The following is a 41,255-nucleotide window of genomic DNA, read 5'->3' as shown; positions in this document are numbered from 1 at the left end:
TTCACATATTGGATAAGGGTGAAGCAAAATTCACATCACCCCAACATTTGACGTTGAACCTTTTTTATTTATATAGACAAACGGGTATCTGCACCGATTATCAAAAAGATTGTTGCTGTTAACAGTAATAATTTGATGTAGATTTATGGGGAAGGTGCGAGACCCCGTTGCGAAACGAGGAGGTATAAGGCGGTTGTTCGATTAAGTTTGCTACGTCCTTTGTTCGTTCAATGAAAGTTATCCAGCTCTTTTCTGCCTATCTACGCTTTTTTAAAGTTGGAACTTTGCCTAAACAATCCTACTTTATTCGCTAAAGCAACAAAGCGTGAGAAAAGAGCCTTACGAAAAAAGACATGGAGTGCATCCAAAGAAAAGAGTGGTGAATATAGTATTGCTTGAAAACAATAATGGATCCAGATAGGTGACTGTACTATTTAAGATTCAACTCCCTGTACTTGAAAAGCTCTTTACTCCTCGATTCCAAAATAAATATGAAAGCACCATCGTAATTAGTGAAACAACTGGTGTCAGCAGAGCCAAAACGGAGTAATACTGATTTTCGAAGAAATAGGCAGCTGGATAAAATGCTGTAAATCCATATGGGATGATCCATGTAATAATCAACGTAATTGCTTTTGGATAGATATTGACGGGGTAACGGGCAAAATCGCTGAACTGAAACATTGACACAACGAGCGGCAAACTATCAATCATCCAAAATGAAAATGTAATAAAAAATAAATTAATAGCGACAAAGATTATCCCGCTTGAGAGGATGAATAGAAGCAGCATAAAAACCGAGCTAACTCCCCATTGAATGTGAAGGTGGCTGGCAGCAGTGTGCAATATGAAAATTCCGATCAGGAGCTGCCCAAATCCATCTTGCTGGACCCTTTCTGAAATGATTTGAAATAATGGATTCACAGGGCGGAGAAGCAATCGATCAAACGTCCCTGAACGGATGTATTGCCAGCCCACTGTCCAAAGGTTATCGAAAAAGATATGATGAACAGCTCTCCCCAGGAATGCGACCGCATAGATAAATAATATTTGATAAAAGGTCCAGCCTTTCAATGCCTCGATGTGATCGAATACGATCTTGAGAAAGAAAATGGCTGTAAGTTGTTGAACAAGGACCGAAAGCATACCGATGAAGAAGTCCCCTTTATACTCCAACATCACTTTTAAATGGCTGGTGAAATACTTTGTGTAGAGAAAACTGTACCGTTTAATTTTTTGCCACATAGTCATCCTCCGAATATTGTTACTTTTTTAATGGCCTGAGACCATATGATCCTTACAGAAATAAAGGTGATGATTAACCATACACATTGGGTGAGCACGGAAAGATATGCTTCCTTTCCCGCCGGGATTTGGCCAGTGTAGATGGCGACTGGTACATAAATCATGGACTGGAAAGGAAGGTACTGACTGATGGCTTGAAACCAATCAGGAAATAAGGTCAAGGGTACCAGTGCACCTGAGAAAAACTTGGCAACAGCCTCCCTTAATACTCTCAGACCCCAAATATTTACCGTCCAAAAGGCAAAAACACCAATAATTAAATCGACTTGCGCCCCAATACATATTCCAATCATGAAACTAATGATAAAAAGCAAAAAGCCACCTGGTGTTGCTGGCAGCTGAACATCTGCGAAAAAAAAGCCTAGAAGAAACACGGGGATGGAAGCTCGCACAAATCCGCTCACTTTTGAACCTAAATCCATGAATTGCAATTTTGTCAAATAATCATAAGGTTTTAAGAGTTCAAGTGCTATGTCGCCATTTTTGATATTATGAGCGAGCATCGTTCCAGCACCTGTGATATAGCTTTCCATGATCATCGCCAGGACGACGTATGTAATCATCGATTCAAATGATATGTCAGAAAGGTCATGCTTGTGTTGAAAGACGGCCGCCCAGAAAAAATACATGATGAAGAGCCTCAGGATGGAAGAAAACATATCCGCCCAGTACCAGGCTATATAGGCAGTGTCCACTTTAATCTGTGAGATTAATAGCTCCCAGTATTTTCGCATGAAGCCATCCCCCGTTCATAAATTTCCTGGACGACAGCATCGATTCCCGGCTCCTTGACAGTGAAGTCCTTTACTGTGTATACAGCCATCACTTCTTTCATGATTTCTCCTGCTGTTATCCTCGAGCTGTTGAATGATAGAAGCAGGTGTGCAGGATCATTTTTTTCTTCGGCCAGGACAATCCCTTTTAACTTTGCTGGGAGGGTAAAACGACTGCCGTCTTCAATTTCCATTTGTACAATCCGATTATATTTGGTGCTGGTCTTAAGCTCGAGAAGGCTTCCATCATAGATGAGCGAGCCGTTATCTATTATAAGGATGCGATTGCACAATTCTTCTATGTCCTGCATGTCATGAGTGGTAAGGATGATGGTTGTCTGCTGTTCCCGGTTCATCTTTTTTATAAATTCGCGGATTTTTATTTTAACCGAGGCATCAAGTCCGATTGTCGGTTCATCTAAATATACAACAGATGGGTTGTGTAGAAAGGCTGCTGCCAGCTCACACCTCATTTTTTGTCCGAGTGAAAGCTGCCGGACAGGAACAGAAAGAAGAGGTTCTAAATCTAGTACTTCTTTGAAATGATCCACATTCTTCTCAAAAATATCATCCCTGATTTCATAAATGTGCTTCAGAAGCTCGAAAGATTCCTGAACCGGAATATCCCAAAAGAGCTGAGAACGTTGTCCGAAAACTGCACCTATCTCTTTGGCGTTTTTTGTTCGTTCTTTATACGGAAGGATTCCATTCACCCTGACTTCTCCGCTGTCAGGTGTCAGGATGCCGCTGATCATTTTTATCGTAGTCGATTTACCAGCGCCGTTTGAACCGATATAGCCGACGATCTCACCTTTAGAAATAGAAAAGCTGATGCCTTTGACAGCTTCCTTGGTTACATATTTTCTCTTGAATAATGCTTTCACTGCACCCTTAAGACCGCTGTCACGCTCGAAAATCCTGTAATCCTTCCGAATTTTGTCCACTTCAATCACGTATGTCTACCTCCTAATTCCATAAAAACAATTTCTAGATCGTTACAAATAATAGATTCACTTCATATATCTGGTAATCAATAATTTTATTATAACGAAACTTTTGGTAAAGAGGTGTCCCTTTTTTTACTCCTACCCCATATAGAGGGTGAAGGGAGGTGAGGACGTTGGCTCAGTCATTATTAAAAGATACCAAAATGAAGCTGTTTTTTGATGGAGGACTGGACGAGGATGGGAAGCCGGTCTTAGAAAGCAAAACTTATAGCAACATCCGAATGGCTTCAACACCGGACCAGCTTGATCAAGCAGCGCAAGCATTGAGGGCTCTTTGTTCAAAAAACCTTGTCGTGGTTGAACGAGACGACCGCTATAACATTCAACCGTAAGCTAAGAAATGAAAAAAATTCTTAAGGAGGTGATAAGATGGCAAAGGCGCTGGAACTTCAATTCCTCACAAGTGATGGAAAAACGGCGAAACTTTCGATCGATGATCCGATTGAACCCATCGATACAGTCCAAGTCAAACAATCCATGGATCAAATCATCGCGGCAGACGTTTTCTTTACAAGCACAGATGCTTCGTACTCTGCTGTAAAAGGAGCAAGGGTTGTTGAGCGAAATGTAACGGATTATACAATCGTTTAATATGCAGGGGGCTTGTTCACTTGGACAGGCCCTTTTTTATAATCTGCAGTAATCTAAAGGGGATTGTTTTATCATCTGATTTTGATTGGAGTGGAAAGAGAGCATCTTTCCGCAAAAATCAGCTTTACTCGGCCTTCAATTTAAAGCAGCGAGTGTATTGAAAATCGATAATGATCATGAAAGGAGGGAAAGAAATGGATCAATGGATTCCTTTTATCAATGAAGTTGGATTTCCGATTGTCGTAACACTGTATCTTCTTTATCGAATAGAATCCAAATTGGATGCAGTCGTTCAGTCAATCTTGAGTTTACCTGATCAACTGAAAGGAATTTAACAATCAGGGAGGCATGCAGAAATTTCTGAATGCCTCCTTCATTAAGTTTATTTGAAGTGAATTGGTGGTATTTAAGTAGGTGGGACTGGAGATAAACAAGATATTTTTTATACCTTTGTTTAAGGGGGTGCTATAATGATGTTAGACAAAGAGCAAAGAATACGAAAACAACCCATTGATTTTATTAGCGAAAAAGGGGCATCAACATTGAAAAAGTCAGAATATGTGAAAGAGCTTGAAGAGAAAGTAAAGTATTATGAAGCAGTACTTCAGGAGATTTCTGCACCCATTATCCCATCAATCGTTCCGAATACCATCCTAGTCCCGTTAACAGGGAGGCTTGATGAAAACCGATTAATAAACATTCGTGAGAAGATTTTGAAGTCTGTTTATGAAACGGATATTGATGCAGCGATCATTGATTTTACAGGTATCGGTTCAAATGAGGTAGAAGAGCTTGGCTATGGGAGGCTTGCACAAGAGGTCGCTGATCTTTCTGCATCATTGAAATTGATGGGCGTCGAGCCGATGTATGTAGGTTTTTCGCCAAAAATTATTAAGGATATTGTCCATTCCGGGATTGATTTTCCGTTTAAAGCCCATTCAACATTTAGGACAGCCCTGCAATACTTGATGGATGGAAAAAAACTGCACTTCGAAAAGGTCACAGCAGGCAAATGAAAAAGACCCAGCAGCATTTGAGGGATGGAGGCTGCTGGGTCTTTTTCATTGATATCCCTATCAGCTAGTTATCGAATACTTTGATTATGAAACGGAATATTCCACGGACCATCAACCATAACACCTCTAATAAACCATCGAAGAATATATCAATAATTCCATCCTTAACTAAAGAACGAATCCAACTCTTCTTTTTTCTGTGTTCAACCTTCAAAAAGTGTCATCTCCTATAAAAAATGCCCGAAAAATGTATATTTTTAGTATACTAGTACCGATATACAATTTCTAGAAAAGGAGTCTCCAATTGAAAAAAAGATCTCCAATTTATGTTGGCATCCATATGGATACAACCATGGAAAATTTATGGGAATATACTCAATCCCCTGACCTTCATACAGAATGGGATATGAGATTCAGTGATATTCATACATGGACAAAGTTAATGATGTCCAACGTTTTCTATACAAGACCAATATAGGGTTTGGTCTCTCTATAACCGGTAATGGGGAGACAGTTGGCGAAATAGAGAAGGATGGAATAAGAGTTTCCTCATTAAGATTTTGGACGGACAATCCTTTATCGCTAATTAAGGAGGGAAGGGGGTATTGGAAGTATTCAGAAACTCCAAAGGGAATCTTTTTTGAGACCCAATATGATTATGTAACGAATTTTGGACGGATCGGAGATATCTTTGATCGATTGATATTTCGGCCATTGATGGGTTGGGTGACTGCTTGGAGCTTTGATGCACTAAGGATTTGGCTGGAAAGAAAAGTTCATCCGAAACAGATTCTGCAAACCTATCTTGTCTACTGGCTCGTTTGTTTAGCTTTTTCCTTCGTCTGGATTTATCAAGGACTCATACCAAAACTTATATATACCCATCCGCAAGAAATAAATTGGTTGTCTTCATTGATCGGCGACCATAATTTTAATCAATCATTGGTGCATCTGATCGGCATGCTGGAAGTGATTTTTGGATTATGCTGGCTTTTACCATTTAAAAAGGATAAACTTTTTCTTTTCCATATCTTAATAATAGTATTGCTGACTGTGTCTGCTGGTATGGCATCGCCGTCCTCTTTTGTCCACCCATTTAATCCCGTTGTTTTAAATGGCCTACTTATTATTTGTACCATAATCGGACTGGTTTCATCGAGCGTGCATCCTTCAGTAGAAAATTGCAAACGCCAAAAGGAACAATTTAGAAAGGGAGTTTAGGTTTGACATCGATTTATGAGGAAATTTTAGGAGATAACTATCAACGCCTGCATCCAAGACTGCAGGAGAGATACCGTTTAACTGGGACGAAAAGATTCACTGCAGCTGGTGTGATGAAAGAAATCACCGGCGGTCATTTTTTAATACGCCAACTATTTAGATTTGGCATCAAGCTAAAGATGCTCTTTCCAGAACGTGGCCGCAACATCCCTTTCCGGATTGAAAACAGCGTGATTCGGAATGTTTCAGACAAGGAAGCAGTTGTCTGGAACAGAGAATTTATCTTTGGGAACAAGAGAAGGCATTTCGATGCAGTAATGGAAATGGGAGAGCGAGATGAAGAAATTGTGGATTATTTTGGGGAACCGAGTTTTTTTGTTTCTACATTATCGGTGGAAGTCACTGAAAATGGTTCCATCCATTTTCAGTCCCAAAAACAATATATCAGGATATTGGGGCGGGATCTGCCCATTCTTCGTTGGTTCTATGGATGTGCTACCATTCTAGAATCCTACAACGATAGCTTGAAGTGTTTTGAAATTGAAGTTCACATTACAAATCCGATATTTGGGACACTTTTATCCTATAATGGAATGTTCCGTCCATCGGAAGGGGAGCGATCTTCTTGATGAACCTTATTGTAGGGATCAGTATTTTTCTCTGCCTACTTGCCTTTAGATTGAAAGATTTGCTGGTTCTGGAAATTCTGCTGGGCGCTTCAATTTTCGTCTTTGTGCCGCTTGTACTAATGCTGCTTAATGAAAAAAGCAGTATATACAATCTCTTTCTTCGTGTTCTGTATCTTCCTTCTGCAATAGGCGCTGCATTGGTGCTAGCATTCGGGCAGACATATTGGGTTCTGATCTGGACGTTCTTTACTGCTTTCATATGCATTTGTGGATTAGGGAACCTTTTGAAAAGGGGAACAAGATATTTGGAAGAAGCCTCTATCGATATAGGATTCATCTACCTGGCATTGGGAGGATTCTGGCTGCTTGCTTATGAAGCCAAATGGCGCGTAATGGGGTTTGATTCACTTACCATCCTTTTGACAGCCATCCATTTTCATTATTCGGCATTCGTCCTTCCTATTTCTGCTGGCTTGCTGGGAAGGAAACAAATGGTAAAGGGAAGATTATTTTTATTTTCAGTGACGATGATCTGTGCTGGTCCGATGCTGATTGCCGCAGGGATCACATACTCACGGATCATAGAGTTCATGTCCGTCGCCCTGTATGCATTCGCTCTTTATGTCTACAGCATGCTGATGATGAAAACCGCATTTAGATCTAAAATTGCCAAATTCCTCTTATCCCTTTCCTCGATCTCCCTGATGGCAACCATTTCCTTTTCAATGATATATGCATTTGGAAGAGTAAGTGATATGGTTTATTTGGATATTAATCAAATGATATGGATCCATGGGGCGGTAAACGCATGCGGAGTGGTCTTGCCAGCACTGGCTGGATGGCTCATTGAAAGACCTGAAGCATCTTTTCGCTTCCGTGACATTCCTATGAGCAGGATCAAGGGAAGAGGGCAAATTGGTGAGGGTTATCTGTTTCGATATTCCCTTGTTGATGATCGGCAAGGGTTGGGGTTGATTGATTCATTGCACGATTATCAATCCCCTTGGTTCGATGCAGAAGCTGTTTCATCAGCTATCAGGCAATTCTATGAAAACACTGGATCATACGAATTATCTGCAAGGGTTAGGTGGAAGAGCTGGTTTAAACCATTGGCGTTTTTTTACCGCCTTCTCAGCACATTTGTCCAACAGTTGAATCTCCCATTATCCGAATCAAGAACAAGGATGGGAGGCAAAATCTACGGTATTTCGGAGAGAAAAGATGGAAGGGAATCACCAAGGGCTTGGGTCAGAAAAAATCAACATGGTGAAACCATTTTTGTGGCCATATATTCAAAGCATATGCATAATGGTGAAACCTATATGAATATTGCACTGCCGCTTCCATTTTCAAACATGACCGGAATTCTGTTGCCCAGAAACCAGGAGAATGGACTGTTCCTGAGCAGCCGTTCCAGAAACGGTGCGTACGGTGACGAAGGCATTTATTTAGCATTGCCTTTCATCAAAATAAAACTGCCCCTTGAGGAGTCATTTCATATATTAAATAAATCCAAATCTGAGTTGGTGGCCATTCATCGAATGTGGATATTCGGAGTGGAATTTTTAGAAATTGACTATGATATCAAAAAAAGAGATTAGCAGCTTGGAGGTAGACCATGAAGTCATACATATTTTTGGCGCTCGCCATTGCATCAGAGTTATTCGGTACATCAATGCTAAAGGCATCAGAAGGTTTTTCAAAGCCGTTCCCTGCAATCGGGGTGATCATTGGTTTTGGTTCCGCATTTTTTTTCCTCTCAATGTCTTTGAAAGTCATTCCGCTCAGTGTCGCCTATGCAATATGGTCCGGGGTAGGGACTGCTGCAACCGTCGTCATCGGTGTCCTGGTATGGAAGGAAAAAATCAGTCCGGCCAGTCTTGCAGGAATTGCATTGATCATTGCTGGAGTCATACTATTGAATCTAAAATCACCTGGACATAAATAATGTTTTTTTAATTTTCTTTTTTTCAGGTTTTTCCAGTGATTCGCTCATTTTCTCAGGAAAATGAGAGTTTGATATAATAGAGAAACGTTGATATTCGATGAATGAGGTGAAAGAAATGAAGTTTATCCATACAGCTGATTGGCATCTTGGAAAGCTGGTACATGGTGTATATATGACAAGTGAACAGAGATACGTCCTGGAGCAATTCGTCCGTCTTGTAGAAGAGGAAAAACCAGATGCGGTGATCATTGCAGGTGATTTATATGACAGGTCTGTCCCGCCTACGGATGCGGTTGATTTACTGGATGAGATATTATTCAAGATCAATGTGGAATTAGAGACCCCGATCATCGCCGTCTCAGGCAATCATGATAGTGCGGAAAGATTATCATTTGGTTCCTCTTGGTACCGCCATAATCAATTTTATTTAAAAGGAAAATTGTCCAAGGATTTCAGCCCTGTCCATTTGAACGGCGCGGATTTTTATCTTGTCCCATATGCAGAACCCGGACTTGTCAGACAGGTTCTTGAGGATGATACGATCCATAGCCACCAAGATGCAATGAAAGCGATCATAGGGAAAATAGAAGAGAATCTTGACCCACACAAACCGAATATATTTGTAGGACATGCCTTTGTATTGGGAGGAAAAGAAACAGACTCCGAAAGAACATTGTCGGTGGGGGGATCGGGATGTGTCACATCTGATTTATTCGCACCCTTTTCCTACACAGCCATGGGCCATTTACATAGTCCGGATGCATTGAAGCACGAATCCATCCGATATTCAGGTTCACTATTAAAATATTCTTTTTCTGAATCGAAGCAAAGAAAAAGCGTTTCTTTAATAGAGGTATCTGAAAATGGTGAAATCAATATCGAGGAAAGGGTCCTTAAACCGGAACGGGATATGCGCGAGTTGGAGGGGCATTTAGAAGAGTTGCTCGATCCATCAGTTTATGAAGCGCAGAAATCAGATGACTACTTGAAAATCACTCTCCGTGATGAAGGTGCATTGATTGATCCAATTAACAAATTAAGACAGGTATATCCAAATATCTTGCACTTGGAGCGCAAGATAGATGTGCTCGATATGAAGGAAAAGCAATTCTTCCAATCTGTGAAGAGTGAGAAAAAATCTGAGCTGGAGCTATTCGAAAGCTTCTACCATGAAATGACATCGCTTGAATTTAATGAAGATAAAAGGCTGATACTTGCTGATATTATTACAAAGGCTCAGAAAGAGGAGGCAGCGAAATGAGACCGATGAAATTGACCATGCAGGCTTTCGGTCCATATGCAGGTGCTGAAACCATTGACTTTACAGAATTGGGAAATCGTAAAATGTTTGTGATTTCAGGAAAAACAGGTGCGGGGAAAACGACCATTTTCGATGGCATCAGCTTTTCCATCTATGGAAGGGCGAGTGGAGAGGATCGAAGCGGAGCGGACTTAAGAAGCCAATTTGCAGAGGATTCAATGCTGACCGAAACTTCTTTATTATTTTCTCTTCGCAACGAGACTTATTTCATCAAACGGTCCCCTCAACAGGAAAAGAAAAAAGAACGTGGTGAGGGTTTTACCACTGTCGGAGCAAAAGCGGAGCTGTATATCATTGATGGGGATGGGAATCAAAAGCTTTTAGGTGCAAACGTAAGGGAAGTTGATGAGAAAATAAAGGAGATCATTCAACTCGATTTCAATCAGTTCAGGCAGATCCTTATGATCCCTCAAGGTGAATTCCGGAAGCTCTTGGTCTCAGACAGCAAAGATAAAGAACTCATCCTGCAGCGCCTTTTCCATACCGAATTTTATAAAAAGATTGAAGATAAATTAAAAGAAGAAGCGGGTGAATTAAAAAAAATTGTTGAAAGACAGGTCATTGAGCGGACCAATAAGCTCCGTCAAATCCATGTTGAAGGAAATGAAGACCTCAAGTCTGCAATCGCATTGGAAACGCCGAATGACCAGATGATCCTTACCATTCTTTTCGATGTGATAGAAGCCATGGAACAGAAAATGGCCGAACTGCATGAGCAGGTGGATGTTCAGCAAAAAGAGCGGGATGCTTGGCAAAAAAAACTGATTGAGGCAGAATCCGTCCTGCGACAGTTCCGATCAAAGAAAGAACTAGAGGATAGGAAGCAGGAATTGGATTCGCACAAAGAAATATTTGAAGAGAAGAAAAAGGCGATAACTAAAGCATATAAAGCAGCATTGCTTCATCAGCAAGAGGAGCTATGCCACCGTCTTCGCAGAGAATGGGACGATGCGAAAGAGAACCTTCAAATGATTATTAAGAAAAAAGAGGGGCTTTCAACTCATTTAAAACAAGCAGAGAAGGTTTTCGAAGAAGAAATCAACAAAGATGAGGTCAGAAAAAAAACAGCTGAAGAAATCAACTTGTTAGCCAATATAAAAAATGATGTTTTTGCGTTTGAATCCTTAAATAAACAAACCGCTCAACTGCAATTGAAGCAGCAGGAAATGGCAAAGCAAATGTACAAAAACAACGATATTCTTGAGAAGAATGAAGCATTCAAAAAGGAATTGCAGGAAAAGAAGAAGCACCTTGAAAAAGCGAAGTATGAAAAGCTGGAGCTTGAAAGAAGCGAAGAAAAAATCAAAATGCAGCTCCTCCAGCTTGATAAATTATCGGTCCTGTTCGAGAAAGATTCGCAAGCAAAGGAGCAGTTAAATAAGCAGAATAAACTGCTCGAGCAAGTAAAGGAAAGACTGATGGATGCAAAGAGCGGCTATGAAGCGATTGATCAGAAATGGCGTACAGGACAGGCTGGGATTCTGGCGCATCAACTCGTACAAGGGGAAGCCTGTCCCGTATGCGGTTCCGAGCAACATCCATTGCCTGCGATAATGAATCAAGAATTGCCTTCGGAACAAGATTTGAAATCGGCAAAGGAAGCAGTCTCTAAACTGGAGGAAGAAAGGGCTCAAATAGAGACCACTTTATACGAAGCTAAGTCGAGGGCTGAGATGATTCAGCTGCAGGTGCTCGAGCTTGAAAACGAAATCAAAGAATCCATTCCCAATTTTCAGGCAGAGTTCTTGGACGCCCATCGAAACGGAATAGCTTCCAATTACGAAGACCTGAAACAAAAAATCCACTACCTACAGGATGTTCTTTCTCATGAAGAAGAATTGGAAAAAATGGTATCCTCCAACGATGCTGAGCGCCTTGAAGTGGAAGGTTCCCAAAAAGAATTGGAAAGAGAGTCCAACCAAATTAATGAGCGATTCATCGAAAAAAGGACCGAGCTTCATAGGATGAAAAGTTCGATACCGGAAGAGCTGCGGTCAACATCCCAATACGAGGATAGATGGACAAAAGTGAATGATCGGCTGAAAAAAATGGAAAAGGCACTTGAGGACGCAAGATCTTCCTTCCAACAATTGAAAGAGCAATATTCAGGGATGCATTCCCGACATGAACAGATGTTGGGATTGGTGAACAAGGCAGATGAAAATCTGAAAGCTGAAAGAGAAAGCTTTAAAACAATGATGGAAAATCAAGGATTTGCTTCTTATCAGGAATACAGCGAATCGAAAATGTCGGAAAAGGGCATTCAATCTTTGGAGGAAGAAGTGAAAAACTTTGGAGAGGAACTGCGATCCGTAACGGATCGGTTCCATGAACTGTCACAGTCTTTAAAAGAGGTAGATCCTCCAGATATGGAAAAACTTCAGTTAAAGATGAAGGAAATCACTTCTATTCTTCAGGAAAAACTGGATGCCCATACAAACATAGTCATTCGAATTCGTGACAATAAAGCGATATTGAAAGATGTCCAGCAAATAAACGAAAGTATTAAGGATGCGGAACAGCGCTATCAATTGATCGGTCATTTGTCTGATATGGCGAGGGGGCAAAATACGTATCGAATTACGTTTGAAAGGTTTGTACTTGCCTCATTCTTAGACGAAATCCTGAGGATCGCCAATGAAAGGCTGTCCAAGATGACAAGCGGACGATATCAGTTGTTAAGGAAAACGGACCGTTCCAAAGGGAATGTGCAAAGCGGACTTGAGCTCCTCATTTTTGATCAGTATACTGGCCAGGAGCGACACGTCAAAACGCTTTCTGGAGGAGAAAGTTTCAAGGCTTCCCTTTCGCTTGCATTAGGATTGGCGGAAGTCGTACAGCAGCACGCCGGCGGAGTTTCATTGGAAACCATGTTCATAGACGAAGGCTTTGGAACCTTAGATCCGGAATCCCTTGACAACGCCATCGAGGCATTGATGGATATCCAGAGCAGTGGACGCCTCGTCGGTGTCATATCACACGTCCCAGAGCTCAAGGAACGTATAGATGCCCGACTGGAAGTCATCAGCAGCCAGAACGGAAGCCGGACTGAATTCGTTTTTCTTTAGAAGCAACAGGCACCATCCATATATTGGGAGTTGCCTTTCCTCATGCGCTTATAGTCATCTCCAAAGGTGAAAAAGTTTTTAGATTTTGTTAAGATTACATAAAACTGAGTGTTGTATTGTCGAATGTACCTTTATTTCATCTTTTTTAGAGTGAAGGAATTTTTTAGCGATATTAGCAGCATCGCCATTCCTAAATATGCATTAAATGAGGAAGATATAAAACTCCAAAAGTGTAGGTGATTGATCTTGAACATTATTGTGTTTGGGGCAAGCGGCGGGACTGGTGAACATGTTGTCCAGCAAACGTTGGAGGAAGGCCATTCAGTGACCGCATTCGTTCGAAATCCAGAAAAATTAACGATTTCCTATGAGCAGCTAAAAATCATCAAGGGAGATGCTTTGAAATTTGATGACGCGGCCAAAGCCATCGAAGGGCATGATGTGGTCATCTCGTGCCTCGGTGCACATGGATTGGGGAAAACAACTGAACTTAGCCAAATGACTTCAAATATCATTGAAGGCATGAAACAGCATAATGTGAATCGTATTCTGTATATGGCCTCTGCAGGGATTTACAAAGAAATTCCAGGCATAACGGGCTGGCTCGCCCAGAAAATTTTAAAAAATGTACTGGAAGACCATCGCCGAGCGGTAGATCAGCTTGCACAATCGGACTTTGAATGGACGGCAGCACGCCCGATGGGGTTGACCAAAAAAGAACTGACGGCTCATTATAGAACTAAAGCGGAAGGCATACCGGAAGGCGGAAGAAATATTTCCAGAGCTGATGTCGCACACTTTTTCACAAGAGAGCTCCAAAACCGCCAATTTATTAGACAATCCGTCGGTCTTGCCTATTAGATTCATCAACGAACCGCCAGCGACTGGCGGTTTTTTTGTTTGCCTCTGTTAAAGCTTGGTGTTGATATTAGTCCATTTCCAGCCTTTGATTGGAGTGCAAGACGAAAACTCCGGCGATATTAGCGGGACAGTTCAAAAAGCGGCGGGGCTTTGCCTAGGGGCGACAAGCATAAGGCGAATCTGACGGAAAGGCGTCATTTGCTTTTTGACAGAATCGACTTATGACCTCGAGCCCCTAAGCCACAGAGCTAGACAGGTGAGACCACGCAGCGCATCGAGGAGGCTCGCCGCCCGCCTCGCGGTAAGCGAAGACTTGCACGGAAATCAACAGCGGTGTTAACAAAGCCCATAGTATTGGGTTGGATTGCAGTCATCTACTGTATATCCACAATGAATCTAACAAATACTGAAAAAAACATTCTTGAGAGGAACCTCATTTATGCTTATTTACTCATCTGAAAATGAACAGGTTCGTGAAGTTGATCAGATGGCACTTCCAGCATTAGAAGGAAATATCGTTTGGATTCATTTCAATCCCGATAAGAAACATGATTTCCATACTTTACTGCATGAATTGAAAATCCATCCACTTGCCAAAAAAGGATTGGAGGAGTTTAGTGAGATTCCAAAAGTGGATGTGTTCAAGCATGAAGCGGTGGTGTCGCTTTTTGCCATAAAAGAGGATTATACCGAAGCTAAATTGTCGATTTTGGTTGGGGAAAATTATGTGATTACAAAGGAAGAGCAAAGCATCGAGTTGCTTGAGCAGCTGAAAAGTGATTTCCTTGTCCACCCAGAGTATATGTCCCATACCGGGCAAATTCTGTTCCAAATATTCACAAAGGTGACAATGGGGGATTTGAAAATGATCGATCGGATAGCGGACCAAATTCAAGAAATAGAGCGCAATGTGTTCGATCGGCCTTTTGATAATCGAATAGCCAGGAAAGTATATCGCTGGAAAACCCGGCTGCACAGATTGAGAAACGGTATTGAGGCGCAAGGGAATGTAATGGAAACGATGAGCAGGTCTGATTTTCCTTTCATAAATGAGGAAGCTGGATTTTATTTTCAGACACTGAATAATAATTACACCCGTGTTGTAAATGCATTGGACTCCTTCAAAGAAAATTTAAACAGTATTTTCAATTTGCAAATGACATTAAAGGCAGATCATTCAAATGCAATCATGAAGACTCTTACGCTGTTCAGCGTCATTTTCATCCCCATGACTTTCATTGCAGGATTGAATGGCATGAATTTCACCATTATGCCTGAGCTGAAATGGAAGTATGGCTATTTATTCGCCTTGATCCTCATGTTCAGTGTAGGAATGGCCATCGCTTTGTACTTCAAATCAAAAGGGTGGTGGGGAGAGCAAGAAAACACAAAAATGAAGGATCCTCGATGAGTTCATGTCACGTTTTGTTGAAAACTGGGAGCGTTTCCATTCGATATATTCGAGCGAAACCTAAATAATCCATCGGTTTGAAGAATAGGATAGAGCGAGAGACTGAAAGGGGGACTTCAAATGGTATTAGTCTTCAGTATCGTTGCTTTGTTTCTTATTTTTTTTATGAAGTTTTGGATGGATAAGAAGAAGGGTATGGAAAAGAATGGAGAGCAGGAAGATGTCTATTCCGAAAATAAGTCTACATCCCCGAAGGAATTCCAGTGCTGAAATAAATAAAAGTTAATCTGGCAGAGAGGGAGGAGTTTTTTGAGCAATGATGAATTTATATATGTATTTCACGGTGATTCCTGTCATATTTATTCTTTCTCTTATTTGGACGGTTTACCGCTTCAATAGCTTTCACTCGATGAAAAAACCATTGTTGGAAGGTTCTTTGATCAGTGCGGCATTGTTCATCCTTTCTTCTGTATGGTGGTGGTTTTCACAGACGGATCGTATGAGCCAATGGCTGGGGATATTGTATTATCTTGTGGCATTCATCATTTTAAGCTCTATCAAGGCATTGATTCTATCATTAATGATCACGTGGAAATATAGCAAAGAAAATGAACTTAGTGCAAATAATCAGTTGCTGAATGAAGAATAAATAAATAGTTGGTGATTTCCATGAATACTATCGGGATAGATGCAGGCGGATCTTTGATTAAAATTGCATATATAGAAAATGCCCATCTTCATACAAAGATGTTTGCAAATGATGAACTCGGCTCTCTTCAAAGCTGGTTGGCCATACTGGGAGGCAGTTCCCGTTTTATCCTTACCGGAGGAAAGGCCCAGAAGTTAAAGTCCGTATTAGGGAAAGGGGAAGTGATCCAGGAATTTGAAGCAACTGCTTTAGGGACGGATCATTTATTAATGAAAACTCAAAAGAAACCAGCAGGCTATATTCTCGTAATGATCGGGACAGGAACGTCAATACAGCTGGTGACAGAACATAAGCAGCTACGTTTGCTAGGAAGCGGCATCGGTGGCGGGACGATAGTCGGATTAGGAAATCTGCTGACCGGAAGCTCTGATTACCATCAACTGATCCAAATGGCGGATGATGGGGATCGAAGCCGTTTGGATTTGTTGGTCAAGGATATTTTTGAATCTGAGGATACCCCGATACCGGGAGAATTGACAGCTTCTAATTTTGGTAAGCCTGGCGGTATATTTGGTGTTCGAAAAGAAGATCAAATCGCAGCAGTAATGAATATGGTCGCTGAAACGATTGTCCTGCTTGCCACTCAAGCCGCTCAAACACATCAACTGAAGGACATTGTTTTTGTCGGCAGTACTTTGAACGGCAATAATTTTTTAAAAGAGAGACTGACGATGTTCCAAGACATGCTTGACTACAAGGCACATTTTATTGATAGAGGCTCCTTTGCAGGGGCTATCGGTGCCATGTTGTGGAAACGTCGTCAAGATTAACATTACATAAGGAACGATTGTGGCGCATCTCTAACATAAAAGGTAAAATGATTGAGAGGTGAGGACAATGGAAAAAACCTATATCATTGCATCCATGATTTTCGGTTGGGTGATCACAATGGCGTTGGGAGCATTTACATTTGCGGCTTTCTACCTTCACTATATCGCAATCAGTGCAGGTTTCATCATTATTTTTCTTTTGTCGATATTTTTGAACGTCAATGTATTGAACAAATGGCGATGCAGGTAGTTGGACTAGTACATAAAAAAGGGGCCTGACCCAGGCTGCATGATGGCAGAGGGCAGGCCCCTATATGGTTATTTATTTGTAATTATTGTAAACATAAGGATCCTTTGGTTTCGGGACGATCTTCCATTTATCCACTTTTATCATCGGAATGGTCTTTTTATAAGGCTGATAAAATTCAGATGTCATTTTCCCCTCCACTTCCATCCATTCATCATTTCTGACAGTCATCGCATCAGGAAATTGGACGAGCATGCCAAACACCCCTGAATCAGCAACGCAGTGGATGATGCCGAAGCGGAACAAAAATAATTGATCGTTTTGCAGACCTTTATCATTGAAGGCAAAACCCTTGAATTGTAACGTTTTTCCCATGAAATCGCCCGGATGCTTATAGATGATCTCCATCGCTTCCAAATAATTTGCGTCAGTCAGAACAACGGGATCCTGTTTAATATATTTTTTCAACGCTTTGTCCATGCGGGCATAATAGCCATCAGATCCGTAATATGCGCTTGTGTCAGGTTCCAGAAATTGATGCTGGGCATAAGGGTCCCCGTCGTTGTATACATCGAAATGATAGCCCTTTGCCTTGACGATATTAGAATCCAGTGTGGCAACCGGAAGGAAAAGAGATGTTATCACTGGAAATATCAAGATAGGATAGGCGATCCAAGACTTCCACCCTTTTCGATCATGGGAATGATCGTGGCCGCATCCGCAGCCGGCATCATGGCTGCAAGATCCTTCTTCATCCTTTTCTTTACCTTCCTTTGCGTAAAAGTAAAGCTGCATAATGGTCAAAAAGAATAAGAGAAATATGGTGCAGAACGATATATATGAATATTTCATATTAATATATTTGGAAATATCGCCTGTTGCATGAAGCTGCATGAAGACAAACGAAAAGCCCAAAAGAACAATGAATCTCAGCAATTTATTTTCCTCCTTTCACTCAATGAACAATTAAAATCGTCAATAAAAATACGAGTACACTGACATACGTAAATAAATAAAAAACAAATTTTTTCTTGAAAACGCCCAAAAGCATCAGCGTATTTTTCACATCGAACATAGGTCCGAATACAAGGAAGGCGACAAGGGCTGTTTCCGAAAAAGTGCTTCTGAATGAAGAAGCGATAAATGCATCTGCTTCAGAGCAAAGGGACAGTAAATAAGTCAAGGCCATCATGACGATGGAGGAAGAGTATTCACCGTGGCCCAACGAAGTCAGGGTGGATGTCTTCACAAACGTCTGCATTGCAGCGGCAACAAAGGCACCGAGTACAAGGAATTTTCCAACCGCGAAAAATTCATCGATCGTATGCTGCAGAGTCCCTTTTATTTTACCCCAAATTCCATCATTGTGGTGATGATGATGGTCATGTAATTCTTCTTTCAATTGTGAATCCTTGAACTGGAAGGATAGGATCGCACCGACTAAAATGGCGACAAGAAAAGAGATCCCGCCGCGGTACAAGACCATGCTCCAGCTATTTCCGAATGCGACATATGTCGAGAACAGGACAATCGGATTGATGACTGGTCCAGTAAGCATAAAGCCTATCGCTGCATGGAGGGGAACGCCCTTGGCAATCAATCGTCTTGTCACTGGCACAATCCCACATTCGCATCCTGGGAACAAAGCACCAAGAGTAACGGCTAATAATACAGATAAAAATTTATTTTTAGGGATGATTTTCGCCACCATTTCCTCACTGACAAACATCTGCAGAACACTGGAAATGATAACCCCAATCAGTACGAATGGGAGAGCTTCTATTAATATGCTGATGAAAATGGTATTCATTTGTAAAAAAGATTGGCTGAACATTGGAATCCTCCATAAATTTCATGTCAAGTAAAACGCTTCTCATTGTATCATATTTTTTAAAACATACGATTAAAAATAGATGAGAAATGCGTGACAGCTTGTTCTTGGTAAACTAACCTTATATATTGAATGTATCAATTATTTCATGGTTAAATCATACATAGGCAAACTTTTTTATAAAGGTATCTGCCGTCATGGAAAGGAAGAGATAAGCATGTCTACAATTACACGACAGCAGAATATGAGGCAGGTATGGTGGCAGCTGACGCGTCCGCACACCTTGACGGCATCATTTGTACCTGTTTTGATCGGGACGATTTTGGCATTATTCTACCACACAATCCACGCAGGGCTTTTTCTGGCGATGCTTGCAGCTTGTCTGCTCATCCAGATTGCGACGAATTTATTCAATGAATATTATGATTTCAAAAGGGGGCTGGACACAGAAGCGTCTGTTGGCATTGGCGGAGCAATCGTGAAAGGCGTCCTGAAGCCAAAAACCATCTTGAATACGGCATTATTGATGTATGGTTTTTCTATACTATTGGGTGTATATATTTGCATGAACAGCAGCTGGTGGCTAGCACTGATCGGACTTCTTGGGATGGCCGTGGGCTATCTTTATACAGGCGGTCCGCTTCCGATTGCTTATACGCCTTTCGGTGAGATCCTCGCCGGTCTATTCATGGGCAGCATGTTCATTCTCATTTCTTTCTTCATTCAAACAGGCGTAGTGAACAGGGAGAGTGTATTGATTTCGGTTCCAGTTGCGATACTTGTTGGAGCCATCAATATGTCAAACAACATCCGCGACCTTGAAGGTGACAGGGATTTTGGAAGAAAGACGCTGGCGATACTCATAGGTCCTAAAGGGGCAATCATGATTCTTGCGGTAATGTTCCTTGCCGCTTATCTATGGGTCACCGGTTTGATCATATCCGGTATAGTAAGTCCATGGCTATTTCTCGTATTATTATCGATAAAAAAGCCAATCGATGCCGTGAGCGGTTTCATCGGCAAAACTTCACCAAAAGAAATGATGGGAGCCATGAAGGCAACGGCCCAGACCAATACTTTTTTTGGACTTTTAATTTGCGCTGGCTTGGCCATCAGTTACTTTTTGTAAAGATCATTGACAAAAAAGGTTGACAATTTCCAACATAATGAATATATTTTATTTTAAATTAAACTTTATATGTTGAAACGTTGAAGAGGATCAGTAGGATGAGGGGTCTTTTCCAGAGAGGAAACCGATTGGTGAGAGGTTTCCAACAGACTGCATCTGAACCTGCCTCGGAGTTCGGTATCGAAACAAGATACATGCGGAGCCTGCTTCGTTATAAAAAAGAGTGTACAGCATTGCTGTAAACAAGGGTGGTACCACCAAGCCTCGGTCCCTTTTTGGACTGGGGCTTTTTTGCATATAATCAAAAGAATAGAGGGTGTAAATGATGGGTAAACAAAAGAAGTTTGTTGAAGAAATCACGGCCATGGATGTTGACTTTGCCCAATGGTATACAGATGTCGTGAAAAAAGCGGATTTAGTCGATTATGGTTCCGTCAGGGGTTCTATGATCATAAGGCCATATGGTTATGCAATTTGGGAAAATATCCGTGATGTACTGGATGGAAAAATAAAAGAGACTGGCCACGAAAATGTATACATGCCGCTCTTCATTCCAGAAAGCCTGCTGCAAAAGGAAAAGGATCATATTGAAGGGTTTGCTCCTGAAGTCGCATGGGTCACACATGGCGGGGAAGAACAGCTTCATGAACGACTTTGTGTGAGGCCCACGTCGGAAATATTGTTCTGCGAGCACTATGCGAACATCATACATTCATACCGTGATCTCCCGAAGCTCTATAACCAGTGGAGCAACGTTGTCCGTTGGGAGAAAACGACACGGCCTTTTCTGCGATCGCTCGAATTTCTTTGGCAGGAAGGGCATACGTGCCATGCCGATGAACAGGATGCAATGGAAGAAACACTGAAAATGCTCGATGTATATGCAACAGTCTGTGAGGAATTTCTAGCAGTCCCTGTCTTAAAGGGACAGAAGACGGAAAAAGAAAAATTCGCAGGAGCTGTTTCGACCTATACCATCGAAAGCTTGATGCATGACGGCAAAGCATTGCAGTCCGGAACCTCCCACTACTTAGGTACAGGGTTTGCGCAATCATTCGGAATTCAATATTCAGATCAAAATGGTGATCTGCAGCATGTGCATCAAACTTCTTGGGGGATTACGACGAGATTGATCGGGGCGATGATCATGGTCCATGGTGATGACAGAGGGCTGGTCGTACCACCAAGAATCGCTCCTACACAAGTGATGATCGTTCCAATCGCCCAGCATAAGGAAGGGGTATTGGATCGGGCTTATGAACTTAAAGAGCAATTGTCGGGATTAGCTAGGGTTGATATCGATGCAAGCGATAAAATGCCGGGCTGGAAATTCAATGAATATGAAATGAAGGGCATCCCGGTCCGCCTGGAAATAGGGCCAAAGGATATAGAAAAAGGGAACGCTGTCTTGGCTCGACGTGACACAGGCGAGAAAGAGATCGTTTCAATCAATGAGCTGGCTGAAAGAATTCCAAAATTATTAGTGGAAATTCAAAACAATTTATTCATCAAAGCTAAGGAACACTGCGAAAGTAAAACATCCGTTGCCAAAAACATGGAAGAATTGAAGCAGGCATTAACCGATAATCCTGGATTCGTCAAAGGAATGTGGTGCGGAAGCATGGCATGTGAAGAGTTCATTAAAGAAGTAACAAGCGCAACTTCGCGCTGCATTCCTTTCCAACAAGATCATGTCGCTGATACATGCATGTGCTGCGGGGAAAAAGCTGAAAAACTCGTTTTCTGGGCTAAGGCCTACTGATGAAGAGGAGTGGGTGACCTTAAACTTCTTGGTGTCATTTAATCAATGACACCCGGATAAATCCGGATTTTCCGAGAACACTATGGGTAAAAGAGATAAAGGGAGAATTGCAATGAAAAGTGCGTTTCTTAAACTCGGGTTACTCATATGCCTTGCAGCTTCATCCGTTTCATTTTCATTGATGGCTAATGTCAATATGCCTGTCGTCCATGCACAAAAACCCATACCTCCATATGCCAAATGGGGAAGGCTGGCTGTACAAAAGACAAAGGAAAAATATCCGAAAGCCAATGTGATCGATTACTTGCATATCGGAAGGGAAAAGAAAAAAAATACTGACGTTGAAAAATTCAAGCTCTGGTTAAAAGAAGGTCAAAAAGAATACGGGGTATTTGTCTTTATTGAATTTAATCCCAAAACAGATCGAGTGAAAAACATTACTTTTATCAAAACCAGTCGTTAACTCATGACGGCTGGTTTTTCATTTTTGTATGGAACTGGACGATACATACTCTAGAGGGATTGCAGACCGTCCCAATCAAAACGGTATAAAGCCTGAAAAAAGGTATTTCGGGCAGCGCTGACGAATTCAATACCATTATAGAAATTTGACATTGGATCTGGAGGATGAGACATGCATAAAGGATTGCATCATGTAGTGATTTTTTCTAAAGACCCGGATGCATCAGCAGAATGGTATCGTAAAGCGGGGTTTGAATATATAAGGGGATATGATCGAATGCATTGGTTCCAGCTGGGGGATGGCGAAATCATGATTCATCCTTCTGATGAAGTCAGTCCTGGAAAGACCGCGATTCATGTGGCAGTGGAAAATGTCGATGTTCTTTTCCATCGTGTGATGCATGAGGGACTTGATCCTGTTGATCATCAAGAAGGTGGGAATAAGATTGCCAAGCCTGTCGTCAGGGAATGGGGCGACAAGGAATTTGAATTGGTAGATCCGGATGGACACAAGTGGGCATTCACGGAAATATAAAGGTTAAAGATGACTGGATGTGTGCGCCATCATAATAATTGGTAAATTGCAGGGTGTAAATAAAGGTTTTTTATTCAAAAAGTCGAATAGGTCCCTAAAGGAAGGGGGAGTTCATAATGTGTAAATCATTCTGCAATAAAAAGATATCGAGGTGTTCATCAAAATAAAGACAAGGTGGAGATTATCTGAATGATTTCAACGATTAACCTGAAGTGCCGGAAAGACAATCATGATTTAAATGCCCGTGAAGAACGAATCTTTGAGGTATTTTTATTGAATCTTGCAGCTCAGGCAAATGCCTGTGCCACAAAGCAAAATATGATGCTCAATCCTTTGGAAAAAGACAGGGATGTTCTTTTTCATCATAAATTTTCTTTTCATCCGGCCATTTCTACAGAAGTTTACGAAGAATTGAAAAGCGGAATCGAAAATAGATTTTCAAGTGCATTTAAAATGTGCGAATTGGAACAAATAGAAATGGATTTTAGATTGAATATTTACTTTGAAGGTGTAGAAGAGCACCCATCATGATTAAGACGAAAAACCGTTTGGCCAGTTTGGCCAAACGGTTTTTTTGTATCAGCGAAAGTATTTCTTATGGATTAGGGTTTCAGCCTCCTTCACTGGAACTCTGATTCTTCAATAAATCCCGTATTTCTTTCAGAAGCTCTTCTTTTGGATCCGGTTTAGCCGCGGCAGGTTTCTCCTCTTCCTTTCTCCTGAACCGGTTATAAAAGTGCACGAAAAGGAAAATGGAAAAAGCGATGAGAAAGAAATCGAGTACGGTTTGTAGAAATAGCCCATATTTGATTTCGGCATGATAAAATTGATAGGATAGCTTTGAAAAATCGACGCCGCCCATCATGATGCCGACAATGGGCATAATAATGTCGTTCACTGCAGAGGATACAATTTTTCCGAATGCGCCTCCGATGATGATCCCTACTGCCAAGTCGATGACATTGCCTTTTACCGCAAATTTTTTGAATTCATTCCACAACATCCATTCACCTCCATCTATTTGTCTATAGCTTATCCAATCAATGAATTCCTAACTTGAATTAGGAGAAATGAAATGACTAATATAGATGTAGAGATGAAATGGAAGAACAAGAGTTCGGAATGGAATGGCTCCGATTGAGACGTTATGAAGCTGCTTATAAGTCATACATAATGTGCAAATATGAGGTTGGAGGTGGCTTGCATTGTTCATTTTACTCCTGACTATGCTTGAAAGGCTTGGTATCATTGTCACCATCGCCTTTATATTGACCAGATTTCGTTTTTTCCGAGCAATGCTCTACCAAAAAGAATTAAATAAAAAGCATCAGTATATCGCAATCATATTTTTCGGCTTTTTTGGAATCATCGGTACCTATACTGGTGTTGCATTCAATACGGACTCACTAGAATATAATCGCTGGGCAGCGGGGCTGAGTTCAGATGAGGCAATTGCCAATTCGAGAGTCATCGGCGTGGTCATCGCCGGTTTGCTTGGAGGTTATAAAGTGGGGATCGGTGCTGGCTTAATTGCGGGTCTGCACCGTTTATCACTTGGGGGATTCACCGCAGAAGCATGTGGGCTGGCGACAATCTTTGCCGGAGTCATCTCAGGGGCATTCCACCGCGATCAACGAAATACCAAGCTTCCCGTCGCCTTTTTGATTGGGGCAGGGGCGGAAACGCTGCAAATGATCATCATCTTGCTAATGGCGCGGCCATTTCATAAAGCTTTATCTTTAGTTGAGATGATTGGAATACCAATGATTCTAGCCAATGGCGTTGGGTGTGCTCTTTTCATGCTGGTCATCAAAAACGTTGTGAATGAAGAAGAAAAAGCTGGGGCACAGCAGGCACAAATCACCCTTCGAATTGCGGACAAAACACTCGCATATTTAAGAAAGGGGCTGGATGGAAACTCTGCAAAGGAAGTATGCAAGATTCTTTACAATGAGATGAAATCAAGCGCGGTCTCGATTACAAATCAACATACGATCTTAGCCCATCTCGGATTAGGGGATGATCACCATCAAGCTGATGTTCAGATCCAGACGAAAATCACCAAGGAAGTATTAGAGACCGGAAAACTGGTCGTAGCAAACGAATCCACCATTCATTGCAGAGAAAAAAACTGTCCTCTAGGAGCTGCTGTCATTGCACCGTTGAAGCAAAGGGGAGATATCGTTGGGACCATCAAAGTCTATTTCCCTTCTGAAAGAAATATCACGAACATTATCATTGAGCAGATCTCAGGATTATGCCAATTGCTGAGCAACCAGTTGGAAATGGCAGAAGCAGACCATGCGCTCCAATTGGCAAAGGAAGCTGAAATAAAGGCGCTGCAGGCGCAGATCAATCCTCATTTTTTATTTAACTCGCTGAATACCATCGTTTCACTTCTCAGAATAGACTCGGAAAAAGCTAGGAAGTTATTGTATTCCCTTTCTCATTTTATTCGACAAAATGTAAATGGGACGACTTCAGTTGAAACGACGATCTTAAATGAACTTAATCATGTCAAAGCATATTTGGAAATCGAAAAGGCACGATTCGTCGATAAATTACAGGTTGAATATGATATAGATGAGGAAGCGTTAACAGAACGAATCCCTCCACTCACTCTTCAGCCCATTGTTGAAAATGCATGCAAGCATGGTTTTCAGAATAAAAGTGAGGACTGTTTGCTGAAAGTCAGCATCAAACATGGAGCCAAGGGGAGCATCGTAAAGGTTCGCGACAATGGGGAGGGCATCGACATCGGCCGCAAGGAATTCCTGGCCAAAGAAATCATCCAATCAGAAAAGGGGTCAGGAATGGCCTTATATAATGTAAACAGGAGATTGACCATCATATTTGGTCCCGAAGCTGCATTAAAAATCGAAAGCACTGTTGGAATAGGAACAGAGGTCTCATTCGAAATACCTCATCGGGGGAGAGAGAAATGAATTCACCAATTCGAGTATTGATCGTTGATGATGAGCACTATAGCAGATTGGAATTAAAGCACTTATTGGAAAATACAGAGCATATTCAAATTGTCGGAGAAGCGGATAATGGGGAAGCGGCAATCATGAAAGCATTACAGCTTCAGCCCCAGGTCGTATTCCTGGATGTGGAGATGCCCAAGATGAATGGGATGGAGACAGCCAAGGCGCTAACTGGATTCAGGACTCCGCCGCTCATCATTTTTGCAACCGCATACCCGCAGTTCGCTGCTGAAGCCTTTCAGTATGAAGCAATCGACTACTTGTTGAAACCATATGATGAAGCCCGGCTTAATCAAGCATTAGAACGGGTTAAGAAGCAGGTCTGGAATGAAGAAGAGGTCAGTGAATCATCCAAAGTTGCCGGAAAGCTTGGCATTGAGACAGAGGGAGAGATTTTTTATATTCATCCTCATGATATCGTCTACATCCACAGAGAAGAAAATGTGACGAAAATCATCACAGACACGAATCTATTTGAATCGAAGACTGCCTTGAAGGAGTTTGAAGCAAGGCTTGCACCGTATTGTTTTTTTCGCATTCACAAGAGCATCATTGTCAATTTGGAGTATGTCGTGAAATTGACACCGTGGTTCAGCGGGACTTACCAGCTGGAGCTGAAAGGAAAAAAAGAAAAATTGTCAGTCAGCAGAAATTATGTGAAGGGTCTTCGAACGAAAATGGAATTATAATGGGATGTTACCCAGTGATTGGATTGAAGTAATGACGGTCCCCTTATCATGTTTTTTACATGATAATTCATGATACCGACATGTCATCATCGGATTTTGACATGTTGGTGCAAGATTCAGATTTTTGAATATTTACTGTTTTATACTTTATGTAAGCGTATTCAAAATTGAGCAAGGGGGATCATTCCATGTTTACATTTATTGGGGGAATCATTTTATTAATTGTCGGATACTTCACATACGGTAAATTTGTTGAAAAAGTCTTCGGGGTAAAGGAAGAGAGAACGACGCCTGCCTATACACACCAGGACAACATCGATTATTTGCCGATGAATACGAAGAAAAATTCATTGATTCAGTTGCTGAATATTGCAGGGGTCGGCCCTATTTTTGGACCAATCATGGGTGCGTTATATGGTCCTGTTGCATTTATATGGATCGTCGCCGGCTGTATTTTTGCAGGGGCTGTCCATGATTATCTAACAGGTATGATTTCCATTCGCAACCGCGGAGCTCATTTGCCTGAACTGGCAGGGAAGTTCTTAGGGAAATTCATGAAGCATGTTGTCAATGCATTTGCTATTTTGCTTTTACTTCTGGTCGGCACAGTATTCGTTACATCGCCTGCAACATTGCTGCAGTCTTTGATGAACGGCTGGTTATCGCTTGGAATCATCTTGGGAGCAATTTTTGTTTATTATATTTTGGCAACCATCTTGCCGATCGATAAAATCATCGGCCGTTTTTATCCGATTTTTGGGGCTTTGCTTTTGATCAGTGCAGTAGGAGTAGGCGTCAAGCTTATTATATCCGGTGCACCTATTCCAGAACTAACATTGAAGAATATGCATCCTGATCATGCACCAATCTTTCCGCTGCTGTTCTTGACCATTTCCTGCGGAGCGCTGTCAGGCTTCCATGCAACGCAGACACCAATCATTTCAAGAACGACGGAAAGAGAAGGCCAAGGACGAAAGATCTTTTATGGGATGATGATTGCAGAAGGTGTCATTGCGATGATTTGGGCAGCCGCGGCCATGAGCCTTTTCCACGGTTATCATGGTCTGAGTGAAATCCTTGCTGAAGGCGGTCCTGCGGCAATCGTAAGCAAGGCTTCAACGATGATGCTTGGTTCCATCGGCGGGACGCTTGCGATTCTTGGCGTCATCATCTTGCCGATTACTTCAGGAGACACTGCATTCCGCAGTGCACGTATGATCATTGCCGACTATTTCAACTATTCCCAAAAGAAAATTGTCAGCCGATTATGGATTGCTTTGCCAATGTTCGCCATTTCCTTTGCACTGACAAAAATTGATTTCACTCTGCTATGGAGATATTTTTCCTGGGCAAATCAATCCACCGCTGTCATAGCACTTTGGGTCGGAGCAATGTATTTGTTCATTGCCAAGAAAAATTATTGGATTGCGATCGTACCGGGAATTTTCATGACGATGGCGACTACTACTTACATTTTAAACGCCGCTATCGGGTTCGGACTTCCTTTGAATGTTTCTTATATTGGCGCAGCGATCATAACGGCTGCCATTACCGCATTGTTCTTTAGAGCTGCCATCAAAGCACGTAGCCAGGCACTTCCTCTTGAAGAGGACATCACTGGCTGGAACAGCGTTGCCTGATGGGATGCTGCAATCCTAACAATCACCGGTTGACCACTGAGGAAGAAGCGAGAATAAACAGTAAGGGGAAGGATAAGCTGCCTGCTCCAGCGAAATTTGTTTTAGGGATGATTTTTCTGCTGGCGGTGGGGTGGATTCTCGCAACTTATTGAATTTAATGTAGGCTGTCCCGATGAGAGTGCCTGGCACTTAGGGGACGGCCTTTCAACTTGAGGAGGAGTAATATGAAACTATTAGTTGTCGGTGCAGGAGCAGTAGGAGGATACTTTGGAGGCAGGCTTGCGGAAAAAGGAGAGGATGTCACTTTTCTTGTCCGTGAGAATAGAAAGAAGCAGCTTGAGGAGAGTGGACTTATAATCAAGAGTATCCACGGAGATGTAGAGTTGCAGCCTAAACTGATAACGGCAAGTGAAAAGGATCAAGTGTTTGATGTGATTTTTATTTCCACCAAGGCCTATCACTTGGATGAAGCGCTCGTTGATCTGAAAGGATTTGTCCACGAGGATACACTTATTTTGCCGATGCTGAACGGAATATCTCAGCTGGAAAAAATGGAAGAATATTTTCCAAAGGATAATATTCTGGGTGGTCTTTGCTTTATCGAAGCTACTTTGAATGAAGGGGGCCATATAGTCCAAACGAGTTCCATTCATGAACTTGTTTTCGGAGAACGAAGCGGAGAAAGGACAGAGAGGATTGAGAGACTGGACTCTGTACTTAGGGACAGCGGGGCAGCCATTCGATTATCAGATCAGATTATGCAGGAAATGTGGCATAAATATTTATTTATATCCACCATGTCAGGGGTTACTTCTTTATTTCGATCCTCGATAGGACCAATCCGCGAACAAGAGGAAGGCAGAAAAGTGATGCTTCAGTTGATCGAGGAAGTGAATGCAATTGCCGTTTCAGTAAATGCTCCCGTTTCTCCGGATATTAAGGAGAATCTTTCTGCCAAGCTTACTGAAATCGGGTATGGGATGAAATCCTCGCTTCAGCGCGACATGGAAAAGGGATCGTTGATAGAAGCTGAGCATCTATTCGGTAATCTACTTAACATCGCAAAGGAAAATGACGTTCAAACGCCAATTTTGAACGTCATTTATGCAAACTTGAAAATCTATGAAAAAAATCTGCATTCATGATTTAATGCGTCTGGTCCATCTCCTGCTGGACCAGACTTTTTTTATGACTGAATAGAATGGAAAATGACAGTTATCCGATTGCCGGGAAAGAACTTTAACCATGAAGAGGGTTTTCACAGTCAGCCATGGAATTTAGAATGGAAGAATTGTATCATAAAAAAACTTGTCCCATGAAGGAGAGCAGCAATGAAAAGAAAAACAGCGGTTATAACAGGTGCTTCCAGCGGGTTTGGACTTCTTACAGCAATCGAGCTGGCGAAAAATGGCTTTTATGTGCTGGCTGCCATCCGCAATCTAGAAAAAAAGCAAATTATCCTTGATTTCGCAAAAGAAAATCATGTTGAACAATATATTGAGATCATCGAACTGGATGTTGCCTCGCATCCTTCAATCGAACAGTTTAGAAAAAATGTAAATCGGTTTGAGCGGATCGAGGTGCTGGTCAACAATGCCGGGTACGCGCAGGGCGGGTTTGCCGAGGAAGTAACGATCGAGGAGTATAAGTTACAGTTCGAAACAAATTTCTTTGGATTGATTGCAGTCACCCAAGCCGTTCTTCCGATAATGAGAAAAAATACTTCTGGATTGATTATCAATATGGGAAGTGTCAGCGGCCAAATCGGGTTTCCAGGATTATCACCTTATGTTTCTTCCAAGTTTGCCCTGGAAGGTTGGAGTGAAAGTCTCCGATTGGAGGTAAAGCCATTTGGGATCGATGTAGTCATTATCGAACCTGGGTCGTACTCAACGAATATTTGGTCAGCTGGAAAGAAGGTTGCCCCGAAATCTCTACAAAAAGATTCCCCTTATTTTCCCTATATGCTTCAGCTTGAAAACGAACTTGAGAAAGGTGGACAAAAGCGGGGAAATCCAATTGGAATTGCTCAACAGATCACCTATCTTGTCAATCATCGTGGATTTCGGAAGCTAAGATACCCAATGGGCAAAGGGATCAAATCATTTATTTGGCTAAAAAAGGTTTTGCCATGGAGATTGATGGAGCACTTGATCATGAAGCGTCTTGATAAGTGAATGGTCTTCGATTAAATTTAGTGATCGTTAAGGAGTTGTTCGTACGGAAGCCGGTTATGAAGAGAGGCCAATGATGCTCGCAAGGAGGGGCTCGTACGGAAACCGGTCATCAAAAGAGGCCTATGATGCCCGCAAGAAGGCGCTCGTACGGAAACCGGTCATCAAAAGAGGTCTATGATGCCCGCAAGAAGGCGCTCATATGGAAATCGGTCATCAAGAGAGGCTTATGATGCCCGCAAAGAGGCGCTCGTACGGAAAACGGTCATCAAAAGAGGCCTATGATGCCCGCAAGGAGTCGCTCGTACGGAAACCGGTCATCAAAAGAGGTCTATGATGCCCGCAAGAAGGCGCTCGTATGGAAATCGGTCATCAAAAGAGGCTTATGATGCTCGCAAGGAGGTGCCCGTACGGAAACCGGTCATCAAAAGAGGTCTTTGGTGCCCGCAAGAAGGCGCCCGTACGGAAACCGGTCATCAAAAGACGCCAATCGTGCCCGCAAGAAGGCGCTCGTATGGAAATCGGTCATCAAAAGAGGCTTATGATGCTCGCAAGGAGGTGCCCGTACGGAAACCGGTCATCAAAAGAGGTCTTTGGTGCCTGCAAGAAGGCGCCCGTACGGAAACCGGTCATCAAAAGACGCCAATCGTGCCCGCAAGGAGGTGCCCGTACGGAAAACGGTCATCAAAAGAGGCCTATGATGCCCGCAAGGAGACCCTCGTACGGAAACCGGTCATCAAAAGAGGCTTATGATGCCCGCAAAGAGGCGCTCGTACGGAAAACGGTCATCAAAAGAGGTCTTTGGTGCCCGCAAGGAGTCGCTCGTACGGAAATCGGTCATCAAAAGAGGCCAATCGTGCCCGCAAGGTGGAAAATCTACAAAAACTGACATTAGTAATGAATTATGTTATGGTTTTGATAGATACGGAGTTTAGTGGAGGTATAAAAATTGAATCAAAAAAATAAAGCATTGTGCGAATACATCCTTGCTCAATCTAATGAATTGACAAAGGAATGGTTGAATTCGAGAGAAGAAAGCCCTTCAATCTATTCAAAAAATGCCGCTCCCCATCATGAGAAGCGATTGATGGAACAAAATGGAATATTTATTAAATTTGTAGCAGAGAATTTTGTGAGCAGCAATGAAGAGAATCTGCAAGAGATTAAAAAATGGGCGAAAAATGTTGCGGAGGATCGGGCAAGCACATATACCCCCATCCAGGAAACCGTTCATCAGTTTAAAAAATTCCGCAACATTTTGATGGCAGCCCTGGAAGACTTCATCCAGAGTGTAGAGCTAGAAATTTCCATGGATGAAATGCTTTCTTGGAACCGTCATTTACAAAATACTGTGGACTTCGTACTTGAACTGTATTCAGAAAAATACTATCAAGTTACTTCATCCAGAATGACAGCCCAACAAGAAATGATCTATGAGTTAAGTTCACCTATCATCCCTATTTCGGATTATATCGGTGTTCTTCCGATCATCGGTGATATTGATACGGAAAGAGCGAAGAGAATCCTTGAAAATACATTGGCTCAGTGTGTCGAGAAAAACCTTTCTCAGCTGTTCATCGATTTGTCAGGTGTTCCAATCATCGATACGATGGTAGCTCATCAAATTTTTCAAGTAATGAGCACGCTGAAATTGGTCGGTGTCGAATCGATTTTGTCCGGGATTCGTCCCGAGGTGGCACAAACCGCCGTTCAGCTTGGCATCAACTTCAAAGATGTTTCGACGCACAGCAGCTTAAAACAAGCACTGCATGACCACGATTTTCGTGTTAAAAAAGTGAATTGAAGCATAGTAAAATCCTAATCTGAAAAGATTAAGACAGAAGACAAATTCGAGGGCTGATATTTATCCCCTTTAAGTAGACATTCAAAAAAACCTCCATGTTACTATGGAGGAAGGAATGGAACTTGAAGGGGATTTTTCTATGGCTAAAAGCTGAGAGAATTCACTGTGAATTGTCTGGATTTTATCTTCATACAAAAGTCGTAGCAATATTTCATTCTCCGTAATGACTGGAAGTAATAGCCTTTCTTATATAATTGAGGAAAGGAGTGAATAGACATGGAAAAATGGATATGTTGTACGTGCGGGACGCAATTTGGAGAAATGGATGGACAGCCGGAAGCCTGCCCGATTTGTGAGGATGAGCGCCAATATGTAAAAGAGGCAGGCCAGGCATGGACATCTTTGAATACATTGATAAGAAGCGGGCAGCTAAAGAATGATATTCTCCAGGAAGAGAGAGGAATCTACAGCATCACGACGAAACCAGGATTTGCAATCGGACAGACTGCATATTTGATTCAGACGGAGGCCGGCAATGTGTTGTGGGACTGCATAACATATTTGGATGAAGAGACAATTGCTAAAGTACAAGAACTCGGTGGAATTAACGCCATTGCTTTATCTCACCCCCATTATTATTCATCACAAGTCGAATGGGCAGAAGCATTTGGATGCCCGGTTTATATTCATGAAGATGATTCACAATGGGTGATGCGCAACAGTGAGAATATCAGGTTTTGGTCAGGCGAACACCATGAGCTGTTTGGCGGGATCACCTTATCGCGCTTGGGAGGGCATTTCAAAGGAGGTGCCGTCCTGAATTGGGAGGCAGGAAAAAACGGAAAAGGGATCCTATTCAGCGGGGATATCATTCAGGTTGTAGCTGATCGGAACTGGGTAAGTTTTATGTACAGCTATCCCAATTCCATTCCGCTGCCAAGTAAAAAGGTCCGTGAAATACAACAGAAAATATCATCAATTGACTTTGATCGTCTATACGGGGCATTTCACCGCATCATCCGGGATGATGCTAAAATATCCGTCATCAACTCAGCACAACGATATATTTCTGCTCTAGAAGGAACATTATTTGAAACATGATATAGGAAGGGGTGTACCCTGGTGCCAGGCACCATGGGGCACCCCTTATCTTTACAAATTCCAAGGATATTCGATGCTGGCTGCTATTAGCTTGCAGGAAAATTAAGGTATAATGTAATGGAATTATCTTATAAGGGGTGGAGTGGCCATGTGGAGTTCCTTACATACTCATTGGCAATCATGTTTTGAGGAAGCGTGGGAGTCCTATTGCAAAGGGTCTTTTCCGATTGGGGCTGTCATTACTGATGAAAATGGGATCATCATATCAAAAGGAAGAAACAAAGTTTACGAAAATGCAGGCGTGGGAAGAGAGATTTACGCCAACAAAATTGCTCATGCAGAAGTAAATGCCATACTGAAGATTGATAACAGGGAAACAAATATCAATCGAAAGGAATATACGCTGTATTCTACTATGGAGCCATGCCCGATGTGTTTCGGGGCGGCAGTCATGTCCGGGCTAAGGAGGGTGGTCTATGCTGCGAAGGATGGCATGGCAGGGTGTACGGATTTAAAGGATGCAAACCCTTATCTTGAAAGTAAAGCCATGGTGGTGACAGGACCATTTAAAGAATTGGAAATCGTTCAGATTGTCCTGAAAACAGTTTTCGTTTTAAATAGGGGGCATTTGGTCCAAGAGCTGCTCGAAAGCTGGAGGAAGGATTGTCCAATGGGAGTGGAGATTGGAGAGAAATGGTTTGAGGATGGTGTCCTGGAGCAGGTACAGCTTGAACAAAAAGGATTTGGTGCCATATTCAACAGAATCCTTACAGAAATACACTTGACGGCAAGCTAGAACATCCGTTTAGGAAGAATAGAATTGATGTGAATACACAAGCTAATTCCAAAGGGGGTTAGTGCCGTGAATAAATATAAATGGATTTTGACTCTTATGGTTATCGTCTCATGGGCGACAATTCCTTTTTTAGGATGGCGGAATATAAAACGATTCTCTCCAGCTGCTGTTTTCATGAGCGGTTTCATTCTGGTCGAAAGCCACTTCGCAAAAAAGTGGAAATGGTGGATCATCCTCCAAAAGCTTCATTCAAAGCTGACAGTGGAATCACCGTTCATTTTCGGTCCCTTTATGGCAGGATCTCTGTGGCTGTTGACGTTGAGCTATGGAAATATCTTTTTTTATTTAAGCTTGAATGCCATAGTAGACGGTATCTTCATTTATCCATTTAATGCGCTTTTCACCAGATTGGGCATTTTCAAGCAAGGCAGGCTGAAAAAGTACCAATTATGGCTATTGTTTTTGGCTAAATCAATGATTATGTATGGAATTCAACATTGGATGGAATCTTTCAGGAAAACAAACCTTCATCGGTCATCGGTAAACTAGTCTGGCTTTCGCAAAGTATGCGGAAGTCATTTTTTTTTTAAAACCTTCCATACTTGTTTGTTGATTGGAGAGGAAGGTACGAGACTACGGAGGACTGACTGCCTGCTATCCTAAGAGTCTGCTTTGACAATATAAAAAGTATTCATCTCAGGAAAGGCTTGCTTGACCGGAATAAAAAAATCACTACAAAAAACAAGAGGAAAAAATGGATAAAAATATAGGCTGGATAAAAGCTAATAGTTGAATGGGAAGGAGGAGGATGAAGTTGAAACGATTTTTACCCAAGAAGGGTTCTCATACTGAAAACAAAAGAGAAGCAGGAACCGGGATTGAACAAAAAAGGGATGAAATCCGTTCGATATTTCATGCCCCCTCTAATAAGGATTTGGTAGAAAGAAATGTGTATATTTCTTCCATTTCAAATTTTGGAGTAATTTTTTATTTAAAAGGGACAGTCAATCAAGAAGCCATTGAAAATCAATTGATAAAGTCTCTGCTGACAAATGAAGCTTCTGAAATGTGTGGCACTATTCCAGAAATGGTCAAAGACTCGATACTGACAAATATGGAAGTGAACCTCACAAGAAATATCGTCGAATGTATTGATTCAATTCTTTCAGGTAATTCATTGTTGATTGTGGACCATGAGGACATGTTAGTGATTAATACAACCGGATTTGAAAAAAGAAGTGTGGAAAAGCCTGAGAATGAACACGTATTAAAAGGACCGAAGGAATCATTCATTGAGTCCATAGCTGTCAATATTTCATTGGTCAGAAAGCAATTAAAATCTCAGGAATTAATTACAGAATATATGAATGTCGGCAATAAAGCAGTCAGTCAGGTAGGAATCCTTTATATGAATGATGTGGTAGGGGATGGCCTCGTGGAAAAGGTTAAAAAAAGAATCAATGAAATTTCCATCGACCAGCTTCAAAACCTGGAAATTTTAGAACAGCATTTAGAGGAGCGGCCATATTCAATCATCCCAACCTTATTATATACAGAAAGACCTGATCGCGCTGTGGCATTTTTAAAAGAAGGGCATGTTGTGTTATTGATGGACACTTCATCAAGCTGCTTGATTGCACCTGTGACGTTTTGGTCATTGTTTCAAACATCGGAAGACTCTTACTCAAGATGGTTTTATGGGAATTTTTCAAGGCTTATCCGTTTAATGGCTATATTTGTCACTGTATTGACACCAGCCCTTTATATTGCCATTACCGACTTTCATGAAGAGATGCTGCCTACCGATCTTGTTCTGTCAATATCCGCAACGCGTCAAAAGGTTCCATTCCCGGCAGTATTTGAAATAATCTTGTTGTCGGTGGCGTTTGAGCTGATCAGGGAAGGTGGCGTGAGGGTACCGAGTCCGATCGGCCCCACCATTGGAATCGTCGGAGCTTTGATCCTTGGTCAAGCAGCTGTTCAAGCAAATATCATCAGTCCGATTTTAGTGATTGTGGTAGCCTTGACAGGGTTGGCTTCGTTTGCTATCCCCAATTTATCTTTCAATTATATGATTCGGCTGACAACATATCTATTCTTGATTGCGGGGAGTTTCTTCGGTCTTTTTGGAATAGCGGGCTGTTTGACTGCGTGCATTGCGTATATGGCCTCAGTGACGTCATTTGGTGTGCCATTTTTAGCCCCAATGGCCCCGCATTATCGATCTTCAAAAGATTTGATCGTTAGGCCCCCGATGTGGAAGCAATGGCTCAGGCCATTTCATGTCTTGCCGAAGGAAGTGCAGCGGATGCAAAAAGAAGAGGGGAATCAAAGTGAATAATGCCACTCGTAAAGTAGGGACAAGAGAATTTGTTGCTTTGATATTATTGAGCCTTGGCATCAAGTTTACTGATACGACACCTACTATTTTATTTAAAGAAACGGCAAATGCGGCATGGATGGTTCCTTTTATTTCAGGTCTTGTAATGATCGTCCCGTTCATATTTTTGTTAAAGATATTAAAAACATATGAAAATCTGGATTTAATAGCGATTATTCATGATCTATTTGGTAAATATGTGGGATGGTTCATTGGAATGACGTTGTTTTTTATTTCTTTTTCAAGCTCAATCAGCAACACTAGAAGCTACGTGGACATCATTAATACGATGTTCTTTCCAGAAACGTCAAAGGTGCTCATTTATTTAGTGTTTGTTGGTCTTGCCTATTTTGTTGCCAACAGGGGGCTGCAGTCTATAACGAATACCGTTTGGATTTCGCTCCCTTATATTAAAGTTTCTTTAATTTTCATCATTTTATTAATATGGAAAAATATACATGTGGGATATCTTTTCCCGATTGCAGGTTATGGATGGACGAATGTAATGAAACAGGGTGTAAGCTATTCTTCCATCACCTCGGATTTGCTCTTTTTTTCAATGCTTTTCCCTTTCTTTAAGGATTATAAGACATTCAAGACAGCCAGCTTTATTGGCTATGGCATTGTTTTGGTGGAAATAGCCATATTTTGGGGGATGTACATTATGCTATTTGATTACCCAGGGATTGAAATCATCAGCTATCCTTTTCAGGAAATCACTAGGATGCTTAAGCTAGGTAGATATGTATCAAATATTGAGGCATTATTCCTTGGATTTTGGACGGTTGCAAGTATTGTCCGTTTTGCGATCTACATATACGTTTCAACAGCCACGTTTGCCTACACATTCAAGCTAAAAGAATTTGAGCCGCTTCTTTTGCCATTCAGTTTTTTGATCATTCTTCTTGGTGTACTTCCAGAGAATAATGTTATCAATGCCTATATTTTTAGGGGGGAATTTATCCTTCAGGGAAGCTGGATATTTCTGTTCCTTCTCCCCCCGATATTATGGAGCGTCATGAAATGGAAAAAGGCAGGTGCAGCAAAGTGACATCTAAAATTGCCCTGTTGCTAGGATTAATAATTTCATCATGGGTTTTGTCAGGATGTGCGGATCGATTGGAAATTGAAGAAGAAGGATTTGTGATCGTCATTGGGCTCGATGCTCCATCGGTGGGGAAGAGAGGATTTGACGTGACCTATCAAATAGCAAATCCGGTCGCAGGACCAAAGTCAGATGATATAAAAGAAGAGAAAACCATTACTTTGACAGCACCAGATGCCATTTCCGGAAGGGACTTGGTCAATGCTTCAGAAACAAGGAACATTAATTTTTATCATACAAAGGCAATTGTCGTCAGCGAGGAACTCGCCAGGTCCAGGCATTTCTTCGAGATCATTTCCTCCTTGATGAGGGACCGGCAAATACGGAGGGATATGTACCTGATAGTTTCAAAAGAGAAAGCTTCGGATTACTTAAGGAATAATGCGTCTGCGTTTGAGTCGAGCCCCCATAAGTTCTATGATTATATGTCAAGAAGGTGGGAGACGAATGCAATGTCCCCAAGGTCTACCCTTCACACTTTTATACATGATACTCAGGCAGATGCCGGCTTATCTTTGGCCATCTATACGACAGCGAAACAAGAAGCTCCAAAGGAAGATCCCAATGAAGATGATTTCTATCCAGGACAAATCAATAAGCAAGGTGGTACACAGGTGCAAATCATTGGCTCAGCAGTGTTTAAGAACGGCAAAATGATTGGTGCATTAACCGGGGAAGAGACAAGATTGACCGCTGTTCTCCGCGATGACAAAAAGCCAAGGAAAATCTTTTTTACATTCCCAGATCCATTGGACGATCATTTCAGAATCACTGGCAGGGCAAAGAATATTCAAACGGTAGTAAAAGCCAATATCGATGGGACTGCACCGCGGATATTGGTAGAGGAGTGGATGGACATCGGCATCGTGTATATTCCGAGTATGGTGAATTATGTAGAAAATCTTCAAAAACAGAAGGTGTTAAAAAAGTCGTTGGAGAAAAATTTAGAACAACAATCAGAAAAATTGATTGAAAAGACCCAAAATGAATACAAAGCAGAACCGTTTTATTGGTCAGTCACTGCCAGAAAAGAATTTGTAACGATTGATGACTATGTAAAATATAATTGGATGAAATCATACCCCAACGCAAATATAAAGGTAAAGTACCATGTTAAGCTGGACAGTTTCGGAAAACAGTTGAGGCCGGAAAAATTAGAAAAAATAAAGGATTGATGCAATGAGATGGGTGCTAATGCTTTTAGCTGTTTATATTAGTTATTATTGCTTCCTATACGCGCGCGTGGTTAATCGTACAGGGAAAAAGTTTGCATCTTTCACCATTGTACTATTGGGATTGCTTAATTTTTTCTTATCTATTTATATATTCTTTTTCAATCCTTAAAACACCGATTAGCAATCGGTGTTTTTCATATTTGCCAATTAATGCTAAACTATCTAAAAATAACTATTTATATTATTTAGAAAAAGGGAGTAGGAAATGGGGAAATTTTCTTTAAAGAAATCGCTAATCATCGGGGGATTGATTGTCACGGTCTTCGCAGGAAATGCCCTGCTTGGAAGGGACGATCAAACCAGCGCCAGTCTGAACCATGTTTCAAGCAAGGAAGACTTTGAACATTTACAGTACCAAATATCTCCTGGACTGAAGAAGGCGGAGAAAAAAGGAGAATCAAAGGTAATACATAAAGATATTAACATTCCGAATACGGACAAATACATACATATTGAAAAGATGTGGCTCGACGGCGACGATCTTCGTTTTCTCTACAGCGTCGATACAGATGAAAAAGCGGACATGCTGAAAGACCCTGGCGAAGGGGTCCCGAAAATCACCGCAATGAAAATTTTCAATGATGATACCTTTCTCAAAGCTTTCAAAGACAATAATGAGAAGTCTGTGCAAAATGGAATCTATTATAACCACCGAATCTATTATTCTGTCAATTTTGGCTCGGTCAAAATGATGAATCAAGATCCTATCCAGCATATCAACATCGAGCTGCCTGTCGACATCACGATGCAAATGGATGGAAAAACAATCTCGATCAATGATGCGAAAATTCCAATCCGATACGATTATCGTGATCCTTCTTTAAAAGAATGGAAAATCGATAAATCTGTTGTGATCAGGGACCACACTCTTCAAATCGAACGACTGGTGACGAGTGATTCAGAGAATGCCTTATATGTTAGATTGGATGTTCCAGCAAATGATGTATTGCTTAAAGAACTGGACATGTTCCTGCTTTCTGATCAAAGCTTTTGGCCGATGTCGAATAGGCCGATACCTGTTGGTGCTGATTCCAATGAATATGTCATACATTCCATGCCATTTAACGAGATGCCATCATCTCTTGATTTCATCATTAAAGGAGCTGGGTTTCTTGGGAATGACAAGTTGGAATTCGACCTGAAAAATATTCAGGATTTACAGCATGAGAAGCATGGGAAAACCTATCATAAGCTGCTATTGACTGCCAAGCAGACGAATATTTACTTGGAAAAAGCAGTTTTCGATTCAAGCATGATGCTGTTCACATTTAAGTATGAGGATGTAGGCGTAATAGACAGGCGCAAGCCGAAACTTGATCCGACCGATATGTTTCCGGTAAATTGGTATAAATCAAAACAGCTTAAATCAGAGCCTGCACAAATTTCAGGTAAGAATGAAAAGGGCGAGGAAGTGCAATTCGAAGATTTTGCAAATGAAGGTACAAATGAATACGGATTGAAATTAAACAAGGAATTTATTCAACATTCCAATGACCTTCACTTTGAAGTGAAAAAATTCCAATACAGCATCCAATTAGATAAAGAGTTCCATTTGGATCTATCGACAGAAAGCGGGGAGAAATGATTGAAGAAGGGGATCATCATTGCCAGCATCATCGCGGGGATATTCATTGCAAATGCGCTGCTTGGCGATCATCATATGAATGCAAATGTTCAAAGTGCAGGAACTGCGGACGAATTACGTACAGCATTGTATAAACAATATCCAGGTCTTAAAAAGGCAGAGGAAAATGGAAAGGTTTTCTCCGTCCCGGAGGAAATCCTCCTGCCGGATACGGATAAAAAAATGCACATAGAAAAAATGTGGGCAAATGAGGATAAAGTAAACATATTGTACAGCATCGATGTCGATGAAAATATCGGATTGCTTAAAAGTTCAAAGAAAAAATTACCGAAGTTGACCGGTCTTTCTATAGGCCATGAAAATGGGTATATGGATAGTCTATATGATCAGGATCAACAGTTGCATACCGGACAGGACATATATTTTGATCATAAATTATATCAAGTCATCAGCATCCCTCCTTTATTGAATTACAAAAGAAATCCAGAAGAGAATATGGATGCAGATATTCCAGCAGATTTTGATTTTGAAATTGATGGAAAGAAAAAATCACTTAGGGGAGTGAGAATGCATTTTAGATATCAGTATAAAAACAAAGCAATAAAGAAGATTCCTATAAATGAGGAAATGCATGATAATGGTGTGAACATCGTACTGGAGAAAATCGAAACAAACGTGGGGACCACCACACTTGACTTGAAAATCGACCCGTCTTTCCATGTGAAAGGGGTAACCGCAATCGATATGAAAATGACAACAGATGGTGGTGAAGAAAAGTCGATGGAAAATGCCTTCCTCTTCCCGGGAAACGGTGCTGAGGATGAATATGAGCTTGATTTCCAATCTTTCAATGCCATTCCCAAATCGATTACATTCGAAGTGAGCGGGATCAAATTCTTTGGTGATGACAAGCTTGATTTTTCTGTAAAGAATATAGAGAAGGAAAAGCTGGATGCGAATGGTATTTATTCAGAAGTCCGGGATCGAAAACTCGGGGAAGTAAATAATACTTCCGTCAATCTTGATTCTATAGAGGTTCAAAATGATAATATCATCTATAATTTCTCATTTGTAGATGACCCTAAGATTGACGAGAGGCAGCCGCATCTGGATGTGGAATATTTCAATCCGAAAGATTTGGGGAATAGCGGAAGGGAATTTCC

The 41,255-nt window shown here is 41.5% G+C and carries 42 protein-coding genes, 1 pseudogene and 1 other annotated feature (1 of these 44 only partly in view); of the genes and pseudogenes, 37 read left to right on the top strand and 6 right to left on the bottom strand.

Translation table 11 applies throughout. The annotated features are described in order from the left end of the window. Positions 1-441: 441 nt before the first annotated feature. Genes D9X91_RS18105 through D9X91_RS18095 form a run of 3 tightly spaced genes read right to left on the bottom strand, consistent with a single transcriptional unit; the run spans position 442 to position 3,031 of the window. Positions 442-1,245 (bottom strand): ABC transporter permease, encoded by an 804-nt coding sequence (locus D9X91_RS18105; RefSeq protein WP_121682067.1) that lies wholly within the window; start codon positions 1,243-1,245, stop codon positions 442-444. Between the two features lie 2 nt (positions 1,246-1,247). Next, positions 1,248-2,039 (bottom strand): ABC transporter permease, encoded by a 792-nt coding sequence (locus tag D9X91_RS18100; RefSeq protein WP_121682066.1) that lies wholly within the window; start codon positions 2,037-2,039, stop codon positions 1,248-1,250. After that, on the bottom strand, positions 2,015-3,031 hold the full coding sequence (locus D9X91_RS18095; protein ID WP_121682065.1) for an ABC transporter ATP-binding protein: 1,017 nt from the start codon (positions 3,029-3,031) through the stop codon (positions 2,015-2,017). The genes D9X91_RS18100 and D9X91_RS18095 overlap by 25 nt, the downstream gene beginning before the upstream one ends. 167 nt (positions 3,032-3,198) lie before the next feature. Between D9X91_RS18095 and D9X91_RS18090 the strand changes: the two genes are divergently transcribed. The 16 genes and pseudogenes from D9X91_RS18090 to D9X91_RS18020 all read left to right on the top strand — a co-directional run bounded on the left by D9X91_RS18090 (position 3,199) and on the right by D9X91_RS18020 (position 16,880). Further along, positions 3,199-3,417 (top strand): DUF1659 domain-containing protein, encoded by a 219-nt coding sequence (locus tag D9X91_RS18090; protein WP_121682064.1) that lies wholly within the window; start codon positions 3,199-3,201, stop codon positions 3,415-3,417. Positions 3,418-3,454: 37 nt separating this feature from the next. Next, entirely contained in the window at positions 3,455-3,676 is a 222-nt protein-coding gene (locus D9X91_RS18085; protein ID WP_121682063.1) for a DUF2922 domain-containing protein, read from the top strand. A gap of 194 nt (positions 3,677-3,870) precedes the next feature. Beyond that, positions 3,871-4,011: a YvrJ family protein gene (locus D9X91_RS18080; RefSeq protein WP_121682062.1), complete on the top strand. Its 141-nt coding sequence runs from the start codon at positions 3,871-3,873 to the stop codon at positions 4,009-4,011. Positions 4,012-4,146: 135 nt separating this feature from the next. Next, positions 4,147-4,692: an STAS domain-containing protein gene (locus tag D9X91_RS18075; RefSeq protein WP_121682061.1), complete on the top strand. Its 546-nt coding sequence runs from the start codon at positions 4,147-4,149 to the stop codon at positions 4,690-4,692. A 304-nt stretch (positions 4,693-4,996) separates the two neighbouring features. Further along, positions 4,997-5,913, top strand: a pseudogene (locus tag D9X91_RS18070) (DoxX-like family protein). A gap of 2 nt (positions 5,914-5,915) precedes the next feature. Next, complete coding sequence (locus D9X91_RS18065; protein ID WP_121682060.1) at positions 5,916-6,542, top strand: DUF4166 domain-containing protein; 627 nt, start codon at positions 5,916-5,918, stop codon at positions 6,540-6,542. After that, complete coding sequence (locus D9X91_RS18060; RefSeq protein WP_233569843.1) at positions 6,542-8,143, top strand: YndJ family protein; 1,602 nt, start codon at positions 6,542-6,544, stop codon at positions 8,141-8,143. Before D9X91_RS18065 ends, D9X91_RS18060 begins: the two co-directional genes overlap by 1 nt. Positions 8,144-8,160: 17 nt before the next feature. Continuing rightward, positions 8,161-8,490: a DMT family transporter gene (locus D9X91_RS18055; protein ID WP_121682058.1), complete on the top strand. Its 330-nt coding sequence runs from the start codon at positions 8,161-8,163 to the stop codon at positions 8,488-8,490. Between the two features lie 115 nt (positions 8,491-8,605). After that, entirely contained in the window at positions 8,606-9,751 is a 1,146-nt protein-coding gene (locus D9X91_RS18050; RefSeq protein ID WP_121682057.1) for an exonuclease SbcCD subunit D, read from the top strand. Beyond that, positions 9,748-12,879, top strand: coding sequence for an AAA family ATPase (locus tag D9X91_RS18045; protein WP_121682056.1), 3,132 nt, complete (start codon positions 9,748-9,750; stop codon positions 12,877-12,879). The genes D9X91_RS18050 and D9X91_RS18045 overlap by 4 nt, the downstream gene beginning before the upstream one ends. A 246-nt stretch (positions 12,880-13,125) precedes the next feature. Next, positions 13,126-13,740, top strand: a complete 615-nt coding sequence (locus D9X91_RS18040) for an NAD(P)-dependent oxidoreductase (RefSeq protein ID WP_121682055.1) — start codon at positions 13,126-13,128, stop codon at positions 13,738-13,740. Between the two features lie 439 nt (positions 13,741-14,179). Next, positions 14,180-15,151: a magnesium transporter CorA family protein gene (locus tag D9X91_RS18035; RefSeq protein WP_121682054.1), complete on the top strand. Its 972-nt coding sequence runs from the start codon at positions 14,180-14,182 to the stop codon at positions 15,149-15,151. Positions 15,152-15,271: 120 nt separating this feature from the next. Beyond that, positions 15,272-15,421, top strand: coding sequence for a hypothetical protein (locus D9X91_RS22600; RefSeq protein ID WP_158598365.1), 150 nt, complete (start codon positions 15,272-15,274; stop codon positions 15,419-15,421). 46 nt (positions 15,422-15,467) lie between these two features. Further along, positions 15,468-15,800, top strand: a complete 333-nt coding sequence (locus D9X91_RS18030; RefSeq protein WP_121682053.1) for a hypothetical protein — start codon at positions 15,468-15,470, stop codon at positions 15,798-15,800. A 20-nt stretch (positions 15,801-15,820) separates the two neighbouring features. Next, the gene (gene coaW / locus D9X91_RS18025) at positions 15,821-16,630 is read left to right on the top strand and encodes a type II pantothenate kinase (RefSeq protein WP_121682052.1); all 810 of its coding nucleotides are present in this window, start codon (positions 15,821-15,823) and stop codon (positions 16,628-16,630) included. Between the two features lie 67 nt (positions 16,631-16,697). Then, on the top strand, positions 16,698-16,880 hold the full coding sequence (locus D9X91_RS18020; protein ID WP_121682051.1) for a hypothetical protein: 183 nt from the start codon (positions 16,698-16,700) through the stop codon (positions 16,878-16,880). A gap of 72 nt (positions 16,881-16,952) precedes the next feature. On the opposite strand, the gene D9X91_RS18015 is transcribed toward D9X91_RS18020, so the two are convergent. Together D9X91_RS18015 and D9X91_RS18010 are read right to left on the bottom strand one after the other, a co-directional pair. Continuing rightward, entirely contained in the window at positions 16,953-17,813 is an 861-nt protein-coding gene (locus D9X91_RS18015) for a TIGR03943 family putative permease subunit (protein ID WP_121682050.1), read from the bottom strand. A gap of 19 nt (positions 17,814-17,832) precedes the next feature. Beyond that, positions 17,833-18,711 (bottom strand): permease, encoded by an 879-nt coding sequence (locus D9X91_RS18010; RefSeq protein ID WP_121682049.1) that lies wholly within the window; start codon positions 18,709-18,711, stop codon positions 17,833-17,835. A 214-nt stretch (positions 18,712-18,925) separates the two neighbouring features. Here D9X91_RS18010 and D9X91_RS18005 point away from each other — a divergent pair, with 214 nt between their 5' ends. From D9X91_RS18005 to D9X91_RS17985, 5 genes are all read left to right on the top strand, one after another. Then, positions 18,926-19,837, top strand: coding sequence for a 1,4-dihydroxy-2-naphthoate polyprenyltransferase (locus D9X91_RS18005; RefSeq protein WP_121682048.1), 912 nt, complete (start codon positions 18,926-18,928; stop codon positions 19,835-19,837). Positions 19,838-19,908: 71 nt separating this feature from the next. Continuing rightward, positions 19,909-20,113: a binding site (T-box leader), on the top strand. A 49-nt stretch (positions 20,114-20,162) separates the two neighbouring features. Then, complete coding sequence (gene proS, locus D9X91_RS18000) at positions 20,163-21,599, top strand: proline--tRNA ligase (protein ID WP_121682047.1); 1,437 nt, start codon at positions 20,163-20,165, stop codon at positions 21,597-21,599. A gap of 181 nt (positions 21,600-21,780) precedes the next feature. After that, positions 21,781-22,062, top strand: a complete 282-nt coding sequence (locus D9X91_RS17995; RefSeq protein WP_407644207.1) for a DUF3889 domain-containing protein — start codon at positions 21,781-21,783, stop codon at positions 22,060-22,062. 171 nt (positions 22,063-22,233) lie between these two features. Continuing rightward, the gene (locus D9X91_RS17990) at positions 22,234-22,596 is read left to right on the top strand and encodes a VOC family protein (RefSeq protein WP_121682045.1); all 363 of its coding nucleotides are present in this window, start codon (positions 22,234-22,236) and stop codon (positions 22,594-22,596) included. A gap of 189 nt (positions 22,597-22,785) precedes the next feature. Then, on the top strand, positions 22,786-23,127 hold the full coding sequence (locus tag D9X91_RS17985) for a hypothetical protein (RefSeq protein ID WP_121682044.1): 342 nt from the start codon (positions 22,786-22,788) through the stop codon (positions 23,125-23,127). Positions 23,128-23,206: 79 nt separating this feature from the next. Here D9X91_RS17985 and mscL read toward each other — a convergent pair whose 3' ends face one another. After that, positions 23,207-23,596, bottom strand: coding sequence for a large conductance mechanosensitive channel protein MscL (mscL, locus tag D9X91_RS17980; protein WP_121682070.1), 390 nt, complete (start codon positions 23,594-23,596; stop codon positions 23,207-23,209). 205 nt (positions 23,597-23,801) lie between these two features. Between mscL and D9X91_RS17975 the strand changes: the two genes are divergently transcribed. From D9X91_RS17975 to D9X91_RS17905, 16 genes are all read left to right on the top strand, one after another. After that, on the top strand, positions 23,802-25,541 hold the full coding sequence (locus D9X91_RS17975) for a sensor histidine kinase (protein ID WP_121682043.1): 1,740 nt from the start codon (positions 23,802-23,804) through the stop codon (positions 25,539-25,541). Then, on the top strand, positions 25,538-26,272 hold the full coding sequence (locus tag D9X91_RS17970; RefSeq protein ID WP_121682042.1) for a LytR/AlgR family response regulator transcription factor: 735 nt from the start codon (positions 25,538-25,540) through the stop codon (positions 26,270-26,272). Before D9X91_RS17975 ends, D9X91_RS17970 begins: the two co-directional genes overlap by 4 nt. 188 nt (positions 26,273-26,460) lie before the next feature. Then, on the top strand, positions 26,461-27,912 hold the full coding sequence (locus tag D9X91_RS17965) for a carbon starvation CstA family protein (RefSeq protein ID WP_121682041.1): 1,452 nt from the start codon (positions 26,461-26,463) through the stop codon (positions 27,910-27,912). A gap of 224 nt (positions 27,913-28,136) precedes the next feature. Then, a complete protein-coding gene (locus tag D9X91_RS17960) occupies positions 28,137-29,057 on the top strand; it encodes a ketopantoate reductase family protein (RefSeq protein WP_121682040.1) in 921 nt (306 codons plus the stop codon). Positions 29,058-29,243: 186 nt separating this feature from the next. Further along, positions 29,244-30,089, top strand: a complete 846-nt coding sequence (locus D9X91_RS17955; RefSeq protein ID WP_121682039.1) for an SDR family oxidoreductase — start codon at positions 29,244-29,246, stop codon at positions 30,087-30,089. 199 nt (positions 30,090-30,288) lie between these two features. Next, complete coding sequence (locus D9X91_RS23060; protein WP_267900821.1) at positions 30,289-30,423, top strand: hypothetical protein; 135 nt, start codon at positions 30,289-30,291, stop codon at positions 30,421-30,423. A gap of 21 nt (positions 30,424-30,444) precedes the next feature. Next, a complete protein-coding gene (locus D9X91_RS17950; RefSeq protein ID WP_148709089.1) occupies positions 30,445-30,975 on the top strand; it encodes a hypothetical protein in 531 nt (176 codons plus the stop codon). 60 nt (positions 30,976-31,035) lie between these two features. Beyond that, positions 31,036-31,890 (top strand): STAS domain-containing protein, encoded by an 855-nt coding sequence (locus D9X91_RS17945; protein WP_121682037.1) that lies wholly within the window; start codon positions 31,036-31,038, stop codon positions 31,888-31,890. Between the two features lie 276 nt (positions 31,891-32,166). Further along, positions 32,167-32,991 carry an MBL fold metallo-hydrolase gene (locus D9X91_RS17940; protein WP_121682036.1) on the top strand — a complete coding sequence of 275 codons (825 nt, stop codon included), beginning with the start codon at positions 32,167-32,169 and terminating at the stop codon, positions 32,989-32,991. A gap of 148 nt (positions 32,992-33,139) precedes the next feature. Continuing rightward, positions 33,140-33,787 carry a nucleoside deaminase gene (locus D9X91_RS17935; protein WP_121682035.1) on the top strand — a complete coding sequence of 216 codons (648 nt, stop codon included), beginning with the start codon at positions 33,140-33,142 and terminating at the stop codon, positions 33,785-33,787. 66 nt (positions 33,788-33,853) lie between these two features. Next, positions 33,854-34,336: a hypothetical protein gene (locus tag D9X91_RS17930; protein ID WP_121682034.1), complete on the top strand. Its 483-nt coding sequence runs from the start codon at positions 33,854-33,856 to the stop codon at positions 34,334-34,336. Positions 34,337-34,601: 265 nt separating this feature from the next. Then, positions 34,602-36,128, top strand: a complete 1,527-nt coding sequence (locus tag D9X91_RS17925) for a spore germination protein (RefSeq protein ID WP_233569840.1) — start codon at positions 34,602-34,604, stop codon at positions 36,126-36,128. Continuing rightward, positions 36,121-37,218, top strand: coding sequence for a GerAB/ArcD/ProY family transporter (locus D9X91_RS17920; RefSeq protein WP_158598364.1), 1,098 nt, complete (start codon positions 36,121-36,123; stop codon positions 37,216-37,218). Before D9X91_RS17925 ends, D9X91_RS17920 begins: the two co-directional genes overlap by 8 nt. After that, positions 37,191-38,447: a Ger(x)C family spore germination protein gene (locus tag D9X91_RS17915; protein WP_158598363.1), complete on the top strand. Its 1,257-nt coding sequence runs from the start codon at positions 37,191-37,193 to the stop codon at positions 38,445-38,447. Before D9X91_RS17920 ends, D9X91_RS17915 begins: the two co-directional genes overlap by 28 nt. A 265-nt stretch (positions 38,448-38,712) precedes the next feature. After that, entirely contained in the window at positions 38,713-40,092 is a 1,380-nt protein-coding gene (locus tag D9X91_RS17910; protein ID WP_121682030.1) for a hypothetical protein, read from the top strand. Further along, positions 40,093-41,255, top strand: partial view of a hypothetical protein gene (locus tag D9X91_RS17905; RefSeq protein WP_121682029.1) — the 5' portion only. 199 nt of this gene lie beyond the right edge of the window; only the first 1,163 of its 1,362 coding nucleotides appear in the window; its start codon is at positions 40,093-40,095; the stop codon falls past the right edge of the window.

Origin of the sequence: Falsibacillus albus (assembly GCF_003668575.1) — a bacterium.
GTDB lineage: Bacteria > Bacillota > Bacilli > Bacillales > DSM-25281 > Falsibacillus > Falsibacillus albus.
The sequence above is the reverse complement of the archived record's forward strand: the minus strand, read 5'-3'. Positions and strand labels throughout refer to the sequence as shown.

Coding starts and splice junctions, on each gene's coding strand:
- D9X91_RS18105 (WP_121682067.1), bottom strand. CDS start 1,245: ATGTGGCAAAAAATTAAACGGTACAGTTTTCTCTACACAAAGTATTTC.
- D9X91_RS18100 (WP_121682066.1), bottom strand. CDS start 2,039: ATGCGAAAATACTGGGAGCTATTAATCTCACAGATTAAAGTGGACACT.
- D9X91_RS18085 (WP_121682063.1), top strand. CDS start 3,455: ATGGCAAAGGCGCTGGAACTTCAATTCCTCACAAGTGATGGAAAAACG.
- D9X91_RS18080 (WP_121682062.1), top strand. CDS start 3,871: ATGGATCAATGGATTCCTTTTATCAATGAAGTTGGATTTCCGATTGTC.
- D9X91_RS18075 (WP_121682061.1), top strand. CDS start 4,147: ATGATGTTAGACAAAGAGCAAAGAATACGAAAACAACCCATTGATTTT.
- D9X91_RS18060 (WP_233569843.1), top strand. CDS start 6,542: ATGAACCTTATTGTAGGGATCAGTATTTTTCTCTGCCTACTTGCCTTT.
- D9X91_RS18055 (WP_121682058.1), top strand. CDS start 8,161: ATGAAGTCATACATATTTTTGGCGCTCGCCATTGCATCAGAGTTATTC.
- D9X91_RS18050 (WP_121682057.1), top strand. CDS start 8,606: ATGAAGTTTATCCATACAGCTGATTGGCATCTTGGAAAGCTGGTACAT.
- D9X91_RS18045 (WP_121682056.1), top strand. CDS start 9,748: ATGAGACCGATGAAATTGACCATGCAGGCTTTCGGTCCATATGCAGGT.
- D9X91_RS18035 (WP_121682054.1), top strand. CDS start 14,180: ATGCTTATTTACTCATCTGAAAATGAACAGGTTCGTGAAGTTGATCAG.
- D9X91_RS22600 (WP_158598365.1), top strand. CDS start 15,272: ATGGTATTAGTCTTCAGTATCGTTGCTTTGTTTCTTATTTTTTTTATG.
- D9X91_RS18030 (WP_121682053.1), top strand. CDS start 15,468: ATGATGAATTTATATATGTATTTCACGGTGATTCCTGTCATATTTATT.
- coaW (WP_121682052.1), top strand. CDS start 15,821: ATGAATACTATCGGGATAGATGCAGGCGGATCTTTGATTAAAATTGCA.
- D9X91_RS18020 (WP_121682051.1), top strand. CDS start 16,698: ATGGAAAAAACCTATATCATTGCATCCATGATTTTCGGTTGGGTGATC.
- D9X91_RS18010 (WP_121682049.1), bottom strand. CDS start 18,711: ATGTTCAGCCAATCTTTTTTACAAATGAATACCATTTTCATCAGCATA.
- D9X91_RS18005 (WP_121682048.1), top strand. CDS start 18,926: ATGTCTACAATTACACGACAGCAGAATATGAGGCAGGTATGGTGGCAG.
- proS (WP_121682047.1), top strand. CDS start 20,163: ATGGGTAAACAAAAGAAGTTTGTTGAAGAAATCACGGCCATGGATGTT.
- D9X91_RS17995 (WP_407644207.1), top strand. CDS start 21,781: ATGGCTAATGTCAATATGCCTGTCGTCCATGCACAAAAACCCATACCT.
- D9X91_RS17990 (WP_121682045.1), top strand. CDS start 22,234: ATGCATAAAGGATTGCATCATGTAGTGATTTTTTCTAAAGACCCGGAT.
- D9X91_RS17985 (WP_121682044.1), top strand. CDS start 22,786: ATGATTTCAACGATTAACCTGAAGTGCCGGAAAGACAATCATGATTTA.
- D9X91_RS17970 (WP_121682042.1), top strand. CDS start 25,538: ATGAATTCACCAATTCGAGTATTGATCGTTGATGATGAGCACTATAGC.
- D9X91_RS17965 (WP_121682041.1), top strand. CDS start 26,461: ATGTTTACATTTATTGGGGGAATCATTTTATTAATTGTCGGATACTTC.
- D9X91_RS17960 (WP_121682040.1), top strand. CDS start 28,137: ATGAAACTATTAGTTGTCGGTGCAGGAGCAGTAGGAGGATACTTTGGA.
- D9X91_RS17955 (WP_121682039.1), top strand. CDS start 29,244: ATGAAAAGAAAAACAGCGGTTATAACAGGTGCTTCCAGCGGGTTTGGA.
- D9X91_RS23060 (WP_267900821.1), top strand. CDS start 30,289: ATGGAAATCGGTCATCAAGAGAGGCTTATGATGCCCGCAAAGAGGCGC.
- D9X91_RS17950 (WP_148709089.1), top strand. CDS start 30,445: ATGGAAATCGGTCATCAAAAGAGGCTTATGATGCTCGCAAGGAGGTGC.
- D9X91_RS17940 (WP_121682036.1), top strand. CDS start 32,167: ATGGAAAAATGGATATGTTGTACGTGCGGGACGCAATTTGGAGAAATG.
- D9X91_RS17935 (WP_121682035.1), top strand. CDS start 33,140: ATGTGGAGTTCCTTACATACTCATTGGCAATCATGTTTTGAGGAAGCG.
- D9X91_RS17915 (WP_158598363.1), top strand. CDS start 37,191: ATGGAAAAAGGCAGGTGCAGCAAAGTGACATCTAAAATTGCCCTGTTG.
- D9X91_RS17910 (WP_121682030.1), top strand. CDS start 38,713: ATGGGGAAATTTTCTTTAAAGAAATCGCTAATCATCGGGGGATTGATT.